Below are 57,671 nucleotides of genomic sequence, written 5' to 3'. Positions count from 1 at the left end.
GATACATGTCGGGAAAACCGCAAACATACAAAACATTCACCTACACGTATGAAAAAGGGTCAAGATTCATCATTTATTCAGACGGATTGGAAGTACCCGCCCTCCGGACTTATTTAAAACAGCACCATACACCTGGAGATATATCGAATCAGCTTGAATCATACACACTAATGGGAAAAGACGATCTCACCTATATCATCGGACAGCTTTTTTAAAGAAGCTGCCCTTTGATATAGGTGTTTTTCTGTTTCTTTTGGTACACTAAGAAGACAACATTCTTTTGGAGGCTACAATGGATACTTTAGCGTTAATCGTCAAACAAATCGCAAAAGAAACAGGGCTTGCGCCAAAGCATGTCGAGAGTGTCATTCAATTGTTAGAGGACGGCAACACCGTTCCCTTTATCGCGAGATACCGCAAAGAACAAACGGGCTCCATGGATGAAGTCCAAATTCAAACAATCTCCGAACGCTGGGGATACATCCAGCATTTAAATCAGCGGAAAGACGAAGTCATCCGGCTGATCGACGAACAGGGTAAGCTGACAGGACAGCTGAAGCTCGATATAGAAAAAGCGGACAAGCTCCAGGAAGTTGAAGACTTGTACAGACCATTTAAACAAAAACGAAAAACAAAGGCGACGATCGCCAAAAGCAAAGGCCTTGAACCTTTGGCTGATTTCATCATCTCGCTCCCGCGCAACGAAGACGTAGCGGCCGAAGCACGCAAATACATAAATGAAGAAAAAGAAGTCATGAGCGCCGAAGAAGCGCTTGAAGGAGCAAAAAACATTCTGGCGGAACGGATCTCAGACGAACCGGAATACAGAAAGTGGATCCGGCAGGAGACTTTTAAAAGAGGAACGCTGAAATCCGCGGCGAAAGACGCCGAAGCGGATGAGAAGAAAATCTATGAAATGTATTATGAATATGAAGAGCCGATTCAAAAAATCGTTCCTCACCGCGTGCTTGCGGTTAACCGCGGCGAAAAAGAAGAGATTTTGAGAGTGTCGGTCGAGCCGCCGGCAGACCGCATTCAAGCGTACTTGGAAAAACGAATTTTACAACACAAGCAAACAAGTGCTGAAGATGTGCTGAAAAGCGCAATCGAAGACGGCTATAAGCGCCTCATTCAGCCGTCCATCGAAAGAGAAATCAGAAAAGAATTGACGGAAAAGGCGGAAGATCAAGCGATTCACATTTTTGCCGAGAATCTGCGCAAGCTGCTGCTGCAGCCGCCGATGAAAGGAAAGCTCGTTCTCGGCGTCGACCCGGCATTCCGCACGGGCTGCAAGCTTGCAGTTGTCGATGAGACGGGTAAGATGCTCAAGATCGATGTCATATACCCGCACCCTCCGGTCAATAAAAAAAGCGCGGCCATTGAAAAAGTGAAACGCATCATCGAAGACTTTCAAATTGAGGTCATCGCCATCGGGAACGGAACGGCATCAAGAGAGACGGAACAATTTATCGCCGATCTTTTGAAGGACATCGACAGAAAGGTGTACTATCTGATCGTCAATGAAGCGGGAGCCAGCGTCTACTCGGCATCAGAGCTTGCGAGGGAAGAATTCCCGGATCTGCAGGTTGAAGAACGGAGCGCCGTGTCGATCGCACGCAGACTCCAGGACCCGCTCGCCGAACTCGTCAAAATCGATCCCAAGTCGGTCGGTGTCGGCCAGTACCAGCACGATGTCAGCCAGAAAAAACTAAACGACTCGCTCGGCTTCGTGGTAGAAACCGTCGTCAACCAAGTCGGCGTCAACGTGAATACGGCGTCAGCCGCGCTCTTGCAATATGTAGCCGGACTATCGAAAACAGTCGCGGCCAACATCGTCAAAAAGCGGGATGAAATCGGAAAATTCACGAGCCGGAAAGAGCTGAAAGACATTCCGCGCCTGGGCGCGAAAACGTATGAGCAATGCATCGGCTTTTTAAGGGTGCCTGACGGCGGTGAACCGCTCGACCGCACAGGCATCCACCCTGAGAGCTATAAGGAGACGAGAGAGCTTCTGAAAAAGCTCGGCCTATCAACAGCCGACATCGGTACAAGAGAGCTTCAGGACAAAATCAACGAACTGAATATTTCCGAAGCAGCAGAACAGCTTGGAATCGGGGAAATCACTCTGAAAGACATTTGCGCCCAGCTGACAAGGCCTGAGCGCGATCCGAGGGATGAAGTCCCTAAACCGCTCTTAAAAACCGATGTACTTCAATTGGAGGACTTAAAAGAAGGGATGGAACTGCAGGGGACAGTGCGGAACGTCGTTGACTTCGGGGCATTTGTCGACATCGGCGTGAAACAGGACGGGCTCGTCCACATTTCCAAGCTCAGCCATTCCTTCGTCAAGCATCCACTTGACGTGGTATCGGTCGGGGACATTGTTACCGTATGGGTGGAAGATGTCGATGCTGCAAAAGGAAGGGTATCCTTATCAATGGTGAGGGATCGATAGTCCAGCTTGCCGGAGCTTTGTTTCTCCGGCGGGCTGATCTTTTACACTCCGATTTTTAACAGAATGCGGTGGATGACGCCAGCCACATGAGCCGGCGTCTGAACCATCCCTTCATTGATCCATTCCTCCAAAACGCCGACTACTCCTGAGACGACAAATGATATTTCCATTTCATCGCATGTAACCTCGTTTTCCGATTGCTCTATCATGCTCAATTCTTCAAAAATTTTCCTCTGGAAAAAGTCTTTAAATTTATTGATGGTCAAAATGTTTCCTTTCGGTTTCGTCAATAAAGTGAAAATCGCAGCGTTTTGATAAATATATTCGGTCGTTTTTTCGATGAAGGTGAGCAAATTGTGCGGATCTTCGCTCGGAAAATAATCATCGTAAAATCTCCCCAGCTGATCAAACAATTCATTTTCTATTTGTTCATACAAGTCAAAAATATCTTTATAATGAAGATAAAAGGTTCCGCGTCCTAAATCCGCGCGCCTCGATAAATCAGAAACGGTGATTTTATTGATTTCTTTCTCATGGAGCAGTTTTAAAAAAGCCTCTTTTATCGCTCTTTTCGTCTTGATTGATCTTCTGTCCTCCATCGTTTTGCCCTCCGTTTATAGACAAATTTTCATGTGTTGTTCATTATTGAACAGCTTAATCACGATTGCCGATTGAACATTGCTTTTGCTTCAAATTATAATGAACATGTGTTTATTAATCAATAGCTGTTCATATTTTCGAGGAGGTTTTCAATGATTCAATATCGTCTGGCTTCAGCTGATCACTTGGACGAGGTGGCACAACTGTTTCATGAGTCTTTTGACAACTATCCGTTTATGGATTTGCTTGTAAGACCCGAAAAGAAAAACCCCGAATTCTTTTATGAACTGCATAAAGTCATCACTCAGGCATATATAAATAGGCGGGGGTGCTTTATCGGTGTTGTGAATGGTGAGATCGTCACCGCGGCCCTCTTAAAACATCGGGATGATCCAGACGTTGGAGTGATGGATTATATATCAGCTGGAGGAATAAAGTTGTTTATAAAAGGGGGCCTTTCCGCGGTATGGAATATGGTGAATGTGGCGGAAGAGGCGAAAAGATCGTACAAGGGCATCAAACAGCAGAAATGGTATTTGGAGGCGTTGGGGGTCTCCTGCTTCCATCAGGGCAAAAGTTTCGGCAGCAAGATGATCAATGACTGCCTGGTCCCTTTCATCCGAAGAAACGGAGGCGGGATCCTCGCTTTAATCACCAACACGAATTTAAATCGATCGTTTTACAAAAAGAACGGATTCGATGAATTTAGTGCATTTCCCCTTAAGCGATTCGGCCGTGAAATAGGAAATTGGAGTTTCAAAAGAACAATTTACTAATGTATTAGAAAGCCGATATAAAAAGTACGACGGCTTTCATGTTGATCAGCAAAACACGAATGTTTTGTCTGACGGCAGCAACCAGCCGTCTTTTTTTAATGAAAAACCCGCACAGCTCATAGAGGAGGAATAAAACGTCAATGAGAACGATTATAAAGGCGAGATGGATCATTGCGGCGCTCTGGATTGCAATGGCCGCCGTCTTATTCATCACGGCGCCTGATATGGGGCAATTAACAAAGGAGAAGGGCCAGATCGCGGTCCCTGAAGGCTATCCGTCTTCTTACGCGAACAAGCTTCTCGAACAAATGTCAAAAGACGGGGATACGGACAAATCGGTTGTCGTCGTATTTCAGGACAAACAGCTCCTGCCGAACCGGGAGGCGGCTTTAAAAAAAGCGATCACCATTTTAGAAAAGGATTCCTCCCTTCACGTCTCAGATATTACATCATACTTTGACGCGGAGGAGGATATTCAAAAGCAGCTGTTGTCAAAGGATCGAACGACGCTGCTTGTACCTGTCACATTTGATGCGAACAAAATCAGTGCGGCCGATTTTAAAGCAAAGGTAAATGAAAAGCTCAAACCTTTAAAGCTTGACTACGAGATGACCGGACAGCCGCTCATTGATGATGATGTTATAACAAGTTCACAGGAAGGCCTGAAGAAGACCGAATATATCACGGTCGGTTTTATTTTAATCGTATTGATTCTCGTCTTCCGTTCTGCGGTTGCGCCTTTTGTCCCGCTTTTGGCGGTCGCGCTTTCCTACCTTGTGAGCCAGTCCGTCGTCGCCTATCTTGTCGAATACGCTGATTTTCCGCTGTCCACGTTTACGCAAATTTTCATGGTGGCGATCATGTTCGGAATCGGGACAGATTACTGCATTCTTCTTTTAAGCCGTTTTAAGGAAGAGCTTGCCCACGGGAAAGACAAGATTGAAGCTATCCTGACAACGTATAAAACGGCGGGAAAAACCGTTCTGTTCAGCGGATTCGCCGTTTTGATCGGTTTTACTTGCATCGGCTTCGCCGAATTCCAGCTTTACAAATCTGCGGTCGCAGTAGCGGTTGGTGTCGCAGTCTTGATTTTGGCGCTTTTGACGATCGTGCCGTTTTTCATGGCTGTTTTGGGAAAAGTGCTGTTTTGGCCCGTCAGAGGGAATATCGGGCATCCGCAGTCAAAACTATGGGAAACCGCCGGGCGTTTCGCATTCAGTAAGCCGCTGATCAGTCTGTTGATCGTAGCGGCCGTGGCCGTTCCGCCGATCTTAATGTATAAAGGAACGCTTTCCTACAACAGCCTTGATGAAATCGGAGATCAATACGAATCCGTCAGTGCATTCAACACCATCTCCGACAAGTTCGGGCCTGGGGAATCTTTACCGGTCACGGTCGTCCTCAAAACATCGGATGCGCTCGATACCAATGACGGGCTGATCGCAATTGAAAAAATCAGCCGCGCCATTGAACAGACAAATGGCGTCAGCAAAGTTCGCAGTGCGACCCGTCCGGTCGGAAAAGGACTGAGCGACCTGTATGTCAAAACACAGGCAAACGAACTGAATAAAGGGCTTGAGAGCGGCAATAAAGGTCTGAAAAAGATCAAAGACGGGCTTGCCGAGGCGAGCAAGTCGATCGCGGATCAGAAGCCGCAAATCGAAGCGTCCGGAAAAGGAATCAATCAGCTGATCAAAGGAACCGAATCGATTAAAGCCGGCATCAGCGACGTTGAAGCCAATATGAGAAAGCTGAAGGACGGTACAGACCAAAGCAAAGAAGGCGTCGCCCGGGCGAAAAAAGAAATTCAAGCTGCGAAAAAACAGCTGACGGCGCAGGTCGATCAATTAAATGGACAAATCGAAAACTACAAAGAAATATCGAAAGTCTTGAAAGTAGCATTGTCACAAGCAGAAAGTGCCCAAGGCATAACGGCTGACGTGCAAAAGATGATCGAGCAGACAAATCAAAATTTCAAAAATCTTGAAAGCGAAATTCCCGAAGTGAAGGAGAATCCTTCTTATTTAGCGATCAAAGGCTCTTACACAGAGCTTGCATCGGCAATCAAGCAGGGATCACAGAAAGCGGCCGTTTACACGAAGCAGGCCGCAAACGCGAAAAAGCAGCTTGAAGCAGCAGATGCATTTATCGCAAAAGCGCAGGAAGAGCAAAAAGTGTACACAAGCAAAATCGATGCTCTGATCAACGGCCTCGGCCAAATCGAAAAAGGACTTGAAGAGACATCGAAGGGGCAGGGACAGCTCGCCGATTCGCTGCCTAAGCTCGAATCAGGAGCGGGCGATGTCGCTGAAGGCCAAAAGCAGATGAAGGAAAAAGTCGGAGAATTCGCCGGCCAGCTCGATCAATTAACAAAAGGTTTGAATTCAAGCGTGGACGGCCTCGAAAAAATTTCAAGCGGTCTGATGGGGGCAGGCGACTACCTGGATCAGCTGAAAAACGCATCGGATCAAGAAATGTCCGGCTGGTTTGTCCCTAAAGAAGTCCTGAAAAACAAGCAGTTTCAGCAGGTGTTTAATTCCTATATGTCAGACGACCGCCATATCACGACGATCGATGTGATATTGGAAGGCAATCCGTACGGAAACGGAGCAATTGCTAATGTTAAAGATATTGAAGCGTCCGTAAAACGGGCTCTTCCCGATACGCATTTGAACGATGCATCATTTGGCGTCGGCGGCGTTTCCAGCATCAATGCCGATCTGAAGCAGCTGTCAGACCAGGATTTCAGCAACACGGTGATCTATATGATGATCGGAATTTTCCTGATCCTCGTCCTGCTGTTCCGTTCTATTGTCATGCCGGTGTATTTGGTCGGATCGTTGATCTTGACGTACTTTGCGTCCATCGGTATAACCGAGTTTATTTTCACGGCGTTTTTCGGCTATCCCGGCCTCAACTGGGCGGTGCCTTTCTTTGGATTCGTGATTTTAATGGCGCTTGGTGTGGACTATTCGATCTTCCTGATGGAACGCTTTAACGAATATCGGGGAACGGATATTAAAACGGCGATGATGGAATCGATGAAAAATATGGGGTCCGTTATTATTTCAGCTGCTGTCATTTTGGCGGGAACCTTCGCGGCAATGCTGCCGTCCGGCGTTTTATCGCTTCTGCAAATCGCCACCCTAATATTGACGGGTCTCTTGCTGTATGCATTCGTCATGCTGCCGCTGTTCGTCCCTGTGATGGTTCGGATCTTCGGCTCAGCCAACTGGTTTCCGTTCAAAAGAAAAGAATAAACGGCTCGTCCATCCGCAGAAGAATCATTCGCCCATGCTCCCCGAAATCGGGCGGTCAGCTCCATTTGGGGAGTAACGGGCGCCATTGTGTGAGATGATAAAAGGACCGGTGAAGATGATGAGGAAACAGAAGAAATTCCGTTCGGGCTCCGATGAACACTGTCTATCAGCAGTGTTTTTTTCTGTAAAAATACCAGCACTGATTCAGCAATTTAATCTGGTAATGATCTTTTTCATAAAAAGCTCTCTGCATCTGGCTTTTGAGCCAATTCGGCATTGCTCATCCCTCCTCAGGCTCTTATCATAAGAGTATGGGTGTTGTGTATTAGTTTATGCCGCCCGGAATTTGTCCTGTTCAATGTTTTTAAAAATGAGGTGGACCGAAGCAATGGACGAACAACAACTGCAGCAGCTGACAGAACAGCTTTCGCTCACATATTTTAAAAAACCGTTCCGGCACCGCGCTTACTTCAACAGCCGCCTGAAAACGACCGGAGGCAGGTATTTGCTGAATTCCCACAATATTGAACTGAATAAAAAATACCTGACAGAGCACGGGCAAAATGAGCTTGAAGGCATCATCAAGCATGAATTGTGCCATTACCACCTCCATCTTGAAGGAAAAGGCTACAAGCACCGCGACAAAGATTTTAGAACGCTATTAAAGGAAGTCGGTGCGCCGCGATTCTGCACGCCGCTCGCAGGAGAGAAAAAGCCGCAAAGAAAAGTGCGCACATACAAGTGCGAAGCATGCGGACAAACGTTTCTCCGAAAGCGGAAAATGGATACAAGCCGTTACGTTTGCGGCAAGTGCGGAGGGAAAATAAAAGAAATCATAAAAAAGGGTTGACTGATCAGGCTTGTCTATGATAAATTATAAAAGCCGTCGCAAGACGAGCCACAAAGACAAATTGTTCTTCTTGACACATTTTGTCGACATATTTATAATAAAATGAGTCTGATCATTCCACAGTAGCTCAGTGGTAGAGCTATCGGCTGTTAACCGATCGGTCGCAGGTTCGAATCCTGCCTGTGGAGCCAATGGAGAAGTACTCAAGTGGCTGAAGAGGCGCCCCTGCTAAGGGTGTAGGTCGCGTAAGCGGCGCGAGGGTTCAAATCCCTCCTTCTCCGCCATTAGGAAAATATGATGCTGACTTCATATGGCCCGTTGGTCAAGTGGTTAAGACACCGCCCTTTCACGGCGGTAACACGGGTTCGAATCCCGTACGGGTCATTTCTCATATGTTGGGCTATAGCCAAGCGGTAAGGCAACGGACTTTGACTCCGTCATGCGTTGGTTCGAATCCAGCTAGCCCAGCCATTATATTTGAGCCATTAGCTCAGTTGGTAGAGCATCTGACTTTTAATCAGAGGGTCGAAGGTTCGAGTCCTTCATGGCTCACCATTGTTTTTTCACGCGGGTGTGGCGGAATTGGCAGACGCGCTAGACTTAGGATCTAGTGTCTTTACGGCGTGGGGGTTCGAGTCCCTTCACCCGCACTTTAAAAACAACATATCATGCGGTCGTGGCGGAATGGCAGACGCGCTAGGTTGAGGGCCTAGTGGGTGAATAACCCGTGGAGGTTCAAGTCCTCTCGGCCGCATCATAGGAATACCAAGGGTTTAAGCGCCCTTGGTATTTTTTATATTCATCTAGTTTTTTGTCTCCTGTGCCCACACCGTGCCCACTTACTTAAAATAAGTCGTCTAACTTGTCCGTCATTTCTTTCTGTTTATTGGGATATAGGTGTCCGTATACATCTATTGTTGTTTTTACAGAATATTTAATTTTACGACTGAAAATGTCCTTTGATGATGGAGTGTCTTTATATTGAAAAATATAGGACTCATCTGAATGAAGAATATTGAGTTTTTTAAATAAATCCTCTTGTTTCTCTCTCCAATAGTCTAGGAGAGAGAAAAGTTTTCTATTAATTCTTATGCGTCGAATAGAATTTTTTGTTTTGGGTAACGTCACTATAAACTCTTTGTTTAAATATGTTGCAGATTTGCGAACATCTATTTCCATTAATATTCGGTCTATGTCTTTCCATTGGAGGGCTGACATTTCACCGCACCTCATTCCGGTGAAAAAGGCTAGTGCATAAAATGTTTTAAAAATGACTTGATCGTCAGGAATTAAGTTGATGAATTTTTTTAATTCCTCCGGTCTCCAAAATTTCATCTTTTTTCGATCAAGAGGGAGTTTTTTGATTTTGCTGCATGGATTGTTTTGAATAAATTTTTCATTTTGGGCTGTCTCGAATATTTTATTTAAAGTGGATATGATATTATTTACGGATTTATTGCTCAGTTTCTTATCGAGTAAGTGATTTCTAAAATCGATGATATGGGTGTGCGAGATCTTTTGTAGATCAGCATTTTTGAAATATTCTCGAATGTGTTTATTTATTGTGTATTGCTGAATTTAGTAATAATTTGGCTTGCTGTCGACCTTGCAGTTTTTTAAATGCTGATAAAACTCTCTGTTCCTAAAGCTGTAGCATTATAATGAAATTTTGAAAATCCAAAACAAAGATTATGTTGCATTTATTGATGCTGAGGAAGGAACATGTCACTTTAAAGACAGGATTTTTTTTTGATTCAATAAAACCTATTTATCTTGAGCAGAATGGAAACACCATCCACGCAATACTTGATTACTTAAAGTAAAATTAGCTGTTGATTTTCATACCATATATTGATATATTTGGAATGAAAATAATTAACTAGGAGATCAAATATGGCGAAAAAGTTTATTAAAACTATTGTCTCACTTTTGGTCTTTGTGTTGGTTATGGGTGTTCTAAGTCCATTATCTCAAGCAATTGAAGAGGGGAAAGAGGATGAAAGCATTGATTTCAACTCAACTCTCAATACATTGAATGAGATTTTTCCAAAAAACATTGATGGAATATCATCAATTTCAACAATCAATAAAAAGGACATTCAAAGTTTGGATAATGAAGAGTTTGAAAAAGAGTTTGATTTTTTAATAGAAGACCCAGTATTTCAGCAGTTAGAACAGGTGCTTGCCGAACAAGAGGTTAAGGACGCTGAAATAAAGCCGATGTGGGTGCCAATTGTTGCTACAGCTTTAAGGGTCTTAATTAGCAAAGTTGGCAGGTCTGGAATGAAAAAAGGTTGGGCAATCGCGAGACCATATGTTGAAAAAGCTTTAAAGGCGCCGAGTAAATACAAGATTGATGGCCCCGGTGGTGGTGGCAGAATTATTCAAGTTCGTTTAAAATCTACCGGAAAACCAATTTTCAGATTAGATTATTATCCAGTTAAGACGGGAGGCCCCTATAAACTTCATTACCATGTGCCGCCTAACATGAAAAAACATCATATCATTTTCTAAAGGGAGGGTTTCCTAATGAATTATGATGAAACGCAACATCTACATATTAGTTACGATAAAAATGGATTAGATCTTGAAGCAGTAGGATTAAAGAGACTAGATGTTGATGTTTGGGACGTGTATTTTAACTTTCAGGATCATGCAATTGATGAGCCGCCTTTGAAGTTTTCAAAAATCGATCCATTCGGTTGTAAGATATTCTCGATAACAAGTAAAGATTTAAGTGAAGATGAAGCTACTCAATACTTCGAACTTTGGATTAAACATGAGTTAAATAAAGCTCTCTAATTTAAGCTCCCTTGCTACGAGGGAGCTTTATTGTACGCTAAGAAAGAATAAGCACAGCATAGCAATATATATGTATCTTGAGCAGAAGGGAAGAGGTAGCGGTTATTCTTTATTCAATGCCTCAACAAAACGCCACCCGTACAATTCTTTTCTCATTTCAAGGTCATCAGTACCATCACCACCTTGGCTTAAAAGAATCAATTCAGCAGAAAACCACTCTTCAAGAACCTCTTCAAATATTTCACAATAGTTTTTCAAGGGCTTTTCACCTATTCTTTGGTGTATTAATTCTTGTTCATGAAAAAAAAAGGGGGGATTTATTCTATGCAGGATGCGCTCTATTTGCTTGATGAAGCAGAACAGGCCATGATAAAGCTTTAACTTCTGAAGATTTGCAACATACCTTAGCCTTTAAAATTAAAAAATCTTTAGCTGCTTTAAACATGGATAGACCTTGTTAAATAAAGAGGGAATAGAGAACCACTTTGGTAAGTTAGTACTCCATTTTTACTCCATAATTAATAAAAAACAATCAAATTTTGTGTAATCAACGATGTAATGAAAATAAGCCTTCATAAGCAGTGATAAGCTTCCACTTTATTGAGGGCCTAGTGGGTGAATAACCCGTGGAGGTTCAAGTCCTCTCGGCCGCATCATAGGAATACCAAGAGTTTTGACACCCTTGGTATTTTTTGTTTTGTTGTTGTATTTTTACTTTAATGAAAAATAGGCTCAATAAATACATATTCATCAGATTCAGACTTTACTTGTTTCATAGAGTGGAACTTACTTCGTTCTGCATGTGGCATGAATTCCATAAACCCAGCTGCAGTTCTATCGGGATGGGGTAGAAAATTTTATATCCGTTTTGGTGTGCCGGTAATAACGACTTCGGTGTAATGATAATTGATCACTTTCAGCCAATAATGAGAACGTGTATTAATTTCATCAGGCGAGTCAGCTTTCTTGAGCACGATTCCCTCTGAAATTTTTTCTTTGACCACGGCAAAGTAAGCTAGTCCGTTTCCTTGAATTCCTTCGATAGGATGATTCAGTTCAAGTGAATTCAGAACTGTCTTACGCCACAGTGAGCGGCTTGTTGGCGATTGACCGACTGTCTTTGTAGAAACATCGAAAACACAGTAAACAATCTGATGAGCTGACTTTTTGGACATGAAACGTTCCATTACAGCTTCAAAGTCAGGAGCACCACCTGGGGCAGCTACAATGACTTCACAATCTCTCATGTATATCTCCTTTATACGAAATGGTATAAATGGTTATGAATTACAAATATTACACCGTCAGATTTATGATTCTGCGAAAAGAGGATAAGGCTATAGTTTTACAAGAACACTTATAATGTGATTTTTTAGGTCTTTGTAATTAAATTACATTTATTTATGATATTCACTCATGAATTCATGGTATTATATTGAAGGGAACGATCAAAAGCTTTGGCATTAGTAATTATTAATGTTTTTAATCTATACGAGTGCCACCTCATGTCAAAGTCAGAATAATTTTTATAGGAGATAACATATGTTTAAGTTTAAAAAGAATTTTTTAGTTGGATTAACGGCAGCTTTAATGAGTATTAGCTTGTTTTCGGCAACCGCCTCTGCAGCTAGTACAGACTACTGGCAAAATTGGACCGATGGGGGCGGAACAGTAAACGCGGTCAATGGGTCTGGCGGGAATTACAGTGTTAATTGGTCTAATACCGGAAATTTCGTTGTTGGTAAAGGTTGGACTAAAGGTTCGCCATCTAGAACAATAAATTATAATGCCGGAGTTTGGGCGCCGAATGGCAATGGATATTTGGCTTTATATGGTTGGACGAGATCACCGCTCATAGAATATTATGTAGTGGATTCATGGGGTACTTATAGACCTACTGGAACGTATAAGGGTACTGTATACAGTGATGGGGGTACATATGACATATATACAACTAAACGTTATAACGCACCTTCCATTGAGGGCCAACATTCTACTTTTACGCAATATTGGAGTGTTCGCCGGTCTAAGAGACCAACTGGAAACAACGCTAAAATCACTTTCAGCAATCATGTTAAAGCATGGAAGAGTCATGGAATGAATCTGGGGAGTATTTGGTCTTACCAAGTCTTAGCGACAGAGGGATATCAAAGTAGTGGAAGTTCTAACGTAACAGTGTGGTAACAGATCATCTTTAATCAGGGGTAGCGGCTGTTGATCGTTCCTTGAGACATTTTATAATCATTGTTAATGTGAGTGACTAAGAAGCGCCGGTCTTTTAGTTGGGATTCCAATGTATTCCTCGGAGTGGGGAAAACGATTGTTTAGGCCTTGATAGGAAAACACTGGATTAAAGGGAAAGCAAGGTTATAGAATTTGAACCAGTATAAATTTTAAAGCAGGCATATGCCTGCTTTATTTTAATGCGCTATTAATGATTTTTGCATGTATTCTATCTGATTTGTACCCTGCAAGTATTTCCTCAGTTGCTTCATTCGTAAAGTGAGGAATTCCTTTTATTTCGGCTAATTTTTCTCTAAAATTTTCAACCGAAGAGCAAATTGATAAATACAAAGAACGAGCAAGAAGTACAGAATACGATCATTGGAAGGATTGAATTATATTTAGACTTTTCTGTTGTGAAGGCACGAGCTTTTACAACAAATATAAAAGGGTTCAATCGAGGATTCCGTCAAATAAAAATAACTCCAGGATAGCGGTCGAGGGTTCTAATTAACGAAAAAAAAAAGACAATAGTGAAATCTCTTTTTTGTCATCAATCTCATGGATAGACCATGTTAAAAAAGCAAAAAATCTTAATAACCACTTTGGTAAACTTCGGAATTCGTTTGAAAAGCTTACTCCATAATTCTTAAAAAACAATGAAGTTTTATGTAATTGGTGTAAAGAGATACAATGAAAACAAGCTTTCATAAATCGTGATAAGCTTCCACTTTATCGAGGGCATAGTGCAACCCCGTGAGGGTCAAGTCCTCTCGGCCGCATACCAATAATACCGAGGGTTTAATTACCTTTAGTATTATTTTTTTGCAGAAAATACGGCAATAAATGTACCGTGTGGTGAAGTATGCAAGTATATTTGGCACTAAAAAAGTGCTGACCTCTGCACAAAACCGTTGTGCGAGTCTGCACTTTTATTCTGCAAGATACACTGCCGGTTATCATCGATTATGGGGAGTTGTTTAATCCGTTCTTAGGTGTGCTGATATTTGGTTTTTAGAAGCTTTTTTTAAGTGGCTAAAACCAACAAATTTTTTGCTTTCTTCATCCCACAGGCGGAACTTTAATGATTTAAGACTTGTTGCCAGTGTAATGGTCGGAACGTTTTGCAATGGTTTAATGTTGTTATGCACTTCTTCAAGCTTATAATTTGGGACTCTCGGGCTTAAATGATGAACATGATGGAAACCGATATTGCCTGTTAGCCATTGCATCACTTTTGGAAGCTTATAAAAAGAGCTTCCTTCAACTGCTGCTTTTACATATTCCCAATGCTCATCTTCTTCAAAATAAGAATCCTCAAACGTATGTTGAATATAAAACATCCAAATTCCGAGAGATCCCGATATCATAAAAATTGGCGCCTGAACCAGCAGGAAGTTTTGCCAGCCAATAGCCCAGCATAAAAGTGCTGTCAAAGCGACGATTCCCAGGTTCGTTACATACGTATTCATCCGTTCTTTGCGTTTTGCCCCTTTACGATTAAAACGATTGGTAATTCCGAAGACGTAAATCGGCCCAATCATAAACATAACAAACGGATTTCTGTACAAACGGTACATTATTTTTGTCTTAGTTGAGGCTTCCTTATATTCTTCAACGGTCAGTACCCAAATATCGCCTGTACCGCGTTTGTCCAAATTGCTGCTTGTCGCATGGTGGACAGAATGGTCGCGTCCCCAGTGATCAAAAGGATGCAAAGTCAGAATTCCTGTAATTGTTCCAAGGATTCGATTCGCCATTTTGTTTTTAAAAAAGGAGTAGTGGCAGCAATCATGAAAGATGATGAAGGTTCTCACTAAAAAACCTGCCGCAACGATAGAAATCGCTAATGTAAGGAAATAAGAAATCGACAAGCTCTTATATGCCAAACACCATAACAGGAAAAATGGTACCAATGTGTTAATGATTTGAGAAATACTTTTTTGTAAATCGGACTTTTCATAAGGTGTAACCAGTTTTCTCAAAGTCTTTAGGTTTTGGTCATTCATTTTTTTAAGTTTCCCCTTCCCTGATGAGTTTCTAAGTGTACGTTTTATTGCCTTTGAAGTCCCAGTGTCATACATCATCTAAGTATCGTTCTTAGCCCTCTTTATTGGAAACTCGAAACTGATTTGCAGAGTTGGCCGGGATACAAAAGGCGTATGAAAATTATACCCGGCTCTTTATCGGGCAAAACTCTCTCCCTGCTTCCCTATGGAATTGTTCTTTTTAGACCGTGAACATTGATTGTTGAGGAACAGACATCATGAACAAGAAACAGCAGAGCTTTTTAAAGAAAATCAATTCTAGCAAAGAAAAAGGTTTGAAGACACTCGCGATTCATTTTCACGGTGTTTTCAAACCTATTAGACATGTATACATTTGATGCAGAATAATTGACGCCTACCGCTTCCGCACTGCTATCCACACGTTTAAGAAAAAATGCCATGAACAAAACGATAATATGATTTGCAATTATTTCCGTTTCCTGTTATGATAAAGGAGAATTATTTTTGTTCGGTGTAAAGGATAGTATGAATATTGACTTTTCGTCTTGATGATACTTTGGGCAAGGATAGTAATACAATGTGCGGTAACGCACTAGGAGGCAACAAAAATGGAACAAGGTACAGTTAAATGGTTTAATGCAGAAAAAGGTTTTGGATTTATCGAACGTGAAAATGGAGACGATGTATTCGTACACTTTTCTGCAATCCAAAGTGACGGATTCAAATCATTAGACGAAGGTCAAAAAGTAACATTTGACGTTGAGCAAGGTCCTCGCGGAGCTCAAGCTGCTAACGTTCAAAAAACTGCTTAATCTTCAATCGTTTATACAAACAGGCTCTTTATATAGGGCCTGTTTTTTTATGTTCTCTGTATAATGCTTAATAAAAAACCCTACTCAACGTTCGAGTAGGGAGGTGGTAAAAGGTAATAGAAAAAGATTTAACGCTTCAAAGGTTGTTTACAGTATAACATAATCGATTGACAAAATGCGGAATTTATATAAATTTTTTATTTTTCTTTTCAATTACAACTACTACTTTTTCTTTCTTTTGGTTACATCTCCTTCATGCAAAGTTCAACAGTATTTTTCCATTCAAACCCGGCTGTTCATAATGCTTCAACGCATCATAGAAATCTTCAAAATCATATACTTTTTCTGGAGCATTGATGACCATTCTTCCGCTCTCAACGAGCTTAATCACCTGCGAGAAGCGATTGCGGTATTCAGAAACGGAATGTCTCTCGTTCCAGAGTCTTAAGGCGAATAATTGTGGTGACACATGGTATACATTGTGTAACTTTCGCCAATCGTTTGGTATACCTGACAACAGACCATAACTGACAAACGTTCCTTCAGGTTTTAACATCCTCGCCAGCAGTTCGCCGCTTTCTCCTCCAACAGAGTCAATTGCATGGTCAACACCGATGTCGCAAGCATCAGAAATCTGTTCATATATAGAACCGTTGGAAGCGTCGATGACTCGCCATGCCCCAAGTTTTTGAAGTTTTTCTATCTTGCGGCTGTTTCTTGTAATGACAATTAAACGGAATCCCAGTATAGTAGAAATTTGCGCAAACAAACCTGCAATAGATGTACCTCCGCCATTCATTAACACAATTTCATTCGGCTGAACACGCAATGATTCCGTACAAATTAGCCAGGCTGTTAATGGATTAATATACAGTTGACTGGCGTCGTTATCACTTATTGATGGAGGCAGCTCTATTGCATAATCAGCTTTGGTGGTTACATATTGTTGCCAAGTTCCCTCTCCTCTTACAGGGAGGACCCTTTTTCCAATCAATGATGGTGATACATCTTTACCCTGATCTATGACAATTCCCACACCATCATATCCTGCAACAGCCGGCAGCTTAATTCTATGAGAATAGGCCCCTCTAATTGGAAGCAAATCTGATGGATTAATTGGACTGGCAATCATTTTGACAAGAATTTCATTTGGCTGAAGAGGAAGCTTTTCTCCGGTATATAGCTGTAATTTTTGAAGCGGATCACCAAATTCCTTATATATTAATGAAACATTATTCATGATTTGTTATTGGCTCCTTAGTTTAATACTTCTATAAATAAACTTGCACTCTTTTGAGATTATGTCAATATTGTCTTTGTTTTAACATATTGATGGGGGTTATAAATTGAGGTTTAAATTCATGAAATAAATTTGAATGGATATCAGAATGCTTTACTATTAAAAAATCTAATAAAAGTCCAAAAGGCTGAAAAAGAGATGAAAAACGCAGACCAAATGGTTTGCGCTTTTCGTGTTTTATGGTGTGTAGCATTGATATTTTAACTGCAATAATTTGATAAAAGGCTGGATCTGAGGACACATCTGAAGATAATTCTAATGATGTGCATAGTATTTGTTCAAGTGAATTAGATGAAAGTGGGATGACGCCTGATGAATTTGAACAGCGATTTAACAAAGAGGCAAAGAATTAGGCGAAAACACTAAATCAATAAACCTTGAATATAGTGATGGAGAAAATTTAAATAATTTATCTTAATAATAAATTGATTTTGGTAGATGGATTTAATAAGGACACAGGCGATAGCCTTAAAAGTTATCTTCAGGTTGTTGGGATTATAATGAAAGTATTTAATCCCTATATGACAACCAACGAAATAATAAGTATGATATACAATAAATTGGATTTGAGTAATGTAATAAACAACCATGAAGTTAAATCATATAAAGTTGAATCAGAAGTTTATAATAGTTTAAGATATTCTTTTAATTATTCTAGTGGGAAACTAGGATTATTGTTTACGAGGTTAATTTCAGAAGATTGAATGTACAGAAAATAGCAGGCGTTCAGCCTGCTATATTAGTTACTTTAATACCTTTTTAATCATCTTATCCATTATGCCATCGGCTTGATAACCTTTTAGGATATCTTCAACTTTGTCCATCGGAACGCTGTCTGTTGGGAGATCTTGAATCTCTGCTAATTTTGATCTTACTTCCTCTTTTGTTGGAGCTTTGTTTTGAATATGATGATCAATTAAGTATTTTTCAAGTTTATTGGACTCTTCCGCAGATAGTCCGTACTTCAAGATGACAAAGTCTTTTGTAGTAAAATCTGGGGCAAGATGTTCGTAAAGAGACACTATCGCATTTTTCATGTGCATTAAATTCGCAGTAAATTCTTCTTTTTCTTTATCGGTCATGCTATGTCCGCCCTTAAGATTTTAAATTATTGTCACGATCAGATTTTTTAAGGGAAATGCATTCTAACAAAAGAAAAAATAAAGTTAATCCTAAAGATAATTTAAAGTTGTTGCTACTCCCAATAGAACACAAGATACCCACTATATAAATAAATAAAAATCTAAATATAGCAGCAAATATAAACTTGAAAAAGTTATCTCCTAAAAGGTGCCTTCCAACAGCCACAAATATATTATCAAAAGTAAAAGAATAAACAACCATACACACACTCATAATAACAATCTGTTTAAATCCTATTTCTAAATTAAAAAAGCTTACAAGCACATTTGCCGATCCTGTTGCAAATAAGATTATCCCCATTATAACTGCAGTAGGGATTAGTGATAAAACCAAAGCCCCTATTGCTGTAGATAATAAAAATTTTTCATCTGTGTTTTTTTCTTCAGCTTCTTTCTTTTCTCCTCTGTACATAAAAATAAAAAAGACGATAAGAAAGAAAAGATAAATTGATAACGTCATAATAAGTAGATTCATGGTGCATCTCCCCTTACAATAATTAAAACAAAAGAGTGAGGCTTATGACCTTCACTCTTTTGTTTTAATGTATAGTTGTTATAGCAAAAAGAATACAACAACCTTCGCAATTAGCTGTGCATCAGCTAATGGAATTCCAGCTTTCACTAATGCCACAGTAACGGCTGTTTCTCCGAAATTTGTAAGTTCATCTATAACGTCAGCCGCTTTATGTCCCCACTTAGAACAAGCATCACCAGCTTTTTGAGCCCATTTATATGGAATTTTTTTAATAAGGGTTCCTAAAGCAGGACCACCAACCCTAAGTGCTTTTACTATTATTTGTTTAGCAAAAGGAATACCTTGCGTATGTACTTTAGAATTTGCAGTTACAGGAGTATCAAACTTAGATTGGATTTTAGTAACACCGCTATTCATATTTGAAGCTAAAGGAGCCTGTATGTTATTCTGCTGAACTACAGGAACTTTCTTACTTTCTGCTGCACTTGCATAACCGGGAGAAACAACAGATACAACCAGCACAGCTAATGAAAACACCATGATAAATGAAATAAATTTTCTCATCATTTCCTTCCTCCTCCTTTTATAACCATTTATTTAATATATTTTAAACTATACTAAATATTTATAAAATAATCAATATATTTCCTAAGAAAATTTTGGTTATAAAAGAGGGGGGAATTTGACTATGGGCTACCAAAACATATCGTCCAACTGTCTTGTGATTATTTTACGAGATATAGCATTTTTCAAAAAGAACCTAAAGTCTCATTAGGGATAATCAATTCATCCCGTGGAAAGATTCAATAAAATTGTCATTTTATACGAAAATATTTATTTATGAAAAAGGAGGAACAAAATGGGGAATTTCTCAACTAAACTTTTAAAGGCTTGGCTCGCAATCCCCAGATGGTTCAGAGTGTTTACGCTAAGTGCTATCACGATATATATTTTATGGTCATTTTTCATTAATGGAATAAAAAAAATATTTAAATTAGATACCTCTACCTTAGTTATAAGCTTAATAGCATCCGGAATCATATTGATAATTTTCAATAAAAGTTCTGTGAAAAAGTAGGGAGTGGCATTAAAAACATTTCTTATCGTAATATACGAGCGTCTGTAAAGCGGCCTAATACTTTTCCAGCAAACGGCATAAAAAAATGAAGAACAAGCCCTCCTAAACAAACGGTTAAAAAAGTTCCGATGCCAATCGGTCCTTTGAAGATGACGGCCGCTGTCAAGAAGACGAGGTAAATGATGGTTCTCGAAACAAATATGTTGGTTCTCGTTAATTCTTTTATGATGAATGTGAATCGGTCAATTGGCATCGGAGCAAAATTTGTGTATAAGTATGTCGCGGTTCCTAAACCTGTAACAACCAAGCCGATTCCAAAACAAATCACTTTGCTCCACCATTGTTCTGGTGTGATAAAAAAGTGCAGGAAAAAAAGCCACATATCAATGCCGATCCCCGTTATAAACGCCGTTAGCATCCCTGAAACTTCCGGTCTTTGGCTTTTTAAAAAAGAATTGCAGCCTATGAATAGCAAAGCAATGATGACTTCCCAACTTCCCACAGTAAGCCCCACATGTATGGACAGTCCCACCAAAAGTGCGTCAAAAGGCGAAGCGCCAAGATCTGATTGAATCGTAAAAGCAATCCCAAGGGTTAAGATTAAAATTCCTAATACATAAAAAACATATTTCACTTAACTCGCCCTCTTTATTTTTATTGCAAATACAACAAAATTTCGGTATATTTAATGTACGCCATTTATGTTGTATTTGCAACAAAAACATGTTCGAAAGGAGTTTATGATGAAGGATATTCTTCGTGAAATTGGGATGATTGCCCGGGCTTTGGATTCTATAAGCAATATCGAATTTAAAGAACATGACATGACAAAAGGGCAATATTTGTACCTTGTCCGAATATGCGAAAACCCGGGAATCATTCAGGAGAAGTTAGCTGAAATGATTAAAGTGGACCGGACCACCGCAGCCCGCGCTATAAAAAAACTTGAAATGAAAGGCTTTATTGAAAGGAGAGATGATGAATATAACAAAAAAATAAAAAAACTCTTTCCGACGGAAAAGGGGAATGAGGTATTTCCTTTTATAAAAAGAGAAAATGATCATTCGAATCGTGTGGCATTAGAGGGGTTTTCCGAGGGGGAAGCGGAGACCATCTTCAATCTTCTTCAAAGAGTAAGAAAAAATGTAGAAAAAGACTGGGAGTTCGTGAAAAAGGGGAACAAGAGAAATTATTGACGGCATAAAGGAGCGGCAGATTGAAATGACAGTAAATATAAAAAGATGCACCCTTGAAGACTTACAAAAGCTTCAAGAAATTGGTTGTGAAACTTTTAATGAGACATTTAAGCATCAGAACTCGCCGGAAAATATGAAGGCCTATTTGGAAAAGGCGTTTCACTTAACACAATTAGAAAAAGAACTATCCAACAAAGCTTCGCAATTCTTTTTTGTCTATTGTAACAATGAAATTGCTGGATATTTAAAGGTCAATACTGATGAGGCCCAAACTGAAAAAATGGGTGATGAATCACTTGAAATTGAGAGAATTTATATCAAGAACGAGTTTCAAAAACATGGGCTTGGCAAATATCTGTTCAATAAAGCTATGGAAATTGCGAAGGAACTGAATAAAAAGAAAATCTGGCTGGGCGTATGGGAAAAAAACGAAAACGCAATTGTTTTTTATAAGAAAATGGGGTTTGTTCAAACCGGTGCTCACTCTTTTTATATGGGATATGAAGAACAAACGGACTTGATCATGACCAAAACACTCCTATAACTTTTTTGAAAGGAGGATGACGATGTATATTCCAAAATATTTTAAAGTCGAAAATGTTGATGAAATTTTGGATTTTGTCCAAAAAAACTCTTTTGGCACGATTGTTACGACAGAACAAGAGAAGCCAATCGCTACGCATTTGCCTTTGGGATTCAATAAAAAAGGTGATGATTACTATATCACCGGCCATGTCTCTTTTGGAAATCCGCAGTGGAGAACTTTTGAAACCTGTCAAGATGTGCTTGTTATGTTTCAGGGGCCGCACGCATACATTTCTTCTTCCTGGTATGGGCATGAGGATGTTCCAACATGGAATTATCAAGCCGTCCATATATACGGTCAAGCAAGCATTCTAGAGAGAGATGAATTAATAGAAGAATTAACAATTATGATGGGAAAATACGAAAAACACCGAGAAAATCCAATTTTATGGGATAACCTTTCTCCTCAACTTTTAAAAAGACAACTGAAAGCGATTGTCGGGTTTAAGATTAAGGTGGAAGACATTCAGGCTGCATATAAATTAAGTCAAAACCGAAATGATACAGACTACATGAACATCATTGATCAATTGCAAAATGAAGGAGATCCCCATGCGGAGCAATTGGCGGCAGTGATGAAAATGAGGCTGGAAAATTAAATATAAATCCACCTTCAACCCCATGCAGGAGTTAAAGGTCGGAATCAGAGCCGTCATTTATGCAGCATCTTAAAGATCGAGCGGGAAATGAAAAGGCAGGCCGAATGGTTAGGCCGAATCATCTTTGTCGAAGACTTAATGGGGTCGTAGCCCGCGAAAGTTCAAGTCTCTCGGCCGCATCATAGGAATACCAAGGGTTATGACCCCTTGGTATTTATTTATGGAGGGTTTCGACTCCATTATTTTGTTGTTGTCCCGTTTTATGAAATTATTGATTTAAAATAGGGATTTCACTAAGCAACTTCTTCAAATGAATAGAGTCCCACGGCAAATGTTCGGTTATACCTAATCCAACTACATCCGTTTCGGAAGAGAGTTCTTTCAGAAGATGAAGCAGGTGCGGCATTTGCATTGTTCCCTCAGGAGAAAAAGTTACAGGTGCTTCAGGATTGGCGAATAATAAAGAACGAAATGCCTTCGGATCAAGCACGTCTAAATCAAGGTGTATGGCCAGATACTTGATGTTGCTTTCTTTTATCCATTCTTTTATAGATTCGGTACTGGTCATTAACTTTTTAGTTCCGGCTGTTCTAATCCCAAGTCTTTTAATCACATCAGTGTCTGGTTCTGTGAAAGCTATACCTTGTCTTTGAAGTTCTTTTGATATCACTTTTGTTTCTTCTTCTGTGGGAGCTGCTAATCCCGCGATAAAGACATTTTCAGGTTTAAGGGGAATGTTCACATGTTTTGCGAACTCTTCATCTCCTTCTCCCAAAAGATTTCCGAGCGGTAATGTATGACCGTTATCATATCCGGCATATCTAACTAAATCGCTGTGAGCATCAATCCAAATTAAACCTAAGTCCCCGCCGTATCGTTCGTTTAAATAAGCAAATGGTGCTTGTTCGACTAAGCAGTCACCGCCAAACATGACAATGCGATCCGGCTTATGGGCATGAATGATATGCTGAGCAGCCTCCAATTGTTCCAGCAGTTGTTTTCTCCCGTTTATTCCGTTTTCGTTTTCAAGCGGAGTTCCATCATAAGTTTGAACCGGAACATGAATAATGGGCTGATCATTTTCAGGAGCCAGCCAAGCAAGCAGTTCCGCTCCAAAAGAGTAGTTGGGATTGTTTCCCCCTTGCCATTGCGGCATCAACAGACGTATCGTTTTTTTAGCCATGTTATCGTCTCCTTTACTTCAAATTACGGTTAGTATAAAATGAACGCAAACAAAAAAACAGTACGCACTTTATTGATAGGTACTATCCGAAAGGGAAGTGTTAATATGAGTATGGCTGAATATAAAGGCAAAGTTAAAAATATTCAAGATACACCTTTTGGCTACACATTGTCCGTGATCGGCGGCAAATGGAAAATGGTTATTATTTATCTCCTCGCGGAAAATCAACCGGTTCGCTTTAATGAGCTGAAAAGACAAATAGGGGCTATTACTTATAAAACATTGAGTTCACAACTTAAAGAATTGGAAGCGGATGGTCTGGTGAAGCGGAAAGAATACCCTCAAGTTCCCCCAAAGGTCGAGTACAGTCTCACTGGTAAAGCGGAATCACTATTGCCGGTTTTAGAGGGGTTATGTGAATGGGGGGTGAAAAACCAATAAAGTTAAGGATTCATTCATCTTGGAGAGAGAAGAATCAAATGCTTCGTTCTATTGCCGACAATCCTTTTGCCTGGCCGGGAATGTCCATAAACATTAGGGCCTTTATTTGTTATTCACCAGTTGCGAAACGGGGTGCTTGCAAAATAGCTCCAACCACTGGCACATGAATGTTCCAAGTCTAAAAGGGTTACCTTAATCCAATGTAATGATCGGTATTTGCAGCAGCCGCTTAAAAAACGTGATTGAACTTTTGAACCTAGAAAAACTGTTATGGTATATTTAAATATAACGTAAAATTTGAAATGAGGAATGGCATGAATAAAATCGAAAAACATAAGAAATTTAAAGCGAAAATGATTTTCAAAGTTATAATGGTCATGATCGGAGGAATCATAGCGGCCTATGGATTGGAAACAGTGCTGATTCCTAACAATGTATCTGATGGCGGAGTGACAGGACTCAGCATTGTTGGTTCACAACTATTTGACTTGCCGCTTGGTATACTTATCGCAGCTTTAAACATCCCGTTTGTCTGGCTGGGATATAAGCAAATCGGGAAAAGCTTTGCGTTATTATCGATTATCGGAATCGCATCACTTGCAGCAGGTACAAGTTTTATGCACCACACTCCGGCTATAATCGAAGGGGACACTTTGTTAGTCACTGTTGTCGGAGGGATCATCCTTGGTTTTGGAATGGGGCTGGCGCTGCGTAATGGCGGAGCATTGGACGGAATTGATATGCTTGCTGTGCTGTTATCGCGCAAATTGCCATTTGGAACGAGCGATCTCATTCTATTCTTTAACCTTTTTGTGTTTATTTTTGTTTCCGCTGTATTTGGCTTGCAAGGGGCATTGCTATCAGTCATCGCCTACTATATTGCGTCCAAAGTCATTCATGTTGTCGAGGAAGGATTAAGCGGTTCTAAAACCTTTCAAATTATTACAACAGAACCTGAGTTGATGGTGGAGACAATTCGCGATCAATTGGGCCGAAGTGCTACATATAAAGAAGCTTACGGTGGTTTTTCCCACGAAAAGTTTAAAGAAATTACATGTGTCATCAATCGCTTAGAAGACACCAAATTAAAGGAAATCATTAATGAAGTTGATAAAAATGCTTTTGTCACTGTATATGACGTAGCTGAAGTCAAAGGCAGTAATTTTAGAAAACCTAATATTCATTAATTAGGGATTTCCTAAGAAAAAACATACCAAAGCTTGTTGGTATGTTTTTTTATATCATGTCGGTTTCCGAACATGACCATCAAGCTAACATCCACAACATTTGGAGTTTAACCTTTTTTACAAGAAAACGGTTTATATGTTCGTTTAAAACCTCGCTACATTTAAAAAACACCACTATCGCCGAAATAAAAGAGCGGTTTTTTCGAAGCTCTAAAAATGCAGATGATGTACAGATGAATCGACCACAAATTGGACAAAACGTGTTAGTTGAAGGAAATGACTTCTGCGGTTATACATCCAGTAAAGTCGTTGCGTTGGGTCAAATTTATAATAACTAGAATCAACTGGTAAGTAAGACTTAAAATGTGCTAACACTTTTGGTTACTGTAGGAGTTGTTGTCGATCCAACAACTAAGGCATCTCTGGCAGCGATCATGCAATGGAATATGAGAAACCGCAAAAATAATCCTCACTTTGATGGAACCAATCTATATGAAAGAGGAGGATACTGGATACCTCCTCTTTCATTACTTTATTTTATTCACCTTTAACTTTTTCTTTTTTATTTGAATAACACAAGATTGCTGTATTTTAGTCTGGACAAATTTCTAGTAGATCAAAAAACAATGCATTCTCTACTGTTACTTGTGATCCAAAAAACGTGACATCTTTTTTAAAATCCAGCCCGCATACAACCTCGTTCATCTCCGAATAGGATAATTCAATGAACTCTTTCTTTGAAAAATATTCTTTTACACAATCTTCAAATTCTTGTTGTTTAGTGTTATAAGGTTGAGTATCAAAACCCTCAAGAGTTGGGACAGTTCTATTCACATCTCTGTTTTCAACTTGAAATTCGTGCTGAAGATAAAATAAAGGTGCAAGCTTAGATAGCATTAAAATGGTACTATAAGTAACTTCAAATTCCCCTTTTGTGTAGTCTTCATACTCAAATATTAATTTTGACGACGGCCATATTTCACCAAAATTTACGTCTGTGATTATCATATTATTATTCTCGGAAAATTTTTTTATTGCTTCTGGTATTACAAACTGCTCGCGGCATTTAGTAAGATAATCTGATTCGTTATTGTTTCTGTAGTATTTATCTATAGTTTCGTTAACTAGATCGTTCATTTTAATTTTCACTTCCTTAGTTCATTTTTAAATCATGACGTCCCGATTTGTCAGCTGGTTTAGTTTCGTTTAAGTTAAAGTCCACTTCTCCTTGATGTTTCCCTCTTTTATTAACAACTTCAAATCTACCATGTTGGGTGTCCACTGCATAGTATTTGCCTGTTTTCGAATCCAAATACACATCTCTTTGATTAATTTTAGTTAATTTTGAATTCTTTTTCCAATTTCTTTGCATAGCAAAATCAGCAGCAATCGCTCTAACCAATGGATTTTTTTTCATTCAAATTCATTTTAGCTATCTTTTTTTCAAATAATCCAATACTATCCTAATTTATATAAAATCACCAAGAAATTATACAGGTATATAAACTGATATTCAAGAAAAATAAACCATTTAAACTTTAAATGTATAATAAAGTTCTTTTTCTCTCCTTTATTTCTACATAAAAAACCCATCTCACAAAGAAATTAATTGATCTAAATTTCATATTTAATTCTTTTTTCAAATAGACTAATCAGCAAGGACTTTTTTAGAGAAATCTAGGATTACTGTGTCTTATTCCAAGGAATCCCCCTACTCATCCTCATTTGACTGATAGCTTTCTCTACCTAAGACTAATGATAAAAAAGATCAATTAAGAATACTGTTTAAGTAAACTTAATTGATCTTATAATACGATGTAACCTCCCTGGGCCGCTAAACTTTTAAGGAGGTCTATGTATATAAACCTTTGGGGCTAACTTTTGTCGAGCTCGCTTTTGTACATGTTTTTAGGATAACAATTTGCTCAAGCTTGATCAGCATGTGCAAGGACCATGTAAATAAAAGATATACGGTTCCTACTCATTTTTTAAGAGTACTTTTTTACCGGTCTTTGCCGACTTCCGAATGGCGTCTAACAACCGGTGCAGTTTGACAGCGTCATGAAAGTTTGGGATTTGATTTTTATGTTCAAATATATCTTCCGCTAAAATAGTATAAGCAGTTTCAACATAGCCTCTTGCACCATGATCCTTTACTGGGGAAATTTTTACTTCTTCAGAATAAACATCTTCAGCATTTAATAAATTATGAGGATGTGTAATCTTTTTGACTTTGAGATTGCCAAATTGTACGTGTCCTGAGGAATGATGCTGTGTTAAACGCAAAACACCTTTTTCCCCTCTAATCTCTAATTGAAAAGCTGGATAAACTCCGCCCTGAATATGGACAGAGGCTGAAGCGCCATTAACGAGCGTCCCCTGGATTAAAATTTGGTCAGCTGTGTTTTTTGGTATTTTCATCCCTGTTTCTTGTATAACGGCTTCTGTATAATGACTGTTCATTGCAGCTGATAATTCTTTAAAATCACCCAGGATATAACAAAGAACATCAAGCGAGTGACCACCGTTGATTGTAAGAAGGTTCGCCCCATTTTCTCTTTTTAAAAGGTAACTGCTTTTTTCATCTGTTATTCCTCCCTTTCCTTGTGTTGCTACCTGCATCGTGCAGGAGATGACCTTGCCGATCTCCCCCTGTTTGATTACCCGCTTTAAATAATTGACTTCTGGAGATTGCCTTCCTTGTAACCCAATCGCATGATGAATGTTCGCGTCATCTGCCAATTTTGCCAGTTTTTCAGCCTGCACAGTATCTATGCCTAAAGGCCATTCACAATATATATGTTTATTTTCTTCTATGGCTGCAAGCGAAGCTTCATAATGGAAAGGAACCTTTATACTGACGACTACCAAATCAACATCTTTTGATTGTGCTAATTCCTTATAATCTGTAAAAGCAGAGGCAGCCTTAAGCATCATAGCGCTTTTTTTTGCGGTTTCCATTTTTGATGTTCCAATCGCCGTTATTTCATAAAAAGGATTTTCCTTCAATACCGGAATATGTGTTTGACTAGCCCATTGATTATTCAAAGATCCGCCTATAATCCCTGCTTTTATCACGTTGTTCTTCATTAGCTATCCCTCCAAAACTCTTTAAACCGAGTATAATTAAAATTAGAGATCATTTTAAATGTTAAGTAATGATGGTTATATCACTTTTTTTGATGGGGGTTGAAATATGAATGGATATTGAAAACATGAAAGCTTTTGTTTCAGTGGCGGAATTAAAAAGCATATCTGCTGCTGCAATTAAATTGAATCACCTTCAATCCAATATGACTGCGAAAATAAAAAAAATCGAAACTCATTATCATCAACAACTGTTTATCAGAAATTCAAAAGGAGTCAAACTAACGAAAGAGGGAGAAAAATTATATCATCAATACAAGAAAATCTTGTTCGTTTGGGAAGAAACCGAAAACATCATGAAAAAACACGATGAAAAACTCCGTATTGGCACGATGATATCTGTTGGTGGAACTCAATTCTCAAGTGCTTTAAATAAGCTTTATCATACATATCCTGATTTATCGGTAACATTAAAAACAGGTTCAACAGAATATATTGAAAATCAAGTTCTCCTTGGAAAAATCGATGTTGCTTATACGATTGGATCGCTAAACAATAAAAAGATAAGTTATCAAAAAGTGGGATATGAAGAATTGGTGATCATAGGCCAAGGTATAGATCAATATACGAGATTTGATGATTATATAAACGGAAAAAACGTACTTGTATTATCAGATAAGTGCTTGTATCTAACATTATTATGTCATATTTTTGAAGATTCGAACATCCAACAGGGGGAAATCATTGAAGTGGGCGATCCAGAATCCTTAGTGCAATTTGCATTGATGGGTATGGGAATTTCCTTAGTATCAAAGCGCATAGCAGATCGCTACAATATCCATCATTATTTAGAAGTTCCATCACCTTATAGATACGTCGATTTATATTTCATTACAAGACTAAATCATAAATTTACACCTATAGAGAAACAGTTTATTGAATTAAATAACTCCCTGAGCGACATCATTGAAGGAATGTAAGGTTGATAAAAAAGTTATGCTCTCTTAAAACCAATACAAAAAGGTGTACCCTTGTGCGTGAAAGATATATCAATGAACGGGATTCATTTCTTTTGGGAACTTGGTTAGGTAATATCCCTGATCTAAATTAGAGATGACTCATTTTGAAGCTTTAAGTGCTAAGCCTTTACAAGAAACATAACGCGCTTTCATTCAAGTGCCTTCAACAAAGCTATATTATACACATTTTCAATTGGCATGACGTAACAGACCACTTCAGAACAGGGAACTTTGGCATCGATTTTTTCCACACTTATTAAGAAATTGGAGAAGGGCGGCTTCTAAGCCCTTTGCCGCCCTAAAATCCGAATATCCTTTATTGTTTTTAGCAAGTTTCTTTTGAGAAATAGGAGTTTAAAACATCATAAACAATCGGCAAAGAAGTAAATCCGTCAGTTTCTAAAAAGTGCCCCCCGTGTTGAACTTCGTAAAGCTTAGCGTCAATTTGTTGCGCCAGATCTTTGCTCCATGCAAATGGCACAATTTGATCGTCTCTAGAGGCAATGACAGCACGATGCTTAGCTGACTCAATGATGTTTTGAAAATCAAACGATTCCTCGGTAAATTCATCTAACATCTTTAAATCGGGCAGTGACTTGGCAAAGCCGGAAACGAGCAAGATTCCGCCAAGTGGTTGACGCAATTGCGTTTGTTCCAAAAACCTCAAAACGGCGGCGCACCCCAGGCTGTGTGCAACCAGATAAGTATGTTTATTTAATGTGTGCTTATTTAAAGAGAGCGTATCAAGCCAATCTTTAAGCCTTGGCTGGTGAGGATTAGGCATGTCTAAAATTTCTGCGTGTATTCCGTCTGCAAGCAGACGTTTTTTCAGCCAAGGAAACCAGTGGTTGGTTGAGGAGGCTCTGTAGCCATGAATGATATAAATTTGTTTTGTCATCCTGTTCTCCTTACAAATAATTTTTATTCAGTATAAAATCCCTCCCGTTGGGAAACAAGTACGCACTTTTTAGTAAGTATTTTTTACTCATAAGGCAAACCTTCTCTTTGTCCCCATCTGCACATTTCATCTATGAGAGGGTATAAAGACAGTCCTCTGTCTGATAACGAATACTCCACTCTGAGGGGATTTTGAGAAATCTCCACCCGGTGAATCAGACCGTCAGTTTGCAACTCCTTCAGCTGGGAACTTAACATTTTATGGGTGATTAACGGCATAGCCCGTTTGAGCTCCCCGTATCTCATCGTTTTTTCACACGCCAGCTCATAGAGGATTCTCATTTTCCATTTACCACCTATAAGAGATAAGGTGTATTCAAATGGAGCTTGTTTGCTGCGGCATAAGGTATTCATGGTAATCAAACCTCCTTTTTTAAGATCATAACAAAAATCAATATTGAGCCTGGCTTCAACATGAATAGCAAAAGATTCACTTGTTTTCCTTATTTTGTTGAGGAGATGTGATATGATACAAAAAAAGGGAGCGGATTTCTTCTGAAAAAGGGCGGGAATACTTTTGCGCGAATTTGCACCTCAAGTTTTTCAAACGATAGGGATTATTGGTTTTATTTTAGCTTTTGTCCAGATTCCAATCGGCTGGTTTATCGGATTTTTCTTTTCCGGTTTGTTCTTCATGATGTTGAAATCAAACAATGAAAAATCGGGAACCTTCAATGTGATGGCTGGAGCCGCGTGTTTCTTGTATTCATTTCATTGTTTGTTTACGCAAGTGTTGTGACTGAATATAAAACAAAAATAAAAGCAGGCTGATGTCTGCTTTTATTTTTGTTATCTGTCTAGCCGGCATCCCCACAAACGAAAAGCTGCTGACGTTCTTATGCGTTTTCACCGCTAAGAATCGCAACCGGGCGCGCCCAGCCGGCAGACGCTTTTTCAACTTTTACCGGAAAAGCCATGACGTAAAATCCAGTGGAAGGCAATTGATCAAGGTTGGCGAGCTTTTCAATTTGGCAGTAAGGAATGGTGCTGCCTGAATAATGACCTTCCCAAATAATGGATGGGTCTTTTTCCTGTTCAAAGCGCTTGGCGGTCATGCTGAATGGAGCGTCCCAGCTCCAGGCGTCAGTTCCGACAAGGCGTACGCCGCGCTCCGTTAAAAATAGAGTGGCTTCACGCCCCATCCCGCAGCCGCTGTGCAGGTAATCGTTTTGTCCGTATTTGGCGCCAGCCGACGTATTCACAAGAACAATGTCGCCGGGCGCGAGTTTATGATTGATGCGGTGAAGCTCCTGTTCGATTTCTTCAGGGGTAACGATATGCCCGTCTTTCAAATGTCTGAAATCCAGCTTAACGCCAGGGCCATGAAACCAGTCAAGCGGCACTTCATCAATCGTCATCATCCGCTTGCCGTCGTCTGTAACAGAACGGTAATGATATGGAGCGTCGATATGCGTTCCGGCATGCGTAGACATCTTCACTTTTTCCAGCGACCAGCCTTCTCCCCCGGGAAGATCTTGCGAGGAAAGGCCGGGAAAGCTCTGGACCATTTGTTTAGCTCCTTGCTTATGATCCGCATATTCGATTTCAGGGACAAACCCCGGCGGATCAGACGGTATATCACCTCTTAACGATACCGACAAATCTACAATTTGATTGATTTTCATCTGTTTTCCCCTTTCTGCCTAGGCGGCTGACCATTGAAATTGTAGGCGATCAAGCTGTTATCTTTTTTATTTTACATGATGAGCCATACAAAAAGCCTGCAGAACATTCTGCAGGCGATTCGCATTTTTCTACACTTGCTGTGACTTAGGTTTCCTCAGCTTGTAAATCGCGATCAGCATGATAAACCAAACCGGCGTGACAAATAAGGCAACGCGGGTGTCCTGCGCCAGTGCAAGGACGATGAGGATAAACGTAAGAAAACCGAGAACCACATAATTTGAAAACGGGTAAAGCGGCATCTTGAATTTGTTTGTTTTCGCTAAATCCGGTCTTGTTTTGCGGTATTTCAAATGGCAAATGACGGTGATTCCCCAAATAAAGATGAAGCATATCGTCGAGATGCTTGTAATCAGCGTAAACACTTGTTCAGGCATGATATAGTTCAGCATGATGCCAATCAGAATCACGACCGCTGAGAAAAACAACGCATTGCTCGGCACTTTGCGGGAGGTCAGTTTGGTCATAGCGCCGGGCGCATTATGTTCTTTCGCAAGCGAGTATATCATCCGGCTCGTGCTGAAGACTGCGCTGTTGCTTGCCGAAGCCGCCGATGTCAGCACCACAAAATTGATGATGCTTGCAGCCGCAATGATGCCGACCGCTGCAAAGACTTGGACGAACGGGCTCTCATTAGGGTTGATGGCATTCCACGGATAGATGCTCATGATCACAAGGAGCGCACCGATATAAAACAGCAAAACACGGACGGGGATATTGTTGATCGCTTTAGGAATGACCTTTTCCGGATCTTTCGTTTCCCCCGCTGTCAGTCCCACAAGTTCGATGCCTACAAACGCAAAGACAACCATCTGGAATGAAAGGAGAAAACCGTGCAGTCCATTTGGAAACATGCCGCCGTGGTTCCAAAGGTTGTGAAAGGCGGCAGCGCCCGAATGGGTGGAAAATCTTTTGAAGATCATGAAAAGGCCGATCACGATCAGCGCCAATATCGCAATGACTTTGATTAATGCGAACCAGAACTCCAATTCTCCAAAAAGCTTGACGGTCGCCAGGTTCATGATTAGCAAAATGAGCAGGGCGATCAATCCGGGCAGCCATTGCGGTACATCAGGCAGCCAGTGTTGGGTATAAAGCCCGACCGCGGTTAAATCGGCCATCGCGAGCGAAATCCAGCAAAACCAGTATGTCCAACCCGTTATGAATGCCGCCATGTCGCCTAAGTAGTCCCCTGAACAAAGTCGACAAACGAATGGTATTCCAAATTGGATAAAAGCAGTTCTCCAAGAGAACGCATAATGAAAAAACAAATGATTCCCGTAATCAGATAAGCAAATAAAATCGACGGTCCTGCAAAATGGATTGATTTCCCCGAACCAAGAAACAGCCCCGTTCAGATGGCGATGAGCTGGATATGCCTGTTTTTCAGGCCTCTCGATAATTTTTGTTCGTGTATATCGTTGTCAGTTACATCTTCTGTCACTTTATGTATGCCTCCATTTTTATTTTTTAGGCCCGATCCCCGCATGTTTTAAAATCTATAATAACATTAAAATTTGAAGTAACAGATAAGATTCGCCTGATGCGTTTGTAAAGAGGTGGTTTGCGTGGAAGTAGACTGATCCTTCTTTTTGTAACCAGATCTTTATAGAATGGTCGTTGTTCATTAATCATATTTGGTTCGGAATAAGAAGCGGGAATGAATCCGTCCGTAAGTATTGTCATACCCGCTGCAAAATACATATCCGTCTGTTTGGACAGCGTGCTGAGGCAACTCCTTGAAATTGTTGAAGCCATTGTCATCGGCTCGCGATTTCAGCAGAGACATCATTCAACAGTATGCCGCAAAAGATGACAGAATTATTCCGGCTTTCCAGAAAAACGGGAGGCCCGAGCCAAGCAACAAATCGTACTTGGCCTGTTTTTAATGGGGAAGGTTTTGTCATTGAGGGCTTGATATGCCAAGCTGCTGCGCACGTCCGCTTTCGTGATACAATATAGGTATTTCAGAGAGCATGATGTATTAGGAGGAACGAAAGCTGAACAAAAGGAAATCTCAACGCAGTCAATCGGTTTTTTCGGCAATGCTGATCGTAATCGCGGTGTATGTTCTGTATACCTTGTTTGAAAATTTAATTCTTGATCCGCAATCAACATCTTTTCTCAGCCATAAATCTCACCTGAGGGACTCCTTTCATCTCCCGGTCTGGCTGAAGGTGATGTATGTTCACGTTGTTGCCGCTTGTTTGGCGATGGCTTCGGGCGCTGTCAACTTCTCCAGCGCCTTGTTGACCAAAAGCCGCAAGATTCACCGTTTTAACGGCTGGCTCTACGTCGTTTGCGTGCTGATTGTGACGCTGTCGTCAGGCTATATGGCACCGCATTCTACCGGTGGGAAGGCCGTCAGCATAGCCTTTAACATGGTGAATATGTATTGGCCTGCCGCCACGGTTATTTCCGTCATCAAAGCCCGGCGTAATCAGTTTATCAAGCACCGGAATTGGATGATTCGCAGCTATCTATTCTGTTTTACCAATATGTTCATTCACTTGATCACTTTCGTGTGCCATAAAGGACTCGGCCTGATATATGACATCAGCTACACGATAGGCGTTTTCGGAGCGATTGTGCTTTGCATCGCGTTGGCCGAATGGATCATTCGGTTCGCCTTTAAAAAGCCGGCGCAAATTTTTTATACAAATCACAGGGGCTTTTAAGCCCCTGTGGATTCCATATAGCTCAAGGAGGCGAGTATTCTCATTTGAATACGGGAAAGGAGTGTGAAGCAGTTTTGCTTTTGCTTGGCTGTTTGATTCAGCTCATAGAGTAATAGAAAAAGTGATCTGGCTCACAGTTTTCATCACGCACCTCCTGTAAAGTAAATGATAGTTTTTTGCCGGCGAAAATAAAGAAAAACAGGGGATGTGTCAACCGATGAAAAGAACTGATCTGCCTCTAGTGTATTCGTGCTCCGGATGTTCCTCGGCCGCGCAAACGGCCAATATGATTGCCATTAAAATGGATCGGGAGAAAACGGCCGAAATGTCGTGCATTGCCGGAGTCGGCGGCGATGTGAAACCGCTTGTCAAAACAGCAAAATCCGGGCGGGATATCATTGCGATTGACGGCTGTCCTTTATGCTGTGTCAAGAGCTGTTTAGCTAAGCATGATGTTCAGCCGAAGCATCATTTTGTATTATCGGATTTTAACGTGCCGAAGAAAAAAGGAGCAGATCCCGACCCTGTCCTTTATATGAATGCGTATGAACAAATTTTGCAGCTCTTAAAATGCTAAGCCTTTTGGGAATGTTTATTTAGGGTGCTGTTTAGAGCATCAGTGAACGGATGCATTTGAATTGAAAAATCGAATGTCGATTACAGGCCATACGCTTTCTGCGAACGGCGGATTGATTTAAAATACCGAGGGTTTCATCCCTTGGTATTTTTGTTGTTACATCTTCTAAAAACCATGTCCAGCTTTTCGGCAAATTCCTCCGGGTATAAAACGCATCCCACATGATTGCCTGGAAAATCGACTACTTTCGTTTTCAAATGATCAGCCAATGCTTTTGCATACCTGTACGGGAGACAGCCTGGCGAATCAATGCCGCCGGCAGGAACGACTGTAACCGGTGAAGCTTTAAGCCTGCCGATGTCGGGTGAATATTCTCTTAAACCCGGCACCTCGGACAGGATAAAATAGTCAATGTTGGCCATGAGCTGCTCCGTCCGGGTTTTTGGACGGTCCGGCTGAGCTGTGGACGTAATGCCCATCGCTTTCGCGAATGCTTCTAAAGCCTGTAATCCGCTTCGTTTGTATTGTTTTTCAAGGTTCTCCAAGCTCTCGAACCCTTTGGTGCGGTCACTGCCGGCCAACAATTGCGGAATCGGAGGCTCGTGTGCGACCAACATGCGGATTTGTGCAGGATGGCGGATGGCAAGATCAAGGCCGATGACCGCGCCGGAGCTGCAGCCGAATACATGGGCCGGTTCATCCGTCAGAGCGGCCAGCAGCCGGCTCGCATCATCGCTGTGTGCGGAAACCTGGTAATTTTCATTCGGATCTTCCAGCCTGCTGCGGGAATGCCCGCGGCGGTCGTATGTGATAACCGTGTAACGGTCGGATAGGCGGTCTGTAATCGGGTATGATTCTGCATCGCCGTTGCCCCCGTGAATCATAAGCAAGATAGGCCCCGAGCCGCGCACTTCGTAGTAGAGCTTTGCTCCGGGTACTTCCAATACACCGTGTTTCATGACAATATTCTCCTCTCGTTGCATGATCACTTTTACATTACATGACGGAGAAAGCATAGAAAATGCAGAAATCAGCTAATAAACAAGCTCGCCATATTAAAAAGCACCGATCACAAGGATCCGTGCTCCAGTTTATTTTGTGTAAACGATTTTTTTAATCGTTTCGATGGAAAGATGATGTTCCGCTGCTAAGTGCTCAATCGTTTCGCCATTTTTAAAGGCCCTTTTTATCGCGGTGTTGCGATCATCGATCAGCTTTCTTGCTCCTGAACGTGCACCCCATTTTTTGTGGGCGGATTCAGTCTTGGGAATGTAGATCGTTTCCCCTTGAACATACTTTTGAATTTCCGATAGCAGCTTTTCAGGTAGAACAGCGGCAGCCTTTACGTATGCCATGTTTGCCAGCTCCTTATTCCTTTGATTGTAAAATAAGGGGCAAAGCCAATTACCAGAAAAGCTTACTTCAGGCGATTTTATTTGTCCTCCCTATGCAAAGTATCGCCTTTTCCGATAACAGGCTTTGCATGAGACGCTGCATGATCCGGCATTCTGATGCTTGCCATGTGATCACCTCCTTCGAATTTGCTATTCATTATAAATGAAATCGAGATTGGCGGCACTTGATGATAAAATATTTTTAAAAAGAATGACCAGTCCGCAAACTATTTTTCACGCTCCCGCGTCTATCCTAATGTAACAGCCGTATATACGTATATTCAAAAAAGGAGTTCTTTATTGCAATGAAGAAACAAGCAGCCAGAGCGTCTCTTGTCGCTTGCATAACAGACCGGAAAGAAGACTTTTACCGGCTGGCGTACAGCTATGTGAAAAATCAAGAAGACGCCTTAGATATTGTCCAGGAATCAATCAAAAAAGCGCTCGATTCCGTCGATTCTGTTCGCAATCCGGATACGATTAAAAGCTGGTTTTACAAAATTTTGGTGCGGACGGCAATCGATTTTTTGCGCAAACGGAAAAAACTAAAGGTTATGGATGATCAAACGATCGAATTTTTAAGCAAGGGCAAGGAAGATATCTACCGGGATACAGACCTTCATGAGGCGCTTGACGAGTTGCCGCATCCCTACCACACCATTATTGTTCTGCGATTTTTTGAGGATCTCAAACTGGAAGAGATTGCGGAAATCACAGGCGAAAATTTGAATACGGTCAAAACGCGCCTTTACAGAGGATTGAAGCTTATGCGCATCCAATTGACGAAGGAGGATCTTTCTTAATGGAAAAGAAATTGGAACAGCTGAGAAAAGCATATCAAAACGTCCCCATTCCGAAGGAACTGGATCAGGTTGTCGAAACTGCGCTTCAGCATAAACCGAAGAAGAAGAGAAGGCTGGTGGTATGGCCTGCATCAACGCTTGTCGCGGCGGCTGTACTATTGGCTGCCGTCGTGAATATCAATCCCGGAGCAGCCCAGGCCATGTCGCGTTTACCCGTCATCGGCAAGGTCGTTAAGGCCATCACATTCACCGAGATCAAACAGAAAGATGGAGAATCGAGTATTGACGTGAAAACACCGGCTCTGTCCGGCTTGAATAACCGGGAGCTTGAAAATGGCATTAACGAGAAATATGTAAAGGAAAGCCGTCAGCTTTACCGGGAATTCATGAAGGAGACGTCCCGGAATAAAAAAGGGCATCTCAGCATCTACAGCGATTATGAGACAGTCACGGATACGAAGGATTTGATTTCGATTCGGCGAAGCGTCGAAAGAACGGAAGCGTCCAGCTATACCGAACGGCGCTATATCACCATTGACAAAAAGAATGAAATTCTGCTTACCTTGAAGAGTTTGTTTAAAGACGACCGGTATATTACGGCCATCAGCGAAAACATTAAAGAACAAATGAAACAGCAAATGAAAGATGATCCTGATAAAATATATTGGATCAATGACGAGGAAGTCGAGCCATTCAAACGAATCAAGGCCGACCAAAATTTTTATATTACAGAGAATCATAAACTCGTGATTTCATTTGACGATTATGAAGTCGCACCCGGATATATGGGCGCGGTAGAGTTTGAAATTCCGACTAAGGCGATTTCGAGCCTGCTGATCGGCGACCGCTACATCCGCTAGTCAAAAAATCCATGATTCGCTGAAATCATGGATTTTTTACTTTTTACAACTTTGTAACACCATATTCAGCTTGAAACTTTTATACTAGAGAGACGGCATCATTCAGGGTAGATAAAAATGACGATTTTTTGAAACAAAAAACGGTCCTGACTTCGTCTATAATATCGGAGCCGTAAAAGGCGCGAAACATAAAGAAGAACCGTACGTACATATCATTGGAGGAATACCATGCGAGATCAGACACAACAACACCGTTACATACCGGGGTTAGACGGGCTTCGGGCTTTTGCCGTTTTGGCGGTTATCGCTTACCACCTCAACATGAGCTGGGCCGACGGAGGCTTTATTGGCGTTGATATCTTTTTTGTTTTATCAGGATATTTGATTACATCGATTATCCTGCCGGCGTATGGAAATGACATTTCCCTCACATTCAGAGATTTTTGGGTGCGCCGGATACGGCGGCTGCTTCCAGCGGCGACGCTCATGATTTTCGCAACCGTCATATGGGTCGCTTTGTTTAACAGAGAGCTGATGCATACCGTGCGGGGAGATGCGATCTCCTCTCTTTTATATGTCAGCAATTGGTGGTTTATCTTTCACGACCTCTCATATTTTGATAGTTTCGGATCGCCGTCTCCTTTAAAAAACTTGTGGTCACTGGCGATTGAAGAACAGTTTTATTTCATCTGGCCGATCATTTTGCTGTTGGGCATCTACATATTTAAAAAGCGGGAGAGGCTGGCTGCGGCGGTTGTGCTGTGTGCGCTTTGTTCAGCCGTATGGATGAGCATCTTGTACGTCCCTGGCGGCGATCCGAGCCGCGTATATTACGGGACTGATACGCGCGCCTTCGAGCTGTTGATCGGATGCGCATTAGCCCTTGTGTGGCCGATGAAAAGACTATCTGGGAACAGGCTCCCAAGCAGCCTGAAGCACGCGTTGCACGGAACTGAGCTTGCCGCTTTCGCGCTGCTTATGATGAGCATTTATTTTGTCGATGAATTCAGCCCGTTTCTCTATCATGGCGGAATGCTTCTGATCAGCATAATCGCAGCGATTTTGATTGCATGCGTCAGTCATCCGAGCAGCTTCTTGGGCTTTGTCCTTTCCGTGAAGCCGCTGCGCTGGATCGGGAAAAGGTCGTACGGCATTTATCTTTGGCACTATCCCGTCATCGTGCTGAGCACACCTGTTCAAGAGATTGGAAATCCGGTGTTCTGGCATGTTGCGATTAAGGTCGCTGTTACGTTTATTCTGGCGGAACTTTCGTATCGCTTTATCGAGAAGCCAATCCGACAAGACGGTTTTAAACCGTTTGTCAGCCGGGTTTTTCTGGATAAGATCACGGAATGGAAAACCGCTTCCGTTCCCAGCAAAATATCAATCGGACTGATGTTTGCCGCACTCCTCATTTTTGCAGGAGGCCTGTCGGGATTGGCCGACGAAAAGAAACAGCCGCAACAGGCCTATTCCAAATCTTATGAGGAAACAAGCGCCTCAGCGGATCAGCCGGCTGACAAAAGTGAAGAACGGAAGGATGATAAGAAAGCACAAGCTGAAAGCGGGAAAGATGATGAAACTAAAAGCCGGCAGAAAGCCGGCGGGGATGAATCGTCAAATACAAAAGATGAGCAGTCTGCGGAAAAAGAGCCTGATCATATCGAGAAAGAAGTATTGGCTGTCGGGGATTCGGTCATGCTTGACATTGCTTCCAGCCTGCGTAAGAAAATTCCGGGAATCACAATCGACGGTCAGGTTGGAAGGCAAGTGAGGGAAGCGCTTCAATTGACATCAACCTACGCTTCCTTTAATCATTCGGACAAAGCCGTCGTGATTGAACTGGGAACAAACGGCTATTTTACGGACAGTCAGATGGACGCTTTGCTTGATGCGTTCTCAAACGCTGATGTCTATCTCGTGAACACGCGCGTCCCCCGTCAGTGGGAGAGCAAGGTGAATGAATCGCTTCGGAAGCAAGCGGACAACCGTCAAAATGTGACATTGGTCGATTGGCATACTGAAGCTCTGAAACATCCCGAATATTTCACCGCTGACGGCGTACATCTGATGCCGAAAGGGACCGAAGCTTTGGCATCGCTTATCGTCAAAGCGATGAAATAATGCTTAAACATAAAAAGAGGCTGTTATTTCTTGAATTTCGTGATAAATCTAATCAAATAAGGTGTTTTTAAAGTTTCTTTTACTAGTTTGTTATGATGTTTTGTAAAATTTTTTATTTGTTTTCTTCTATGGGGAACCATTAACAAAGGTAATCTATCTTTGCGAAACCATCCGATTTTTGCTGTTTCTGGCCCTTGTTTAATGGGTTCCCCACCTAGTAATTTTCCTGAATAGATGTACTGTATGTCATGATATTGCGGTTGATCGTACTCTCCTATTTTGCACATAATAGAAATACGGTAGCCTGTTTCTTCTTCCATTTCCCTCATGGCGCATGTTTCCGGCTGCTCGTGCTTTTCCATTCTGCCTCCTGGCAAGTCCCAGACAGGATAATCTTTTCTTTTAACCAGAAGTATTTTTCCTTTGCTATTTTCCACAATTGTAAAGCAACCTACAGTGTTTACTGCATTCAAGTTAAGATAACTCCTTCCTGTGTTTCACTTCAATTATAAATCATCTGACCGATTCGATCTCCGATCTTAACCGGTCATGAGCAATCCTCTTTCACAGCCAAAAAAATATGTTACAATATACAAATGTTTTGCGATCCTCCAGTTTATTTCATGATGAAACAATATATTTTACTAGCTTGAAAGAAAGGTTTGATACTATGCTCCATAATCCAACAGGAAAGGAACGCCTTGCATTGGCTTTTCTGCTCGGCATGCTTGCGATACTGGGCCCGCTGAATATCGATATGTATTTGCCAAGCTTTCCCGAAATTGCCGATGATTTATCAGCTGGAGCCTCGCTCGTACAGCTAAGCTTAACAGCGTGTTTGATCGGGCTTACGTTTGGTCAGCTCGTTATTGGGCCGGTCAGTGATGCACAAGGAAGACGGAAGCCCTTATTAATATCCATCTTTTTATTTGCGTTGTCTTCTTTGTTTTGCGCGCTTTCCCCGAACATTATTATGCTGGTCATTGGTCGTTTTTTACAGGGTTTTACCGCTTCGGCGGGAATTGTGCTGTCGCGCGCCATTGTACGGGACGTGTTTACAGGCAGAGAGCTTTCTAAATTTTTCTCGCTTTTAATGGTGATCACCGCGGTTGCGCCAATGGTCGCACCAATGACGGGGGGAGCCATCTTGCTTTTGCCGTTCGCTACTTGGCATACGATTTTTTATACTCTGTCATTGATCGGATTGTTCCTAGTGCTCGTTATCTCAATGAAATTGACTGAAACATTGCCGCCTGAAAAACGGATTCCAAGCTCAATCGGTTCGTCTCTCAAAACGATGGGAAGCTTGTTGAAGGACCGGTCTTTCATCGGCTATGCGCTGACTGTCGGTTTCATTCACGGAGGCAGCTTTGCATACGTGTCCGGAACCCCTTTTGTATATCAGGACATCTATGGGGTTTCTCCTCAAGTGTTCAGCGTGCTGTTCGGCATTAACGGCCTCGCCATTATTTCGGGAAGCTTTATCATCGGGCGTTTCGGGGGAATCATTCATGAGAGGAAGCTCTTGCGGATCGCGGTTATTACCGCTGTCATCGCGACATCCGTTCTCCTGACGATGACGATTTTGAAAGGACCGCTTGCAGCGATTGTCATTTCCATCTTTATCTACATGATAACCATCGGAATGACGTTGACAAGCACATTTACGCTGGCGATGGAAAACCAGGGACACCGTGCGGGCAGTGCAAGCGCGATGCTCGGCATGCTTCCGCTTCTGCTCGGTTCGATCGTTTCGCCTCTCGTTGGAATGAATGAAACAACGGCCGTTCCAATGGGTGCGATCATGTTTATTACAGCTGTGATCGGATCTTTCACTTTTTTTGCCTTAACACGGGAAAGGCAGGGGGAGCGGTAAAGATAAGGACGGAATCACTTGATTCCGTCCTTTTGTTGTTATAGAGAAGCCCGGAGAATGGCGAGTACGTCATCTTTGTTTAGTTTTTGGAAATTGGCGAAGCCGCCGTGCTCGATTTCTTTAGCGGCGATGTCTGCGATCAGATCGAGCTTTTCTTCGCCGATGCCGTAGTCGGCAAGGCGGGAAGGAGCGCCAAGGCTTGTCCAGAACGCGGACAGCTTATCGATTCCTTCAAGCGCGATGTCTTTATCGGTTTTGCCTTCTGTGTCAATGTCAAACATGTTCAGCATAAGGGCTTTGAAGCGGCTGACATTCGTATCAAGCGTATATCTCATCCAGTTCGGGAACAAGATCGCAAGGCCGCCCGCATGCGGAATGTCGTAAACGGCCGAAACGGCGTGCTCCATTGTATGGGAAGCCCAATCGCCGAAATAGCCCATTTGCAGCGTGCCATTCAAAGCGATTGTGCCTGCGTATAAAATGGTTTCCCGGTGCTCATAGTTTTGCAGGTCTTCCAACAGCTTCGGTGCCGTTTCGATGACCGTTTGCAAAACGGAAAAGCACATTCTGTCCTGAAGCGGCGTGTTTTTGACATTATGAAAATATTGTTCAAACACATGGCTCATCATATCAACAATGCCGTAAACCGTTTGGTTTTCCGGGACGCTGAACGTATTTTCAGGGTCTAAAATGGAGAACTTCGGATGCGTGACATCGCTTCCCCATACATATTTTTCATTCGTTTCCCAGTTTGTAATGACGGAATCGGGGTTCATTTCAGATCCGGTTGCAGCTAAGGTTAAAATCGTACCGAACGGCAGGGCGTCTTTTGCTGTCGTTTTTTTGCTGAAGATATCCCAAGGGTCGCCGTCGTATTTTGCTCCGGCAGCAATCGCTTTTGTGCAGTCGATGACGCTTCCTCCGCCGACAGCGAGGAGAAAATCGATTTCATGCCGGGCACACAATTCGATCCCTTTTTTAACCGTAGCAAGACGCGGATTTGGTTCTACTCCGGAAAGCTCGTGCATGTCAGCGCCTTCTTCTTTCAATACGCGCGTAACTTCGTCATAAAGGCCGTTCTTTTTAATACTGCCACCTCCATAAACAATCAATACATTTTTTCCGTATACCTTTAATTCTTTTCTTAACTGTTCAAGCTGGCCTTTTCCGAAGATCAATTTCGTTGGATTGTAATAGCTGAAATTTTCCATTGATGAACAAACCTCCTATGGTATATGTAAAAACAGTTTTCTACTATAACATATTGAATCGTATAGAAAAAGAGGCCGTGTTCTTACAAAGGACAGGGTCAAATTGTACAGAGGGGAGGAAGCACACACCTGATTTACTGCGTAAAAAAGCTTGCCGACTTTGCCGGCAAGCTGAGGAGGCCGTTCTGTCTTCAGGTTAAAACCTATACTGAGACGTCCGCCGATTCGTTGATAGAAATGACCATTGAGACAGCGGTTCCGTCATCCGGCGCACTCTCGATATTCAGTTCGCTCCCGCAGAAGTGCTTCAGTCTTCGGTTGATATTTTTCATACCGACGCTATGAGTGAAATGAGAGGAAAAGATATCGTGTTGTTTTTCCGGCGGCATGCCGATTCCATTGTCCTCTATCTTGATATAATAGCGGTTTTCGCTTTCTTTTTTTGCCGTCAGCTTGATCCAGCCTCCGCCTCTTTTTTTGCTGATCCCGTGGTGGACGGCATTTTCGACAAGAGGCTGAATCATTAATGGCGGAAGGGCAAAGTCAATGTCTTCGTCAATATCGTAAATGACGTCCAGCCGATCGCCGAAGCGCGTTTTTTCAATAGAAAGATACGAATTCACAATCGACAGTTCATGTTTGAAAGAACTCATCCCTGATGTATTTTGAAAATCAAAACTCATTCTTAAGTAGTTTGTAAAATCAGCCGTTACTTCGCGCGCTTTTTCAATATCCAAATGACTGAGCGCGATAATTGTATTTAATACGTTGAAAAGAAAGTGCGGCTTGATCTGCGACTGGAGGAATGCCATCTCCATATTGGTCGCTTGGGCTGCCGTATCTTTCATCATGATCAGGTTTTTAACGCGGGCTGCAAATTCAGTGTAGTTGTACGGTTTTTGCAAAATGTCATTTGCCCCGGCGTGAAAAGCCTTGTATTTATCATGATCGATGATGGCTGCCGTAATAATGAGAACCGGAAGTTCCACCATTGTGAATCTTTCACGGATTTTCATAGAGACTTCAAACCCTGTCATATCGGGCATCATCAGATCCAAAATCACCAAGTCAAGCTTTGATCGGGAGGCGACTTCGAGAGCCTCTTTGCCGCTTTTTGCTGCGATGACTTGATAAGGAACGCCTTCAAGCATATCGGCCAAAATTTTTAAGCTTTCAATGTTATCATCGACGATCAGAACAGTTGGAGCATCCATTTTCTTTGAATAATACGGCGTGCTTATTGAAACATCGGGCAAACTCCTGACGGCGTGCTGTTGAGGCATGTTCTCCTTATCGTCAGGAAGCGAGTCATGCTTTGCGACAGGCAGTGTGAAATGAAATGCCGATCCTTTCCCTTCTTCCGATTCTACCCAGATCTCCCCATTTTGAAGCTGAACGAGTTGTCTGACGATGCTTAAACCGAGCCCGGCTCCGTCATCTTTATGGTTTTTTGCTTGTTGAAAAGATTCGAATATCGATTGACGGACGGCCTTTGGTATGCCGACTCCTGTATCTGCTACAGTGATTTTGACCTTCTCTTGGTTGATCCTCTCGGCAGAGAGCGTAATTTGTCCCTCCGGCGTATACTTGATTGCGTTATCTACCAGGTTGGTCATGATTTGCCGGAAGCGGTTTTCGTCAGCTAAGACGAGCGGCAGTCCGGATGGAACCAGGTTTACAATCTGGACCTGTTTATTTTTTGACAATAGCCGATAGAAGCCCATTTCCGTACTGATCGCTGAATGGGTATCGACAGGAACGGCTTGAATCTGCAGCATGCCCTGCTTCATTTTTTCCAAATCGAGAATGTCATTCACCAGGCTGGAGAGCCTGTATCCCATGCGGATGACCAGCTGCAGATTTTCTTTTTCTTCCTCTACCGTCCTTTTGCTTTTCCTTGCCAAAAGGGTCTGACATATATTAATCATGCTGTTCAGCGGCGTTTTAAATTCATGCGATGTTTTGGCGATAAATTCGTCTTTTAATCGATTCATTCTGAGCAATTTCAAGGATAGGACTTCATTCTCGCGGAATGCGCCTGCGAATTGCTGCGCCATCATCAGAACAGCCGCCAGCAAAGCGATGATTGACGGCACGGCATAGAGCGAATTGAACGAAAAGCCTCTTTTGCCGCTGTAAGCAGAAACGGTCGTTAAAATGACGAATGCGCTCATTGAAATCGCTGCAATCGTAAGATAAAGACTGCCTTTCATTTTCCGAAGGGCAGCAATCGCAAACACATACGTAATATAAATCAAAGTCGTGACGGCAAGAACGGAATGCAATATATATGCGAGACGGTCTGTAAAACCCCATGATATAAAATCAATCAACAAAACCAGTGCAGAAAATGCAGTCGCGGCGATTATCCATTTTTTTGAAACGATTTCTCTGTAAGCGAAATAGAGATAGAGAAAAACCGCTATACTGACAAGCACCATTGTGGTTGCCCTCATTACGCTTAAAGCCGAGAATGAAACAGACGGAAAGAAAAGAAAGATCATTCGTTCTCGTCCGATTAAAAGCACAATGACTGAAAAAAGAAGACACATCGTGGAAAAAAAGAATAAGTGCTTATCCTTTTTTCGATGCAGGAAAAAGCCGAGAAAGTATAAACCGGTAATGAAGAATGCCGTGATCATGCTGGTTTCATTAAAGGAAGAAATTTTGCTTTGGTGTAAAATGTGCTGCTGCGTTCCGAAGGTAATCGGTTTTTCTATTCCCCATGAAGGTGTTTTTTTGAAGTTCGAAAATTGTACAATCAGCTCGTTGTCCCCGCGGTGAATGTCGAAAAAACTCGTATAAGGCCTGTTTTGAGCCCTGAAATTCGCTTTACTTGAAGGAGTTCCGCTCTGCCCGATCAATTTGCCGTTGAAATAAATTCGGTTTGCGCTGTTAATAAAAGAGGTGCTGATTCCGAACATCTCATTGTCCTGCTTTGACCGGATCATCAGTCTGTATGTACCGTAATCCACGTTTTCCCCTGAATCGGTAAGTTTGACATTGTTAGGCACAGCGGAATAAATGGGGGCTTTTCCAATGCCTGAATGGATCGCCTTTGGCGAGAGAAGCTGGTTTCGATAGAGTGTCCATTCCCCGGTGAGCGCGATGTTCCCATCTTTCTGAAAATCCCATGTTTCCAGATTGATGATTCCTTGCTTTGCTTCAGGGTAATTCTGATCGGACAGTTGATTGTTAATGAATAAGAAAATAAAAAAGAAGCCGGCATAGCCAAGAATAATCGAAAGGAAAACAAATAGCTTTTTCAATATCAGCACTCCTCATTCAGCCTGCTGCAGTGTTGTCGAATCCATATGAATATTGTACTCTTAAATGTTAATAAACGACAAGAATAAGAAAATGAATCCAACTAAGTAGGGCCATTGACATGATATAATCATTATAATAATTTCCAGATGACTCGATGAAATTGGGGTGGGTGTCGTGAAAGCGTTAATTGTGGATGATGAGGAATTGGCATTGCTTCATTTAAAAAATATGCTTGAACGAACAAATTGTTTTCGATCCATTGAAATGTTTCAAGATCCGGCTGATGTTATGGAGTATCCGGATATTCAGGATATAGACACGGTGTTTCTTGACATTGAAATGCCGGGGATCAACGGGATTGAGCTCGCTGAAGCGATTCAATCGATGAATGAAAACATTCAGGTTGTTTTTATCACGGCCTATAACGATTTTGCCATAAAAGCATTTGAATTAAATGCGATGGATTATTTGCTTAAACCCGTCGATTACGTCCGGCTCGTGAAGACGGTTGAACGGATCAGAGAAAACAGCTTGCTGAAGGCTTCCGCGGAAAACGGCGGAGGAGACTATTTCATTCAATGTTTTGGGAGTTTGCAATTTTACAAAACGGAGAAGGATGTCAAAACATATATACCCGTAAAGTGGAGAACGTCCAAAGCACGCGAAATTTACGCATATTTGCTTCATCATCACGGCCATGTGATCAGCAAAGACGTGTTGATCGACCTGTTCTGGCCTGACCATGATGTCTCTAAAGCGAGCACCCAGCTGTATACGGCGATTTATCAAATCAGAAAGTTAATCGAAAGGCTTCCTTTCAGCCAATCCATCGAGAAGACTGACACAGGATATGTCCTCCGGATTTCCAGTGTGAAAGTGGATGCTGACGAATGGGAAAAGTCGCTGAAAGAGGCTCCTCCAATTCATATGGCGACGATCAACCGGCACATGGAATTGCTGCTTGCATACGAAAACCATTACTTTATGGAACACGGTTATTTGTGGGCCGAACCCGAAAAGACACGGCTTGCCCGGATATGGCTTGGAAAAGCTTATGAACTGGTCGATTTCCTTATTCGTGAAAAAGACTACCGCCGGGCGCTTGATATATGTCTGCAGGTCGAGAAATTCGAACCGTACGATCATAAAATCATCCAATACAAGATGCAGCTGTTTAATAAAACCGGGAATGTAGAAGAAGCGATCAAGGAGTATGAGCGCTACAAACTCATCAAGGACAAAATGAATGAAATGTAAACACGAGGACCGGATCAGCCGGTCTTTTTTTTATGCCATTTTCAGCTTACATGCCGATGTTCAGAAATTGTATAGTTCCATCTCATACAATGTAGTTTGGTTCGGATGATCTCAGCTGACATAAAGCAAAATTCATAGCCGCGATATCTTGATTACCGCCGCTAAACATACAGCAGCGAATTTAAAAGCCTGTCATTCTTCAAATAGAAAAGTATTTTCAGGGATTCATTTTCCAGGCTCAATCGATCCGTACACAAAAACATGATAAAAGGGGAGGAATCACAATTTGAGATCGAAAAAATATTCGTTCAGCCTCAGCAAAAAAAGAGGGCTGAAATCATTTTTGATCACTTGCCTGGCATTGTATTTGATCTTCAGTCAAGTTGTCGGCTTTACGCTGACGGCAGTGGCTGCCGGCACATCAACAGGGAACAGCGTGTTTTTTGATTCAGTGACAATCAAAAACAGCGAAGATCAAACGGTTGACGGGTCAAAGGGAGACGACCCGGCATTAAAACCGGGTGACAAAGTGACACTCACATACGAGTGGGCGTTAAAAAACGATGAAGAAGCCGGCACCGAAAAAAGCTTCACTGTAGAGGTGCCTAAAAGCTTCGAATTCGCTCAGGATGCCAAGGGAGATGTGAAATCGGCAGATCAGCAGATCATCGGAAGCTATGAGGTGAAAGCGGACAGCAACATTTTGACCGTAACCTTGAACAGCACTGCAGAGGCAAAAGGGTCCATCACTCTGGAAGCAAAGTTTGCCGCTGCTGTGAAAAGCGGTACAAAAACGGTCACCGCTCTCTTTCAACTCGGAGCAGGTAAGACGCAGCAAGCAGTCATCCCTGTAAATACAGGCTCCGAATCGGAAACGGCGAAAAACGATTCTCCGTCATCTGAGGATGATCAGGCAGCAGCGGACGATCAATCAAAATCTTCAGGGGAGCAGGACGAAGAGGAAACGAAGACAAAAGCTGCTGACACTGAGAGCAGCGATTCAAAACCGCCAGCATCTTCAAGACTAGCGGCAGCCGGGAGCCTTGCGTCCGGAGGTAATCAAATCACCCAAAATATTTTAACCGGCGTGACGCTGACAGATGAACACGGAAAGCCTTATGACAAAAGCAACCGGGCCGACACGAATTCTCCGGCAAAAATTTCAATCACTTGGGACATCCCGGATGAGCTCGGAAAGACGATAAATGACGGCGATCGCTATGAATTTGATCTGCCTGAAGCTTTCATTATGTACAACGATATTACGAATCAGCCATTAAGCTCAGGCGGTATCACGTACGGCTATTTTTCAATTGATACAAAAGGCCATGTTGTGATGACGTTTAATGGTGAAGTGAAAACAGATTCGAAGGTCAAAGGGACGTTATTTGTCAATACGCAGTTCAACGCGCAAAAAATAAAAGGATCGACGACTCAAAAGATTCCCTTCCCGGTGAAATCAGACACTCCGGAGGTAACGGTTTATTTTAAACCAAACGTAAGCAAAACCATCGATAAATCAGGAACTTTTGATAAAGGCATCAATCCGGGGCAAGTCACATGGACAGTCGACCTCAACAAAAAATTGGATCAAGTCAAAAATGCCAAGTTGACCGAGAACTTTCCGGAGGGGCTGATCTATCGTTCTGTCAAAGTTTATCAACTCGATGTCAACATAGATGGTTCAGTCAGCCAGGGAGATGAAGTTCTTTCAGGCTACACTGTAGACGCAAATGGGAATGTCACATTTGATGGTGAGATAGATTCGGCTTATCGCCTGATCTATGTGACGGACATCGATGACTCCGCAAAGCCGGACGAAGGCGGAAATGCTGCATTTACGAACGAGGCGACATTCGGCGGAGACAATCTGGAACCGGCTTCTGCAGAGGCCTCTGTCACAGCCAAATACGGGAAAATGATCGAAAAATCGTCGACAGGTTATAAAAGCGATTCACAGACTTTCAGCTGGACGATTTTATATAACTATGGTGAGAAGAAGATTGACGAATCCAAGGCGAGTATAACAGACTCGTTTGGTTCCGCTGATTTGCAGCTTGTTTCAGATTCCTTGAAGGTGATTCCGATTACCTTCAATCAGAACGGAAGTGAACAGGCGGGAACGCCTCTAACGGAAGGCAAAGACTATACGCTCTCCGATAATGGAAGCGGGTTTGAAATCAAATTTAACCAAAATGTTACCGGAGCTTACAAAATCACATATCAAACCGAGGTCAACAGCGGAGTGATCATCGATAAATCGACAACGTATAGAACACCGCAGTGACTGGAACAGGGGAATCAAAGAAAGCTTCAGGTACAGCCATTCAACAGAATTTGATAAAAGGCTATTCAAACATTGATTACAAGAATAAAACGGTCGATTGGACGATCGCAATCAACAAAAACAACTACACGATGAACAATTGGAAGTTGGATGATAATTTCGAAAGCGGCGGGCTCGCGCTCCTCGACGGATCATTCCGTCTTCAGGATGTGACGAATAACAAAACGCTTCAAGAAGGCAAAGACTATACATTGACAATAAAACCGGATCATGAAGGTTTTCTTCTGGAACTCATCGGAGATTATGCAACAACAAACAGCCAATTTAAGATCACTTATACGACGAATATGAATGCCGACTTTTCAAACGAAAATGTCAAAAACACGGCTGAATCAACCTGGACAGATCACAGCAGCACTGAACGCAAAAATAAGGAAACGAGCAGTTTTACACCGAATCGCCAGACATCCCACAACGGTTTCAAAAACGGCTCATATAACGCGGTTTCAAAAGAAATCACGTGGAAAATCGGGATCAACTATAATGGTGAGCCGTCAAAGAATCCTTATATTAAAGATGCTTTAGCAGATGACCAGCAATTTGTTAAAGGTTCAGTGGTCGTCAAGAGCTATGCAGTCAATAAAGACGGTTCCATCACAGAAGGAGACATCCTGCCCGCTTCACAATATGATGTGGAGGAGCCGTCGGCTGACAATAAACAAACGCTGACTGTCCATTTGAAAACGGACGATTCCGTCCCGTATCTTATTGTATTTAAAACTTCGCTTAAAGGGCAGGTCATTAAGCGTGACCCTTACACCAACAAGGCGACGTATTATAATGCCGGATACTCAGAGCGTGAGTTGACGGCATCCGTTTCGGTCGCCGACGGAGGAAGCCTCGTTTTCAAAGGAGGCAAACAAAACGGAGGTTATGTCGATTGGAGTATTAATGTCAATGCGAGCCAGTCGGTATTGGAGGATGTAAAAGTCACCGATACTCCGGATACCAACCAAATTTTAGCTGAAGATTCTTTTAAAGTTTATCAAGCTAAATACGATGAAAAAGGTGCAGTCAAAGACAGCGGAGGAAATCTTGTCCCGGATGATGTTCAGCTTCAAAAAGGCGAAGACTATACACTGGACATCAAGACCGACAATGCAACCGGTGAACAATCATTTGTCCTGAAATTTACAGGTGATTACAAAAAAATCGACCGCGCCTATGTGATTCAATACCAATCATTAATCAATATTGCCGGCACGAGCGGTCATGTTCACAACAAAGTGTCGATTTCGGGAACGAATGTTCAGGAACAAACCCAGGAAAACAACAGCTCGGTCTTTGTTGCCGTTTCAAGCGGCGGCGGTTCAGGCTCAGGTGAAAGAGGCAGCTTGACAATCCTTAAAACGGGGGAAGGCGGCACACCGCTTTCTGGAGCAGATTTTCAATTGCGGACAAAAGATAATGAGCGGCTTCTGCGGACAGGAACGACTGACGACGACGGCAAGCTGACATTCGGTAATATCCGCTACGGGACTTACATTTTAAAAGAAATCAAGCCGCCTGACGGATATACGATCAGCGAGGCTTATGCAGACGGGGTCTCCGTTGAGATTAACAGCAGCTCTTCCAGTGCCGGAGCGCTTTACAAAGTCGTGAATGAAAAGAATAAGGTGACGCTTATCAAACAAGACGAACAAAAGAATCCTTTGGAAGGAGCCGTGTTCAAGCTGGAGAAAAAATCCGGCGATGGCACCTTTACAACAATACGTACGAGTATTAAGAGCAATGAAAACGGAAAAGTAGAAATCAACGGTTTACCGCCCGGCAATTATCGTTTGCTGGAAACGAAAGCTCCAGAAGGATATCTCTTAAATACAAAAGAAATCAGCTTCTCCGTCAAAACGAATGATAAGAATCAAGTACCTGACGTTGATTTAGGAACATTGATCAACTATAAAGGCAGAGCACATTTAACGAAAGAAGATGCAGAAGGCCGTCAATTAGAGGGGGCTGAATTCAAGCTCATTGATCATGAAGGCAAAATCGTTCATGAAAAGCTCACCTCAGATCAAGACGGGAAAATCGCAGTATCTGATCTTGCGCCTGGCCGCTATGCCTTTGTTGAAACCAAAGCCCCCGAGGGCTATGTGATAAACAGCAAGGCAATCGAGTTTACCATATCTGAATCGGCAAAAGAAAAACCGGAATCCGTGGACGCAGGCAAAGCCGTCAACTATAAAGGTTCGGTTTATTTGACAAAAGAGGATGCGGAAGGCCGTACGCTGAAGGGCGCTGAGTTTAAGATCGTTGATCATGAAGGCAAAACCGTTCATGAAAAGCTCACTTCCGATGAAGACGGAAAAATCGCAGTTTCAGGCCTGGCGCCTGGGCGCTATGCTTTCGTGGAAACGAAGGCGCCCGAGGGCTTTATGTTAAACAACGATCAAATAGAATTCACCATCCCGGGCTCAGCTGAAGGGAAACCGGAGCCGGTTGATGCAGGCGCCGCTGTTAATTATAAAGGCTCGGTTCATTTAACAAAAGAAGATGCGGAAGGCCACAAGCTTGAAGGAGCCGTTTTTAAGATCGCAGATCAAAACGGGAATACCGTACAGGAGGAACTGGTCTCAGATCGAAATGGAACTGTTACGGCTTCAGGCCTGGCGCCTGGGCGCTATGCTTTCGTAGAAACGAAAGCGCCTGATGGATTTGTATTGAACAGCGGGAAAATAGAGTTTGTCATCCCGGATGCCGCTGAAGGAAAACCTGCCCATGTAGATGCGGGTAAAGCCATCAACTACAAAGGTTCGGTTTATTTGCAGAAAGAAGATGAAGACGGCAATGGATTAGAAGGAGCCGTGTTTAAAATCATTGACAGCGAAGGCAAAACGGTCAAAGACGATTTGATCTCTAAAGAAGGCGGCAAAATCGAGGCTGGCGATTTGGCGCCGGGAAGCTATCAATTTGTTGAAAAACATGCGCCTGACGGTTACCTGCTGTCAACAGATCCGATCCCATTTTCCATTACCGGGAAACACGAAGGTGAGCCGAAACAGGTTAAACTGACGGCTCTCAACAAGAAAAACAGCGTTGTGCTCACAAAAGTCGGCCAGGATGACAAGAGCGCCGGACTTCAGGGAGCGCAGTTCGATTTGACAGATGAAACCGGCAAGGTGCTGAAAACCGGTTTGGCAACAGACGCAGACGGCCGGATCACAGTGTACGGTCTTAAGCCCGGTAACTACCAATTTGTCGAAACAAAAGCGCCTAAGCATTATCAATTGGATAAGACGCCAATATCGTTCACAGTCAAAAATACTGATACAAAGCCAATTGAAATGACTGCAGAGAATCAATTGACACCGGGCGATGCGAAACTGACGAAAGTGGACCGCAACGATAAAAAAGCTGTGTTGAAAGGAGCAGAATTCAAGCTGCTCAATGCCGATGGAAAGCCCGTTAAAGCCGCAGGCAACGGGAAAAAGCTGCCGGCAGTCTGGATGACAGATCAAAACGGTCAATTTATTGCGGAAGGATTGGCACCTGGGCGCTATCAATTTGTCGAAACGAAGGCGCCTGACGGTTATAAGCTGGATGAAACGCCGATTCCTTTTGAAATTAAAAAAGGACAGACAAAACCGGTCGAGATCACAGCGTCCAATGAAAAGCTGAAAACGCCGGCTGTTGACAATGGTACACCAGATCGCAACCCAGGAGACCCTAAAACAGATAACAAAGGCACACCGGACCGAAATTCGAACGGAGATCCTAAAGGTGATGCGCTTCCGAAAACCGGTGACACAGACAACATCATGCCGATCATGATCGGCATCCTGCTGATTTTGTCTGGAGGAGTCTTCGCTTTCTTCACAAGAAAGAAACAAAGAAAGGCGTAAACGAATCATTTATGCACCTGATCATGAAACCGGTCAGGTGCTTTTTTGAAAAACGGCATTCGTTCATTTGACATTAAGGTTAGAAAGGACTGTGAGACATGTATAAAAAAATGATCGTTGCCGTACTTGTCATATCAGGTATACTCTTCGTCTTGTCTCCTTTTATGAAAGAAAGCATCATCATCAATCTCAGCAAGAATAAAAGTTTTGAATTGACTGCTGAACAGGCGGAACAAAACAATGCGCAAAAGGCGTCATTTGATTTTGAAGCGATTCAGCCGCCTTCTTTTATGGAAACAGTAAAAGCCGGTCTCGATCGTGAATCGAAAGCGGTCATCGGCCGGATCACCATAAGCAGCGTCAATATCAAGCTGCCGATATTGAAAGGCACAACCAATCAAAATCTTCTTTACGGAGCGACAACAATGCGTCCCGATCAGAAAATGGGCGAGGGCAACTACCCGCTGGCCGGACATCATATGAAGCGGGAGAACCTCTTATTCGGTCCTCTTATCAACATTAAAAAAGGGGACACCGTTAAAATCACAGACTTTAAAAAAGACTATATATACACTGTGACATCCAAACAATTCATTTCTGAAACGGACACAGATGTGATTCAAGAGACGAAACAAAAAGAAATTACGCTGATGACATGTGACAAAGCCGTGAGAACCGAAGGGCGCCATGTGGTTAAAGGAAAGCTGATTCATGTTGCTGTTCACAGATAATTGAAATGTCCGCTGCAGGCAGGAAAAAATACTGAGGGGAAGCCCCTTGGTATTTTTTTATTGGGACTAAAATTCCACACATCACAAAAAAGTGACAAAAAGATCACTATGAAATGACAAGAGTGAAAAAATACTGATAAATAATAATAAAAAGAAATGAAATCATGTGAGTTGGATAGGATTCCTATAATACAGCGCTTTATAAAATAAAAAAAGATAAATTTTCTGAAATTTATGTTGACTGAAAGCGCTTTTAAAATTATGATAATATCAGACCTAACAAAGATGTAACAAAAACATAACTATAATCTAACAATGCATTTAAACGGCATACAAATGAAAGCGATACCAAAATATGCCGTGGTAGGTAATTGGTTGTGCGGAAGCTCCGGCTTCCATTAAAATAAAATTTTCAATTTTCTGTTAAGGGGGGTGGCTGGCGAGACTTTCGAAAGTTAGAAATGAGTCTTTTAGGAAAAGAAATGAGCTCCTATTAAGGATGTTTTCGAAAACCTTTGGAAATAAATCATTTTTTTAAAACAAAGGCGGGGGAAATCAATATGAATGAACAGGGAAATCAGAAATCATTTTTGCGTACTATTATTTTAGTCTCGACGTTCGGCGGACTTCTATTCGGATATGACACCGGAGTGATCAACGGAGCCTTGCCTTATATGTCTGAAGGAGATCAGCTGAACCTGACTTCATTTACAGAAGGGCTGGTCGCAAGTTCGCTTCTCTTGGGAGCGGCGTTGGGGGCGGTATTCGGCGGAAGGCTCTCCGATTATATCGGGCGCCGCAAAAACATCATTTTTCTAGCTGTGCTTTTCTTTTTCTCGACGCTCGGATGTACGCTTGCGCCTGATGTGACGATTATGGTCATCTCTCGCTTCCTGCTTGGAGTTGCTGTAGGGGGAGCATCTGTTACGGTACCGACTTACTTGGCTGAAATGTCTCCTTCAGAGAAAAGGGGACGAATGGTTACTCAAAATGAATTAATGATTGTCTCCGGACAGCTCTTGGCATTTACTTTCAATGCCATCCTCGGAACCACAATGGGGGATAGTTCCCATGTTTGGCGTTACATGCTGGCGATTGCCGCAGTACCGGCTGTATTCTTGTTCTTTGGTATGCTGAGAATGCCCGAAAGTCCGCGCTGGCTTGTCTCTAAAGGGAAAAATGATGCGGCGCTGGGCGTTCTGAAAAGAATCCGCGAGGAAAAAAGGGCGCATTCGGAAGTTGCTGAAATCGAAGCTGCGGTCATGAAAGAATCTGAAATGAAAAAAGCGAATTATAAGGATCTGGCTGTTCCATGGGTGCGCCGAATCGTATTTCTCGGAATCGGGATCGCTGTCGTTCAGCAGATTACCGGCGTAAACTCTATCATGTATTACGGTACAGAAATACTCAAAAATGCCGGATTTGAAACAAAAGCTGCACTTATCGGAAATATTGCAAACGGTGTCATTTCAGTTTTGGCAACATTCGTGGGGATTTGGCTTTTAGGGAAGGTAGGGCGCAGACCGATGCTGTTGACCGGTTTAATAGGGACGACATCAGCTTTGCTGCTAATCGGCATCTTCTCAAACGCCCTTCAAGGTTCAGCTGCTCTTCCGTATGTCGTACTTACGCTGACTGTAACCTTTCTTGCATTCCAGCAAGGCGCTATTTCTCCTGTAACATGGCTCATGCTTTCTGAAATATTCCCGCTTCGCGTTCGCGGTCTAGGGATGGGCGTCACCGTGTTTTGTTTGTGGATCGTCAATTTCTTTGTCGGATTTTCATTCCCGATATTGCTTGATGCGATTGGACTGTCATCGACATTCTACATTTTTGTCGGACTTGGACTTCTTTCCATTGCATTCGTGAAAAAATTCCTTCCTGAAACAAAAGGTCTCACACTTGAACAGCTTGAGCATAATTTCCGCAACTACAAATCGGAAAAAGCACCAAGCGACGCGAGCGCTAAAATCAGCGGATGACAATTTTGTTGAGGGACATACAGGTCGAGTCCCATCGGTGGAGAATATAGATGAAGGATTTGAAGTTTGCAGGCGGAAATCTTCCTATAACAAGATTTCTGCCTGTATTTTTGTATACGGTGCGGAAAAGCAGGCTATTGGAGGCGCCTTTAGGATATCTTAAAAGCCGTTCGTAAAATAAAAGCTTCATTAAATGATCGTGCAAGAGTGATGTCGAAGTTAACGATTTACAGCTTCGGTTCCGTATATAACTTGATGAAGCAGGGAACATTCAATAAAACATCACATAAGATGAAAAGGGCAGGTAAAACGTCATCTATTATGAATGGCTGTAAGCATAATTTTTTTAGAAGTATAAAAAAACGAAAAAAGTGTTGACGGATGAATTGAAGGCATGATATATTATTATTCGTCGCTAAGACAACGAAGTTACAACTTCGAAATGCCGATATAATATTCATCATTTAAAGGGTGTACAAAAACCTTAAAATGTGTATAATGGATAAAGTCGAAACAAAAAAGCTTCATCCTTTCGGTAGAAAAACTTCAAAAAAACTTCTTGACTTTAAGTGATATTCATAGTATTATAGTTAAGTCGCCTGATGAAGCGCCCGTAGCTCAATTGGATAGAGCGTTTGACTACGGATCAAAAGGTTAGGGGTTCGACTCCTCTCGGGCGCGCCATATATTCGCAATGCGGGTGTAGTTTAGTGGTAAAACCTCAGCCTTCCAAGCTGATGTCGTGAGTTCGATTCTCATCACCCGCTCCAATTTTAGAATGATCTTTGAAAACTAAACAAGACAAAACGTACCTGTTAATTCATTTTTTATAAATCGCACAGCGATGTGCGTAGTCAGTCAAACTACTTTATCGGAGAGTTTGATCCTGGCTCAGGACGAACGCTGGCGGCGTGCCTAATACATGCAAGTCGAGCGGACAGATGGGAGCTTGCTCCCTGATGTTAGCGGCGGACGGGTGAGTAACACGTGGGTAACCTGC

46 protein-coding genes, 9 tRNA genes, 1 rRNA gene and 5 pseudogenes (1 of these 61 running past the window's edge) are annotated in these 57,671 nt (G+C 42.0%); 35 read left to right on the top strand and 26 right to left on the bottom strand.

What is annotated here, in order from left to right:
• Both KI350_RS18320 and KI350_RS18315 read left to right on the top strand, forming a co-directional pair.
• Window positions 1-215 carry the end of a PP2C family serine/threonine-protein phosphatase gene (locus KI350_RS18320; protein ID WP_065643246.1) on the top strand. The gene continues 385 nt to the left of window position 1, outside the view, so the window shows 215 of its 600 coding nt (coding positions 386-600); its start codon lies beyond the left edge, outside the window; the stop codon is at window positions 213-215.
• Window positions 216-292: 77 nt separating this feature from the next.
• Window positions 293-2,455, top strand: coding sequence for a Tex family protein (locus KI350_RS18315; RefSeq protein ID WP_212930570.1), 2,163 nt, complete (start codon window positions 293-295; stop codon window positions 2,453-2,455).
• A gap of 41 nt (window positions 2,456-2,496) precedes the next feature.
• Here KI350_RS18315 and KI350_RS18310 read toward each other — a convergent pair whose 3' ends face one another.
• On the bottom strand, window positions 2,497-3,054 hold the full coding sequence (locus tag KI350_RS18310) for a TetR/AcrR family transcriptional regulator (RefSeq protein ID WP_020450267.1): 558 nt from the start codon (window positions 3,052-3,054) through the stop codon (window positions 2,497-2,499).
• Between the two features lie 153 nt (window positions 3,055-3,207).
• Between KI350_RS18310 and KI350_RS18305 the strand changes: the two genes are divergently transcribed.
• Together KI350_RS18305 and KI350_RS18300 are read left to right on the top strand one after the other, a co-directional pair.
• Window positions 3,208-3,831 carry a GNAT family N-acetyltransferase gene (locus KI350_RS18305; RefSeq protein ID WP_023857855.1) on the top strand — a complete coding sequence of 208 codons (624 nt, stop codon included), beginning with the start codon at window positions 3,208-3,210 and terminating at the stop codon, window positions 3,829-3,831.
• Between the two features lie 140 nt (window positions 3,832-3,971).
• Complete coding sequence (locus KI350_RS18300) at window positions 3,972-7,091, top strand: MMPL family transporter (protein ID WP_025810061.1); 3,120 nt, start codon at window positions 3,972-3,974, stop codon at window positions 7,089-7,091.
• Window positions 7,092-7,257: 166 nt separating this feature from the next.
• Here the strand turns inward: KI350_RS18300 and cmpA are convergent, their stop codons facing one another.
• Window positions 7,258-7,368, bottom strand: coding sequence for a cortex morphogenetic protein CmpA (cmpA, locus tag KI350_RS18295; protein ID WP_023857852.1), 111 nt, complete (start codon window positions 7,366-7,368; stop codon window positions 7,258-7,260).
• A 111-nt stretch (window positions 7,369-7,479) separates the two neighbouring features.
• Here cmpA and KI350_RS18290 point away from each other — a divergent pair, with 111 nt between their 5' ends.
• The 8 genes from KI350_RS18290 (at window position 7,480) to KI350_RS18255 (ending at window position 8,695) form a co-directional block, all read left to right on the top strand.
• Window positions 7,480-7,941, top strand: coding sequence for a SprT family protein (locus tag KI350_RS18290; protein ID WP_023857851.1), 462 nt, complete (start codon window positions 7,480-7,482; stop codon window positions 7,939-7,941).
• 116 nt (window positions 7,942-8,057) lie between these two features.
• Window positions 8,058-8,132 (top strand) — tRNA-Asn (locus tag KI350_RS18285).
• A 2-nt stretch (window positions 8,133-8,134) separates the two neighbouring features.
• Window positions 8,135-8,225, top strand: a tRNA-Ser gene (locus KI350_RS18280).
• A gap of 28 nt (window positions 8,226-8,253) precedes the next feature.
• A tRNA-Glu gene (locus tag KI350_RS18275) sits at window positions 8,254-8,325 on the top strand.
• Between the two features lie 12 nt (window positions 8,326-8,337).
• Window positions 8,338-8,412, top strand: a tRNA-Gln gene (locus tag KI350_RS18270).
• 8 nt (window positions 8,413-8,420) lie between these two features.
• Window positions 8,421-8,496: transfer RNA gene (locus KI350_RS18265), tRNA-Lys, on the top strand.
• A 12-nt stretch (window positions 8,497-8,508) separates the two neighbouring features.
• Window positions 8,509-8,591: transfer RNA gene (locus tag KI350_RS18260), tRNA-Leu, on the top strand.
• A 20-nt stretch (window positions 8,592-8,611) separates the two neighbouring features.
• Window positions 8,612-8,695: transfer RNA gene (locus KI350_RS18255), tRNA-Leu, on the top strand.
• An 89-nt stretch (window positions 8,696-8,784) separates the two neighbouring features.
• Here the strand turns inward: KI350_RS18255 and KI350_RS18250 are convergent.
• Together KI350_RS18250 and KI350_RS23110 are read right to left on the bottom strand one after the other, a co-directional pair.
• Entirely contained in the window at window positions 8,785-9,276 is a 492-nt protein-coding gene (locus KI350_RS18250; RefSeq protein ID WP_236808647.1) for a site-specific integrase, read from the bottom strand.
• A gap of 39 nt (window positions 9,277-9,315) precedes the next feature.
• Window positions 9,316-9,504, bottom strand: a pseudogene (locus tag KI350_RS23110) (phage integrase SAM-like domain-containing protein); the annotation flags it as partial.
• A 330-nt stretch (window positions 9,505-9,834) separates the two neighbouring features.
• Here KI350_RS23110 and KI350_RS18245 point away from each other — a divergent pair.
• Both KI350_RS18245 and KI350_RS18240 read left to right on the top strand, forming a co-directional pair.
• A complete protein-coding gene (locus KI350_RS18245) occupies window positions 9,835-10,455 on the top strand; it encodes a hypothetical protein (protein ID WP_025810057.1) in 621 nt (206 codons plus the stop codon).
• A gap of 15 nt (window positions 10,456-10,470) precedes the next feature.
• Window positions 10,471-10,743 (top strand): DUF3986 family protein, encoded by a 273-nt coding sequence (locus KI350_RS18240; protein WP_025810055.1) that lies wholly within the window; start codon window positions 10,471-10,473, stop codon window positions 10,741-10,743.
• A 102-nt stretch (window positions 10,744-10,845) separates the two neighbouring features.
• Here the strand turns inward: KI350_RS18240 and KI350_RS18235 are convergent, their stop codons facing one another.
• Window positions 10,846-11,001: a hypothetical protein gene (locus KI350_RS18235; RefSeq protein WP_023857847.1), complete on the bottom strand. Its 156-nt coding sequence runs from the start codon at window positions 10,999-11,001 to the stop codon at window positions 10,846-10,848.
• A gap of 467 nt (window positions 11,002-11,468) precedes the next feature.
• Window positions 11,469-11,984, bottom strand: a pseudogene (locus tag KI350_RS18230) (ATP-dependent DNA ligase); the annotation flags it as partial.
• A gap of 301 nt (window positions 11,985-12,285) precedes the next feature.
• Between KI350_RS18230 and KI350_RS18225 the strand changes: the two are divergent.
• Window positions 12,286-12,927, top strand: a complete 642-nt coding sequence (locus KI350_RS18225) for a glycoside hydrolase family 11 protein (RefSeq protein WP_023857845.1) — start codon at window positions 12,286-12,288, stop codon at window positions 12,925-12,927.
• Window positions 12,928-13,946: 1,019 nt separating this feature from the next.
• Here the strand turns inward: KI350_RS18225 and desA are convergent.
• A complete protein-coding gene (gene desA / locus KI350_RS18220; RefSeq protein WP_025810052.1) occupies window positions 13,947-14,975 on the bottom strand; it encodes a Delta(5) desaturase DesA in 1,029 nt (342 codons plus the stop codon).
• Window positions 14,976-15,583: 608 nt separating this feature from the next.
• On the opposite strand from desA, the gene cspC reads away from it, so the two are divergent.
• A complete protein-coding gene (gene cspC / locus KI350_RS18215) occupies window positions 15,584-15,787 on the top strand; it encodes a cold shock protein CspC (RefSeq protein WP_003179166.1) in 204 nt (67 codons plus the stop codon).
• Window positions 15,788-16,040: 253 nt separating this feature from the next.
• On the opposite strand, the gene KI350_RS18210 is transcribed toward cspC, so the two are convergent.
• The 5 genes from KI350_RS18210 to KI350_RS18190 form a co-directional block, all read right to left on the bottom strand.
• Window positions 16,041-17,027, bottom strand: a complete 987-nt coding sequence (locus KI350_RS18210; RefSeq protein ID WP_020450277.1) for a zinc-dependent alcohol dehydrogenase family protein — start codon at window positions 17,025-17,027, stop codon at window positions 16,041-16,043.
• Window positions 17,028-17,830: 803 nt separating this feature from the next.
• On the bottom strand, window positions 17,831-18,169 hold the full coding sequence (locus tag KI350_RS18205) for a hypothetical protein (RefSeq protein ID WP_020450280.1): 339 nt from the start codon (window positions 18,167-18,169) through the stop codon (window positions 17,831-17,833).
• A 13-nt stretch (window positions 18,170-18,182) separates the two neighbouring features.
• On the bottom strand, window positions 18,183-18,704 hold the full coding sequence (locus KI350_RS18200) for a hypothetical protein (RefSeq protein ID WP_020450281.1): 522 nt from the start codon (window positions 18,702-18,704) through the stop codon (window positions 18,183-18,185).
• A 78-nt stretch (window positions 18,705-18,782) separates the two neighbouring features.
• A complete protein-coding gene (locus tag KI350_RS18195) occupies window positions 18,783-19,271 on the bottom strand; it encodes a hypothetical protein (protein ID WP_212930569.1) in 489 nt (162 codons plus the stop codon).
• A gap of 533 nt (window positions 19,272-19,804) precedes the next feature.
• Window positions 19,805-20,416, bottom strand: coding sequence for a YczE/YyaS/YitT family protein (locus tag KI350_RS18190; RefSeq protein ID WP_020450284.1), 612 nt, complete (start codon window positions 20,414-20,416; stop codon window positions 19,805-19,807).
• A 109-nt stretch (window positions 20,417-20,525) separates the two neighbouring features.
• Here KI350_RS18190 and KI350_RS18185 point away from each other — a divergent pair, with 109 nt between their 5' ends.
• From KI350_RS18185 to KI350_RS18175, 3 genes are read left to right on the top strand one after another with little or no spacing between them, the layout of a single operon-like run.
• The gene (locus KI350_RS18185; protein ID WP_020450285.1) at window positions 20,526-20,978 is read left to right on the top strand and encodes a MarR family winged helix-turn-helix transcriptional regulator; all 453 of its coding nucleotides are present in this window, start codon (window positions 20,526-20,528) and stop codon (window positions 20,976-20,978) included.
• A 25-nt stretch (window positions 20,979-21,003) separates the two neighbouring features.
• Entirely contained in the window at window positions 21,004-21,522 is a 519-nt protein-coding gene (gene paiA, locus KI350_RS18180) for a spermidine/spermine N(1)-acetyltransferase (protein WP_020450286.1), read from the top strand.
• 22 nt (window positions 21,523-21,544) lie between these two features.
• Window positions 21,545-22,162 carry an FMN-binding negative transcriptional regulator gene (locus tag KI350_RS18175; protein WP_020450287.1) on the top strand — a complete coding sequence of 206 codons (618 nt, stop codon included), beginning with the start codon at window positions 21,545-21,547 and terminating at the stop codon, window positions 22,160-22,162.
• A gap of 268 nt (window positions 22,163-22,430) precedes the next feature.
• Here the strand turns inward: KI350_RS18175 and KI350_RS18170 are convergent, their stop codons facing one another.
• On the bottom strand, window positions 22,431-23,345 hold the full coding sequence (locus KI350_RS18170) for an arginase family protein (RefSeq protein ID WP_020450288.1): 915 nt from the start codon (window positions 23,343-23,345) through the stop codon (window positions 22,431-22,433).
• 105 nt (window positions 23,346-23,450) lie between these two features.
• Here KI350_RS18170 and KI350_RS18165 point away from each other — a divergent pair, with 105 nt between their 5' ends.
• Both KI350_RS18165 and KI350_RS18160 read left to right on the top strand, forming a co-directional pair.
• Entirely contained in the window at window positions 23,451-23,786 is a 336-nt protein-coding gene (locus KI350_RS18165; RefSeq protein ID WP_020450289.1) for a winged helix-turn-helix transcriptional regulator, read from the top strand.
• A gap of 314 nt (window positions 23,787-24,100) precedes the next feature.
• The gene (locus KI350_RS18160; RefSeq protein ID WP_025810048.1) at window positions 24,101-24,973 is read left to right on the top strand and encodes a YitT family protein; all 873 of its coding nucleotides are present in this window, start codon (window positions 24,101-24,103) and stop codon (window positions 24,971-24,973) included.
• Between the two features lie 591 nt (window positions 24,974-25,564).
• On the opposite strand, the gene KI350_RS18155 is transcribed toward KI350_RS18160, so the two are convergent.
• The 3 genes from KI350_RS18155 to KI350_RS18145 all read right to left on the bottom strand — a co-directional run bounded on the left by KI350_RS18155 (window position 25,565) and on the right by KI350_RS18145 (window position 28,063).
• Window positions 25,565-26,110 carry a hypothetical protein gene (locus KI350_RS18155; protein WP_020450293.1) on the bottom strand — a complete coding sequence of 182 codons (546 nt, stop codon included), beginning with the start codon at window positions 26,108-26,110 and terminating at the stop codon, window positions 25,565-25,567.
• Window positions 26,111-26,126: 16 nt separating this feature from the next.
• Window positions 26,127-26,390: a colicin E3/pyocin S6 family cytotoxin gene (locus KI350_RS18150; RefSeq protein WP_020450294.1), complete on the bottom strand. Its 264-nt coding sequence runs from the start codon at window positions 26,388-26,390 to the stop codon at window positions 26,127-26,129.
• 560 nt (window positions 26,391-26,950) lie between these two features.
• Window positions 26,951-28,063 carry a Gfo/Idh/MocA family protein gene (locus tag KI350_RS18145; protein WP_025810045.1) on the bottom strand — a complete coding sequence of 371 codons (1,113 nt, stop codon included), beginning with the start codon at window positions 28,061-28,063 and terminating at the stop codon, window positions 26,951-26,953.
• A 110-nt stretch (window positions 28,064-28,173) separates the two neighbouring features.
• On the opposite strand from KI350_RS18145, the gene KI350_RS18140 reads away from it, so the two are divergent.
• On the top strand, window positions 28,174-29,040 hold the full coding sequence (locus KI350_RS18140; protein WP_025810043.1) for a LysR family transcriptional regulator: 867 nt from the start codon (window positions 28,174-28,176) through the stop codon (window positions 29,038-29,040).
• A 364-nt stretch (window positions 29,041-29,404) separates the two neighbouring features.
• Here KI350_RS18140 and KI350_RS18135 read toward each other — a convergent pair whose 3' ends face one another.
• The 4 genes and pseudogenes from KI350_RS18135 to KI350_RS18120 all read right to left on the bottom strand — a co-directional run bounded on the left by KI350_RS18135 (window position 29,405) and on the right by KI350_RS18120 (window position 33,067).
• Window positions 29,405-29,977, bottom strand: coding sequence for an RBBP9/YdeN family alpha/beta hydrolase (locus KI350_RS18135; RefSeq protein WP_020450297.1), 573 nt, complete (start codon window positions 29,975-29,977; stop codon window positions 29,405-29,407).
• An 83-nt stretch (window positions 29,978-30,060) separates the two neighbouring features.
• Entirely contained in the window at window positions 30,061-30,390 is a 330-nt protein-coding gene (locus tag KI350_RS18130) for a winged helix-turn-helix transcriptional regulator (RefSeq protein ID WP_023857826.1), read from the bottom strand.
• Window positions 30,391-30,872: 482 nt separating this feature from the next.
• Entirely contained in the window at window positions 30,873-31,661 is a 789-nt protein-coding gene (locus tag KI350_RS18125) for a cyclase family protein (RefSeq protein ID WP_025810039.1), read from the bottom strand.
• 129 nt (window positions 31,662-31,790) lie between these two features.
• Window positions 31,791-33,067: pseudogene (locus KI350_RS18120) on the bottom strand (amino acid permease).
• 697 nt (window positions 33,068-33,764) lie between these two features.
• On the opposite strand from KI350_RS18120, the gene KI350_RS18115 reads away from it, so the two are divergent.
• Window positions 33,765-34,397: a DUF2306 domain-containing protein gene (locus tag KI350_RS18115; protein ID WP_020450305.1), complete on the top strand. Its 633-nt coding sequence runs from the start codon at window positions 33,765-33,767 to the stop codon at window positions 34,395-34,397.
• A gap of 217 nt (window positions 34,398-34,614) precedes the next feature.
• A complete protein-coding gene (locus KI350_RS18110) occupies window positions 34,615-34,974 on the top strand; it encodes a putative zinc-binding protein (RefSeq protein WP_020450306.1) in 360 nt (119 codons plus the stop codon).
• 134 nt (window positions 34,975-35,108) lie between these two features.
• Here the strand turns inward: KI350_RS18110 and KI350_RS18105 are convergent, their stop codons facing one another.
• Together KI350_RS18105 and KI350_RS18100 are read right to left on the bottom strand one after the other, a co-directional pair.
• Window positions 35,109-35,933 carry an alpha/beta fold hydrolase gene (locus KI350_RS18105; RefSeq protein ID WP_051502133.1) on the bottom strand — a complete coding sequence of 275 codons (825 nt, stop codon included), beginning with the start codon at window positions 35,931-35,933 and terminating at the stop codon, window positions 35,109-35,111.
• Between the two features lie 132 nt (window positions 35,934-36,065).
• A complete protein-coding gene (locus KI350_RS18100) occupies window positions 36,066-36,329 on the bottom strand; it encodes a CD3324 family protein (RefSeq protein ID WP_020450308.1) in 264 nt (87 codons plus the stop codon).
• 344 nt (window positions 36,330-36,673) lie between these two features.
• On the opposite strand from KI350_RS18100, the gene KI350_RS18095 reads away from it, so the two are divergent.
• The 3 genes from KI350_RS18095 to KI350_RS18085 all read left to right on the top strand — a co-directional run bounded on the left by KI350_RS18095 (window position 36,674) and on the right by KI350_RS18085 (window position 40,155).
• A complete protein-coding gene (locus tag KI350_RS18095; RefSeq protein ID WP_020450310.1) occupies window positions 36,674-37,171 on the top strand; it encodes an RNA polymerase sigma factor SigV in 498 nt (165 codons plus the stop codon).
• Window positions 37,171-38,031: an anti-sigma-V factor RsiV gene (gene rsiV / locus KI350_RS18090; RefSeq protein WP_020450311.1), complete on the top strand. Its 861-nt coding sequence runs from the start codon at window positions 37,171-37,173 to the stop codon at window positions 38,029-38,031. The genes KI350_RS18095 and rsiV overlap by 1 nt, the downstream gene beginning before the upstream one ends.
• Before the next feature lie 228 nt (window positions 38,032-38,259).
• On the top strand, window positions 38,260-40,155 hold the full coding sequence (locus KI350_RS18085; protein ID WP_212930568.1) for an acyltransferase family protein: 1,896 nt from the start codon (window positions 38,260-38,262) through the stop codon (window positions 40,153-40,155).
• 23 nt (window positions 40,156-40,178) lie between these two features.
• On the opposite strand, the gene KI350_RS18080 is transcribed toward KI350_RS18085, so the two are convergent.
• On the bottom strand, window positions 40,179-40,628 hold the full coding sequence (locus tag KI350_RS18080; RefSeq protein ID WP_020450313.1) for an NUDIX hydrolase: 450 nt from the start codon (window positions 40,626-40,628) through the stop codon (window positions 40,179-40,181).
• Window positions 40,629-40,825: 197 nt separating this feature from the next.
• On the opposite strand from KI350_RS18080, the gene KI350_RS18075 reads away from it, so the two are divergent.
• Window positions 40,826-42,031, top strand: coding sequence for a Bcr/CflA family efflux MFS transporter (locus tag KI350_RS18075; protein WP_020450314.1), 1,206 nt, complete (start codon window positions 40,826-40,828; stop codon window positions 42,029-42,031).
• A 38-nt stretch (window positions 42,032-42,069) separates the two neighbouring features.
• Here the strand turns inward: KI350_RS18075 and KI350_RS18070 are convergent, their stop codons facing one another.
• The 3 genes and pseudogenes from KI350_RS18070 to KI350_RS23100 all read right to left on the bottom strand — a co-directional run.
• A complete protein-coding gene (locus tag KI350_RS18070; protein ID WP_020450315.1) occupies window positions 42,070-43,242 on the bottom strand; it encodes an iron-containing alcohol dehydrogenase in 1,173 nt (390 codons plus the stop codon).
• Window positions 43,243-43,445: 203 nt separating this feature from the next.
• Entirely contained in the window at window positions 43,446-44,456 is a 1,011-nt protein-coding gene (locus KI350_RS23105; RefSeq protein ID WP_224067391.1) for a response regulator, read from the bottom strand.
• 162 nt (window positions 44,457-44,618) lie between these two features.
• Window positions 44,619-45,884: pseudogene (locus tag KI350_RS23100) on the bottom strand (sensor histidine kinase); the annotation flags it as partial.
• An 802-nt stretch (window positions 45,885-46,686) separates the two neighbouring features.
• Between KI350_RS23100 and KI350_RS18060 the strand changes: the two are divergent.
• The 7 genes and pseudogenes from KI350_RS18060 to KI350_RS18030 form a co-directional block, all read left to right on the top strand.
• The gene (locus KI350_RS18060) at window positions 46,687-47,769 is read left to right on the top strand and encodes a response regulator (protein ID WP_212930567.1); all 1,083 of its coding nucleotides are present in this window, start codon (window positions 46,687-46,689) and stop codon (window positions 47,767-47,769) included.
• Between the two features lie 286 nt (window positions 47,770-48,055).
• Window positions 48,056-53,958: pseudogene (locus KI350_RS18055) on the top strand (SpaA isopeptide-forming pilin-related protein).
• 98 nt (window positions 53,959-54,056) lie between these two features.
• Window positions 54,057-54,689 carry a class A sortase gene (locus KI350_RS18050; protein WP_065643205.1) on the top strand — a complete coding sequence of 211 codons (633 nt, stop codon included), beginning with the start codon at window positions 54,057-54,059 and terminating at the stop codon, window positions 54,687-54,689.
• Window positions 54,690-55,249: 560 nt separating this feature from the next.
• The gene (locus KI350_RS18045) at window positions 55,250-56,671 is read left to right on the top strand and encodes a sugar porter family MFS transporter (protein WP_212930566.1); all 1,422 of its coding nucleotides are present in this window, start codon (window positions 55,250-55,252) and stop codon (window positions 56,669-56,671) included.
• Window positions 56,672-57,278: 607 nt separating this feature from the next.
• Window positions 57,279-57,355, top strand: a tRNA-Arg gene (locus KI350_RS18040).
• Between the two features lie 12 nt (window positions 57,356-57,367).
• Window positions 57,368-57,441, top strand: a tRNA-Gly gene (locus KI350_RS18035).
• Between the two features lie 98 nt (window positions 57,442-57,539).
• A 16S ribosomal RNA gene (locus tag KI350_RS18030) occupies window positions 57,540-57,671 on the top strand; the annotation flags it as partial.

Origin of the sequence: Bacillus sp. J41TS8 (assembly GCF_018333035.1) — a bacterium.
GTDB classification, from domain to species: Bacteria; Bacillota; Bacilli; order Bacillales; family Bacillaceae; genus Bacillus; species Bacillus paralicheniformis.
The sequence above is the reverse complement of the archived record's forward strand: the minus strand, read 5'-3'. Positions and strand labels throughout refer to the sequence as shown.

Bases quoted from the DNA above. Each gene is read 5' to 3' on its own strand.
- KI350_RS18315 (WP_212930570.1), top strand. From the start codon at position 293: ATGGATACTTTAGCGTTAATCGTCAAACAAATCGCAAAAGAAACAGGG.
- KI350_RS18310 (WP_020450267.1), bottom strand. From the start codon at position 3,054: ATGGAGGACAGAAGATCAATCAAGACGAAAAGAGCGATAAAAGAGGCT.
- KI350_RS18305 (WP_023857855.1), top strand. From the start codon at position 3,208: ATGATTCAATATCGTCTGGCTTCAGCTGATCACTTGGACGAGGTGGCA.
- KI350_RS18300 (WP_025810061.1), top strand. From the start codon at position 3,972: ATGAGAACGATTATAAAGGCGAGATGGATCATTGCGGCGCTCTGGATT.
- cmpA (WP_023857852.1), bottom strand. From the start codon at position 7,368: ATGCCGAATTGGCTCAAAAGCCAGATGCAGAGAGCTTTTTATGAAAAA.
- KI350_RS18290 (WP_023857851.1), top strand. From the start codon at position 7,480: ATGGACGAACAACAACTGCAGCAGCTGACAGAACAGCTTTCGCTCACA.
- KI350_RS18250 (WP_236808647.1), bottom strand. From the start codon at position 9,276: ATGAAATTTTGGAGACCGGAGGAATTAAAAAAATTCATCAACTTAATT.
- KI350_RS18245 (WP_025810057.1), top strand. From the start codon at position 9,835: ATGGCGAAAAAGTTTATTAAAACTATTGTCTCACTTTTGGTCTTTGTG.
- KI350_RS18240 (WP_025810055.1), top strand. From the start codon at position 10,471: ATGAATTATGATGAAACGCAACATCTACATATTAGTTACGATAAAAAT.
- KI350_RS18225 (WP_023857845.1), top strand. From the start codon at position 12,286: ATGTTTAAGTTTAAAAAGAATTTTTTAGTTGGATTAACGGCAGCTTTA.
- desA (WP_025810052.1), bottom strand. From the start codon at position 14,975: ATGAATGACCAAAACCTAAAGACTTTGAGAAAACTGGTTACACCTTAT.
- cspC (WP_003179166.1), top strand. From the start codon at position 15,584: ATGGAACAAGGTACAGTTAAATGGTTTAATGCAGAAAAAGGTTTTGGA.
- KI350_RS18210 (WP_020450277.1), bottom strand. From the start codon at position 17,027: ATGAATAATGTTTCATTAATATATAAGGAATTTGGTGATCCGCTTCAA.
- KI350_RS18205 (WP_020450280.1), bottom strand. From the start codon at position 18,169: ATGACCGATAAAGAAAAAGAAGAATTTACTGCGAATTTAATGCACATG.
- KI350_RS18200 (WP_020450281.1), bottom strand. From the start codon at position 18,704: ATGAATCTACTTATTATGACGTTATCAATTTATCTTTTCTTTCTTATC.
- KI350_RS18195 (WP_212930569.1), bottom strand. From the start codon at position 19,271: ATGATGAGAAAATTTATTTCATTTATCATGGTGTTTTCATTAGCTGTG.
- KI350_RS18185 (WP_020450285.1), top strand. From the start codon at position 20,526: ATGAAGGATATTCTTCGTGAAATTGGGATGATTGCCCGGGCTTTGGAT.
- paiA (WP_020450286.1), top strand. From the start codon at position 21,004: ATGACAGTAAATATAAAAAGATGCACCCTTGAAGACTTACAAAAGCTT.
- KI350_RS18175 (WP_020450287.1), top strand. From the start codon at position 21,545: ATGTATATTCCAAAATATTTTAAAGTCGAAAATGTTGATGAAATTTTG.
- KI350_RS18170 (WP_020450288.1), bottom strand. From the start codon at position 23,345: ATGGCTAAAAAAACGATACGTCTGTTGATGCCGCAATGGCAAGGGGGA.
- KI350_RS18165 (WP_020450289.1), top strand. From the start codon at position 23,451: ATGAGTATGGCTGAATATAAAGGCAAAGTTAAAAATATTCAAGATACA.
- KI350_RS18160 (WP_025810048.1), top strand. From the start codon at position 24,101: ATGAATAAAATCGAAAAACATAAGAAATTTAAAGCGAAAATGATTTTC.
- KI350_RS18155 (WP_020450293.1), bottom strand. From the start codon at position 26,110: ATGAACGATCTAGTTAACGAAACTATAGATAAATACTACAGAAACAAT.
- KI350_RS18150 (WP_020450294.1), bottom strand. From the start codon at position 26,390: ATGAAAAAAAATCCATTGGTTAGAGCGATTGCTGCTGATTTTGCTATG.
- KI350_RS18145 (WP_025810045.1), bottom strand. From the start codon at position 28,063: ATGAAGAACAACGTGATAAAAGCAGGGATTATAGGCGGATCTTTGAAT.
- KI350_RS18140 (WP_025810043.1), top strand. From the start codon at position 28,174: ATGGATATTGAAAACATGAAAGCTTTTGTTTCAGTGGCGGAATTAAAA.
- KI350_RS18135 (WP_020450297.1), bottom strand. From the start codon at position 29,977: ATGACAAAACAAATTTATATCATTCATGGCTACAGAGCCTCCTCAACC.
- KI350_RS18130 (WP_023857826.1), bottom strand. From the start codon at position 30,390: ATGAATACCTTATGCCGCAGCAAACAAGCTCCATTTGAATACACCTTA.
- KI350_RS18125 (WP_025810039.1), bottom strand. From the start codon at position 31,661: ATGAAAATCAATCAAATTGTAGATTTGTCGGTATCGTTAAGAGGTGAT.
- KI350_RS18115 (WP_020450305.1), top strand. From the start codon at position 33,765: ATGCTGATCGTAATCGCGGTGTATGTTCTGTATACCTTGTTTGAAAAT.
- KI350_RS18110 (WP_020450306.1), top strand. From the start codon at position 34,615: ATGAAAAGAACTGATCTGCCTCTAGTGTATTCGTGCTCCGGATGTTCC.
- KI350_RS18105 (WP_051502133.1), bottom strand. From the start codon at position 35,933: ATGAAACACGGTGTATTGGAAGTACCCGGAGCAAAGCTCTACTACGAA.
- KI350_RS18100 (WP_020450308.1), bottom strand. From the start codon at position 36,329: ATGGCATACGTAAAGGCTGCCGCTGTTCTACCTGAAAAGCTGCTATCG.
- KI350_RS18095 (WP_020450310.1), top strand. From the start codon at position 36,674: ATGAAGAAACAAGCAGCCAGAGCGTCTCTTGTCGCTTGCATAACAGAC.
- rsiV (WP_020450311.1), top strand. From the start codon at position 37,171: ATGGAAAAGAAATTGGAACAGCTGAGAAAAGCATATCAAAACGTCCCC.
- KI350_RS18085 (WP_212930568.1), top strand. From the start codon at position 38,260: ATGCGAGATCAGACACAACAACACCGTTACATACCGGGGTTAGACGGG.
- KI350_RS18075 (WP_020450314.1), top strand. From the start codon at position 40,826: ATGCTCCATAATCCAACAGGAAAGGAACGCCTTGCATTGGCTTTTCTG.
- KI350_RS18070 (WP_020450315.1), bottom strand. From the start codon at position 43,242: ATGGAAAATTTCAGCTATTACAATCCAACGAAATTGATCTTCGGAAAA.
- KI350_RS23105 (WP_224067391.1), bottom strand. From the start codon at position 44,456: ATGGATGCTCCAACTGTTCTGATCGTCGATGATAACATTGAAAGCTTA.
- KI350_RS18050 (WP_065643205.1), top strand. From the start codon at position 54,057: ATGTATAAAAAAATGATCGTTGCCGTACTTGTCATATCAGGTATACTC.
- KI350_RS18045 (WP_212930566.1), top strand. From the start codon at position 55,250: ATGAATGAACAGGGAAATCAGAAATCATTTTTGCGTACTATTATTTTA.